The organism is Geodermatophilus sp. SYSU D01105 (assembly GCF_054050095.1).
In genome coordinates, this window is record NZ_JBJGYR010000013.1 from 1 (window position 1) to 56,023 (window position 56,023).

Here is a 56,023-nt window from a genome sequence, read left to right on the forward strand (position 1 = left end):
CCCCCGCCGGGGGGGGGTGGGGGTTCGCGCCCGCCGGCGCGCCCGCCGCCCCCGCCCCCCCGGGCCGCCCCCGCGCCCCCCCCGCCGGCCCCCCCCCCCCCCCCCCCCCCCCCCAGGCAACTCGTCAGGTCGCGGAACGACCCGGCACGTGCTGGGCAGCGACCGTGCGGACGCGGCGCAGGACCTGCCGCGGAGACGACGACCGCGGGGCCGAGGGCTGAGCGGCCTGCTCGGACAGCCGGGCGATCTCCTCACGCTGCTCCTCGAGCGCTGCCCGCTGGTCCTCGATGAGGCGAGCCTGCTCTTCCACCTGGGCGGCGACCGCTGCCAGCGAGATCTTCGGCGCCGGAGTGAGCCCGAAGGGCGGCCGGTACGCCCCGCCTGCGGTGCGGCCCTTGTCCACGGCCGAGCCCTGGCGGAGCCAGCGGAGCCGGCTGACCAGCGTGGCGGCGTCGACGTCGTCGGCAACGACGCTGGAGACTGCCGCCGGGTAAGAGGTCGCCGCCACCTGCGCGTCGAACTCCGGGTTCTCCCGTCCGGGCGCGAAGACGTGGTCGATGCCGTTCTTGTCGAGGAAGGCGGCGTAGCGGTCGAAGCGCTCCCTCTGCCCCTGGTTGAAACGGGTGAAGTCGGACTCCGCGTACAGCTGAGCGGCGTCGAAGCCCTCCGGCAGCTCGTCCAGCAGCCGGTACGGGATCTCGTGGTAGTCGGCCAGCTCGAGGGTCCGCGAGTCGTGGATGAGGACCGTCGCGGGGGTGCCGCCCAACAGGGCGGCGATGTTGCCGTGGATGCGCGTGCCGAACGAGAAGTGCCGGCGGGAGAGGTGGTCGATCCACGGCACCGGGTCGAGGAAGAACCGCACACGGTCCTCGCGGTACAGGCGGTGGCCACTGTGGATCGGCATCTCCGGGTCCTTGACCTGGGCGGGGTCCTCACCCCACAGGAGCAGCGCCAGCCTGTGGTGCTCCTGGACGATGAGGTCCAGCTCGGGGTACTGCTCGGCGTGCTGCCGGGTGATCTCCGCCATCCGCGTCGCCGACGGGGTGATGTTCAGGGACACCGGGCTCTCCCGCGTCAGCTCCGAGATCTTCTTGGTCACCTCGACGCCCTCGGGACGGACCATCAGCGAGGGGCAGCCGATGACCTCGACGCTCTCCTCCGGGAAACCCAGCTTGCGCAGGTACTGCTGGGTGATCTCCCCTCGGACGCCGATGGACGCCGACCGCTCCAGCACGGCACGCACGAAGCGCGCAGTCACCCGGTCCACGTCACTACCCGTGACCTCCACCTCGCCGGTGGGTGGTAGCTGGGCGCCGATGCCCACCACGGTGACCGGGATGGTGAGCTTCTCGATGAGCTGGGTCAGGCGCCGGAGGTTCTTGAGGAACTGGGGGCGGAAGGCATTGGCCAGCGGGACGACGAAGTGGGAGAACTCCTCGTTCACCCGGGCCACGTAAGCGTCGTCGACGTCGTTGATCTCCGACAGCAGGGAGTTGGACACCACCTCGGTGCCCGGCGTGCTGACCGCGCGGTGCACGGAATCGGTGAAGAGGCGGTTGCCGACGTTGGCACCGAACACCCCCCAGCCGTTGCGGGCCAGCGACGCCTCGGCGGAGACGGGGGCGAGGGGGCCCTTGCCGGACCGGATGAGGATGCGCTTCACGGTGTGGACCTCACAGAACTGGTTGAAGTGGGGACTCGGTGGGGATCGGTTGTCAGGAGTCGGCGGTCGCAACGGCGGGGACGCCGCCGTGTGCCCGCCCGGCCAGGGCGGTCACTGCGTCCCCGAACCGGACGATGGCCGCGGGTCCGGGAGGCCCGAGCAGTTCTCGACGCACCGAGCGGCGACGCTCGGCCGTGGTGTCCGGACGCCGTCCGGTGACGACGTCGATCAGCCCGGTGACGTCGCGGGGGGACGGCGTCAGGATCATGGCCGCCCGCGTGGAGGGGAAGGCGGCGACGAAGTCGTCGGGGTCCTGGCCTGACGTGGCGCAGACACCGACCGGCTTGTCGCTAACGAGGAAGTCAGACAGGACGCTCGAGACGTCGGTCACGAGCCCGTCGGCGACGTTGAAGCAGCTCACCAATGGCAGCGCAGCCGGGGTCACGACGACGTGGGCGCTCTCCGGAAGAAGGCGCACGCGCTCCTCACCGCGGGCGACGGCCTCGGCCTCCACATCCGCTGCGGAGCGGGTGGCGTCCGGCTGCGCTGGCGCTTCAGGCTCCAGGACGGTGGCACCCTCGACGCCTGCAGTCGCGTTCGCGTCCTGCAACAGCGCGACGATCTCCCGGTGCGCGGCCGCCGCTGCCGGATCCCTCCGGCCCGTGTAGGGGTGCGGCCGGTACAGCAGCCGGATCGGCTGCGGGTGTTGCAGCACCGCGCGGACCAGCGCGACACCGTGGGTGGCCACCGACGAGTAGTCCTGGTCACGGTTCCAGCCTTCCCAGGTCGGCGCGTAGAGCAGCGTCGGTACGCCGGGGGCCTGCGCCGGCGCCTGCCGGACGAGATCCACCTGAGGACGGCCGACCTCGACCAGCGCATCGGGCCGCAGGCCCACCGCCGCACGCAGGTAGCGCTCCCGACCGGCGGGTCCGGCCACCCAGACCTCGTCGTAGACCTTGGCGTAGGGGTTGGCCGAGGCGCTCTTGTCGCTGTCGCCGTGACCGATGAAGGCCGATCGCACACCGGGCACGCGCAGCACGTGGATGTTGTTGCCGATGTTCGAGGGGAACAACGCCACCCGGGTCTCGCCGAGGGGCAACGAGAGCAGGTCGGTGGTCCCGGGGACGCACAGCGCCGGTACCCGGGTCGGCGGGAGCGCCGCGAGGGCCGCGCGGTTGCGCAGGAGGACCACCGCCGAGCACGGCAGCCGCTCCAGCGTCGGCAGCCAGACGGCCACCTCGTGCACGGCCTCCCGGCCGTCCCCACCGTAGAGGACCACCGTCGGGCGCTCCGCGCGAAGGAAACGGCGCATGCCGGCGAGGACGGCGACCCGGCTGCTGCGGGCCCGCCACGCCGCCCGTCCCCACCGGGCTGCCACGGTCAGCGCGACGACGACACCGGCAGCCACCCCGGCTGCGACGGCCACGGGCCGGTCCGGCCAGAGCAGGGCCGGCACGTACAGGCACAGCTCGGGGAGCACCGGCACCAGCCACGGTGATGGCCGTCGCAGCGGCGGAACCGACCCCACGCCCGGCACCCCACGGGAGGCTGGGTGGCGGCGAAGCCCCTCCAAGCGCGCGTCTGCCGTGTCCGTGACAACGGCGACCGTGGTGACCACGGCCGCCGCCACGGCGACCGTCACCACGGTGCCGTCGGGCCACGCGGTCGCTCCGATGGCGAGGACGACGACGGCGCGCAGGGGGGCCAGATGGCTCAGCACCGGCCCAACGCCGGCGTCGCCCTCGCCGGGTCGTGACCTCACCCAGCCCTCGAGGACGCTCGCGATGACCACACCCACCAGGACGCCGGCCTCCGACCCGGCCCAGGCGGCTGCAGCGAGGAGGCCCACGAGAAGGGTGTGCACCACCAGCAGCCCGACAGGCGGGCGGGTCAACACCATAAGTCGCTTCAGGACGGAGCTCACGGGGACAGCCCACTGTCCGCTCGGTAGCGCGCGATGACCTCGTCGATCGGCCCGTCAGCCAGTAGTTCGCCCTTGCTCAGATAGAGCCCTCGGGTGCAGAAGCGCCGCAGCTCCCCCTCCCGGTGGGACACCACGAACAACGTCGTCCCGCGGTTGCGGAGGCGCTTGATCCGCCGGTAGCACTTCTTGCGGAAGGCCGCATCGCCCACCGCCAGCACCTCGTCCACGAGCAGGATGGGTTCCTCCAGGCGGGACATGACCGAGAACGCGACGCGGACCTTCATGCCGCTGGAGAGGTGCTTGTACGGCGTGTCGAGGAACTCACGGATCTCGGCGAAGTCCACGATCTCGTCGAACTTCTCGTCGATCCGGGCCTTGCTCATCCCGTGCAGCCCGGCCGTCAGCCGGATGTTCTCCTGCACGGTGAGGTCCCCGACGAAGCCGCCGGTGATCTCGATCAGCGGAGCCACGCCGCCACGAACCCGCACCTGGCCCTCGTCGGGCAGGAGGACCCCGGCCAGGAGCTTGAGAAGCGTCGACTTGCCCTGGCCGTTCGCCCCGACCAGACCGATGGACTCACCCGGGGCCACGTCGAAGGTCACGTCCCGCAGTGCCCAGAACGAGCGGACGTCGTTGCCTCGGCTGCCCTTGAAGAGGAGGTCCCGCGCGCTGCGGTGCCGTCGCCCGGTCGAGAACCTGATCCCCGCACCGCGCACCGAGATGATCGGCGTCTCCATCGGTCAGATCTCCTTGAGGACGGTCCGCTCCAGCCGGGCGAAGACCAGCCAGCCGAGGCAGAGCAGCAGCACCGACGTCCCTGCCGAGCAGACGACGTAGAACCAGTCGAGCTGCCCCGGGAAGAACGCCGCCCGGTACAGCGAGAAGATCCCCACCAAGGGGTTGAGGGCGAAGACCCCGCTGTAGGCCTCCGGGATGTCCACGGCCCCGTAGATCACGGGGGTGACGTAGAACCAGAGCCTCAAGACTATGCGAACCACGCGCTCGAGGTCGCGCACGAGCACCACGAGCGGCGCCAGGAGCAAGCCCAGTCCGGCGAGCAGCACCGCCTGGAGCAGCACCGCCAGCGGCGCGAACAGCACCTGCCAGTGGAGCCCGGCGCCGTAGCCGATGGCGAAGACAGCCAGCACCGGCAGGCTGAAGAGGAACTCGATCCCCTTCGAGGCGACCAGGCGCAGGACCCAGACCTCACGCCGGACGTTCGTGGAGCGCACGAGCTTCTCGTCGGCCCGCAACGCCCGCGCCGTGTCGGTGACCGCCCCGTTGAACCAGGTCCACGGCAAGAGCCCGGCCAGCAGGAAGACGATGTACGGCTCCTCGCCCACCGTCCGCTCGAAGATCGACGTGAAGACGAACCAGTAGACCGCCGCCATGAGCAGCGGGTCGAGCACCGACCACAGCCAACCGAGCAGCGAGCCGGCGTACCTGACCTTGAGGTCCCGCACCACCAGCAGCCGGAACACCGGTCGTGCGTGCCACACCCCACGGATCCGCCCCGACTCGGCCTGCAGGGCCCCACCGGCCATCATGCGTCGCCGCGGGGCCGCAGCACGGCGTCGACGAGCCGCTGGGATGCCTGGCCGTCCTCGAGGTCGAGGTAGTCAGCCCGGAACCGCTCGCGGGCGGCGGCGTGCCGGGTGCGCAGGGCCTGCAGGTCCCCGAGAACATCGACGACCTCGGCCGTCGAGGACACCAGCGGGCCGGGAGCGGTGGGCTCGTAGTCGAACAGCCAGCCGCGTGCCTTGTCCTTGTAGAGCTCCAGGTCCGGCACCAGGAACACCATCGGCTTGCCGGTCAGGGCGTAGTCGAACCGCAGGGACGAGTAGTCGAGTATCGCGGCGTCCGAGGCGAGGACGAGATCGGTGATCTCGGGGTGGTCGGTCACGTCGATGACGTTGGCGCGACGGGCCGTGCGGGAGGCGAGCCGCGCGTTCATCGCGTGCCCACGGACGAGCAGGACGGTGTCCGGCCCCACGGCCCGCGAGAACTCGTCGACGTCGAGGAAGTCCACCATCTTGGACTTGAACTCCGACATCGACAGGTTGTCCCGGTACGTGGGGGCGTAGAGCACCGCCCGCTGGTGGTCGGCGATGCCCAGAGCCGCCCGGGTCCGGGAACGCGCCTCGGCGGCGAACTCGTCGACGAGGACGTCGTTGCGCGGGTAGCCGATCTCCAGCACCTCACCCTCCAACCCGAAGGCCTCGCGGAGCAGCGGGGTCGCGTAGCGAGCCGGGGAGACCACGTAGTCCCAGTCGCGCATGCGCTGGTCGAAGGACTCCACCCGGTGCCGGGCGTACCCGGACTTCGCCCAGTACGGCCGGCCCATCAGCTTGAACGGGTAGCCGTGGAAGGTCTGGACGAAGACCTGTCCCGGCCGCTTCGTCGTGAAGTCGGGCTGGTGGACGTTGTCGAAGACGTACCGGGCGCTGCCCAGCAGCTCGTAGAACTGGGCGCTGTCGCGGAGCACGGGCACCCCGCCGGCCGGGACCGGCACCGAGTGGTCCTTGACCACCCAGTACAGCGTCAGGTCGGTGCCCCGCCGCACCAGCTCTCGGTGGATGCCCAGGCCGTTGCAGGAGGTGTTCTCCCCGTAGAAGGACCGGAACAGCACCGCATCCTGCCGCGGCGCGAGGGGCGCAGTGCGGTGCAGTTCCTTCAACCGCCGCTGGTTGCGCGCGCCGATCTCGTCGTCTGCCAGCGGGGGGATGACGATGAGGGTGATCTCGCCCTTCGGCGACCGCTCCAGACGGGCCCGTAGGCGCGGTGTCCGGACAGCCAGCGGGAACTGCGCGACTGCGGGCTCGGAGACCACCTGTGCCACCGGCCACGTCCGCTGCTCGTCGTCCCGGTCGACGGTGCGGGCCACGAGGGTGTAGCGGCCCTCCGCCAGCGGCAGCTCCCCGACGCCCCAGCGGTCGGCGCGCAGCGGCAGGCGTCCGACCACGCCGTCGGCAGTCCGCTCGACAGTGCCGGGGATCTCGCCGGTGGGCGTGCGCCAAGCCAGGACGAGGGGGTCGTCGGTCGACGCCCGCCCCTCGATGACGAGGTGCTCGCCCTCCACCCGCCACGAGTGCACGTCGAGGACGGTGCCGCCCTGGACCAGGGTCACGTTCCCGGCGCGGGTGCGGCGGAACAGGACGTCCTCGGCAGCGCCCGGCTCCGCGTCACGCGGCAGGTCGCCCCAGCCGAGGGTGTGCGTACCGGAGGGGGTCCGCCCGCGCAGCGTCCAGAAACGCGGCTGCCCGGTCCGCTTCGGCAAGGTGAACGTGGCGGTGCAGCGACCTCCGGTCCACGGGCTCATCCGCCCGACGACCGTGACCCCCTTGCGGGTCGCCGTCATCTCGGAGAGGGAGGAGCCGTCGTGGGTGGCCAGCTCCAGGGTCACCTGGTCCCCAGCGCTCCGCGCAGCCAGGACCCGGACGAGCGGCTTGTGGGTGTGCAGACAGAAGACCCCGCGGTCGACCCGCAGGCTCGTCCGTCCGACGGTCCCCTGGTCCCGTGCCGGGAGCTGGCCCGCCGAGCTCCAGCCGTTCACGTTGGTGACGGCGCCCTCGCGGACCACGCCTGCCGTCTCGACCCGGGCCCACAGCTGCCAGGTCGCCGTCTCACCGGAGGCCAGCGACGGCAGGGTCGTGACGTCGAAGGTCGCGGTGAACCCGGCCGGACGCAGGTCCGCCCACTGGTGCCCGCTGACCCGGGAGACGTCCTCGACCGGGGTCGACTCCACCGGCACGGGGACGACCTGCGTGCCGTCCTCCGACCGGAGGGACAGCTCCACCGCCGTGGTGTGGTCCCCCAGGTCGACTGTGGCGACGTAGGCCCAGCCCCCGAGCTGGAGGACCCGGTCGTCGAGCCAGCGAGCCTCCCGAACCGCCGACACCAGCGGGGTCTGCGCGGGACCGAGCTCGTTCCACCCTGCGGGCCACTCGGCACCGGGGTCGTCGTGCAGGGGCAGGGCGACGGTGACGCGGCCGTCCGCCACGGCCGTCGGCCAGGCGTTGAGCACCAGCCCGCCTGCGGCCAGGTACCGCTCGGCGCGCTCGCGGTCGTCCTGGAGGACGAGGTGGTAGAGCGCGCGAGCCTGGGCGTAGATGTCGCCCCACACGTCGTCGGGGACGACCTCGAAGAGTCGCCGGACGCCGTCGACGAGGATCTTCCAGTAGTCGTCGCTCGCCGAGCCGATCTGGGCCAGGGACAACCGGAAGTCGTTGGCGAGCAGCTGCCGCGACCGGGTCTGCAGCACCTCGAGGGAGGCGTGGTCCCGCAGCGCCTGCAGGCTGGCGAAGGCGGCACCAAAGCGCTCGCGCAGGTCGTTGTCGGTGGCCACCTGCTGCGAGATCGAGGACCTGTCCTCGCGGACCCGCCAGTCGTAGAGGACGTCGGGCAGGACGTCGAACGCCGATGCCTTGGCGTAGGCCTCGGCCGAGACGGCCTGGTCCTCGTAGAGGACCCCCTCCTGGAAGCGCAGGCCGGCCGCGTCCCAGAAGGACCGGCGATAGACCTTGCTCCAGGCGACGGCGTTGACCAGGACGCCGGGGAACTCCTCGAGGGTCACCCTCGGCCGCGCCTCGGCGTGCACCTCGCGGATCCACTCGCCCGCCGGCCAGGTGGTCTCGCTGTTCATGCGCCGGTAGCACATGACCGCGAAGTCCGATCCCGTGCGACGCAGCGATCGCATCACCGTGCTGATCGCCCGACGGGCGAGGCGGTCGTCGGAGTCCACGAAGGCCAGGTACTCACCCGTGGCGGCGGCGATGCCGGTGTTGCGCGCGCTGCTCAGGCCACCGTTGGGCTGCTGCACGATCCGGATGCGACGGTCCCGGCGACGAGCCCGCTCGGCAACGGCCAGGCTCCCGTCCGTGGACCCGTCGTCCACGACGACGATCTCGATGTTGCGGTAGGTCTGGTGCGAGATGCTCCACAGGCACGAGCCCAGATAGGGCTCGACGTTGTAGACCGGCACCACGATGCTCACCTTGGGCGCCCGCGTCAGCGGCGCCGTTCCCAGCGTGCGGACGGACAGGTCGAGCGCGCGCCGCACGGCTGCCTGCCGCTTGGGCGACAGGGCGCGGGCGGCCGATCGGACCATGCTCATCGAGAAACTCCTCGTAGACCCCGTGGTGGTCGGTTCGCGCGAACCGGCGTGTTCAGCGCCGGGAACGCCCGGCAGGACGGTGCCCGAAGGCGAAGCCACTGCCCCAGCTGAGGTGGATGGTGGCGAGGACGGCCGGCAGCCACGCCCGCGCCTTCCAGTTCAGGCCGCGTCCCTCGACGAGGGAGGCGAGCAGCACGCCGCCGCTGTAGACGGTCGGGGCCAGCCAGCCCCACTGGAGGGCGGACCGGCCGGTCACCGAGCCCACCGCCCCGGCCGCCGTCCCCACGAGGATGGCCGCGGTGACGGCCGGCGGCGCCAGGTAGCGGGGCCGGATGGAATCCGGGTGCTGCCGCATGACCTCGCGACGCCAGCGGCCGGTGTGGAAGAACTGCCGCACCAGCTCGGTCCAGGACGAGCGCGGGCGGTAGGTGACCGCCAGGTCCGGGGAGAACCACACCACGCCGCCGGACTGCCGGATGCGGTGGTTGAGCTCCCAGTCCTGCGCGCGGTGGTAGTGCTCATCGAAGCCCCCGAGGCGCTCGAGCACCTCCCGGCGGAACACGCCCAGGTAGACGGAGTCGGCCGGGCCCTCCGTCCCGCCGACGTGGAAGCTGCCGCCCCCGAGGCCGACCTTGGACGCGTAGGCGCGGGCGACCGCCTGCTCGAAACCGGTCTCGCCGACAGCGAGCATCAGGCCGCCCACGTTGGCCGCGCCGGTCTCCTCGAGCAGGCACACCGCCCGCTGCAGGTACCCCGGCAGCAGGATCCCGTGGCCGTCGACGCGGGCGACGATCCCGTGGCTGGACGCCTGGACGGCGACGTTGAGTCCGGCCGGGGTCTTCCCGCTCGGGTTGCGCACGAGCTTGATCCGCGGGTCGGCCGCCGCGAGCTCACGCGCGATCCGGTCGGTGTCGTCCCGGGACGGGCCCAGGGCGATGACCAGCTCGACCTCGCCGCCGTACTCCTGCGCCAGGATCTCGGCGACGCTCGTGGCCAGGTGCCGGGACTCGTTGAGGACCGGCATGATGACCGAGACCGACGGCCACGCTCGCTCGGCGGTGACGGTCATCCACTCGCGCGGGTGACCGTCGGACGCGGGCACGTATGTCTCTGTCATGGCACTGTGACTCTAAGTTCCGCGACGGTCCGGATCCGCGCTCCCCCGTCGATTCGTCGACATGTGCCAGCCGCGACACGCCACTGGAGTCACACCCGGCACGCGGAGCGCACCCGGCAGCCGACGGGAGGGACGGACCACTCCGTCCAGGCGTCAGAGGAGCCGGTTGGTGGCCGCCCACCGGGTGAGTTCGTTGCGGTTGGACAGCTGCAGCTTGCGCAGCACGTTGGACGCGTGGGACTCGACGGTCTTCACCGAGATGAACAGCCGCGAGCCGATCTCCCGGTAGGTGTAGCCGCGGGCGAGCAGCTGCATGACCTCCCGCTCCCGGGCGCTGAGCAGGTCCAGGCCCGGGTCGGTCGCCGGGTCCTCCGACGGCGCGGGCGCCGACGCCGAGGTCGCGGCGAACGCGTCGAGCACGAACCCGGCCAGCCGCGGGCTGAACACCACGTCGCCCTCGGCGACCCGGTTCACCGCGGCGAGCAGGTCGGGGCCGGAGATGGTCTTGGTGACGTAACCGCGGGCGCCGGCGCGGATGACCGCGATGACGTCCTCGGCGGCGTCGGACACCGACAGCGCCAGCCAGCGCACCGAGGGCAGCTCCGGCCGCAGCGCCTCGAGCACCGCGTGGCCGCCACCCCCGGGGAGGTGCACGTCGAGCAGGACGACGTCGGGCACCGTGGCCCGGATGCCCTCGATGGCCTCCGGGACGTCGGCCGCCTCGCCCACGATGGCCACCGCGTCACCCAGCTCGGTGCGCACGCCCGACCGGACCATCGCGTGGTCGTCGACGAGGAAGACGCGCGGTCCGGCCTGCCCCGTCACGCGGCCTCCCTCGGCATCAGCATCTCCACCTCGGTCCCCTCCCCCGGCGCGGACCGCACGGTCGCGGTCCCACCCACCCGGGACAGCCGGCCGGTCACCGAGTCGCGCAGGCCGCGCCGGTCGGTCGGCACCGTCGCCGGGTCGAACCCGGCGCCACGGTCACGGACGAAGACCGACACCTGCGCCGGGGTCACCTCCGTGTACAGGTCCGCCGACGTCGCGCCGGAGTGCTTGGCCGCGTTCACCAGGGCCTCCTTGGTCGCGGCACCGAGCGCGGCCAGCGCGTCGTCGACCGGGGCGTCGCCGACGACCACCGACTCCACGGTCAGCGCGTGGTCGGCCTCGACGTCGGCGACCACCTCCGACACCAGCGCGGCCCACGTCCCCTCGGTGGACTTCTCCGGCTCGTAGAGCCAGGTCCGCAGCTCGCGTTCCTGGCTGCGGGCCAGCCGGGCGACGGCCTTGGGGTCCTCGGCGTGCCGCTGGATCAACGCGAGTGTCTGCAGCACCGAGTCGTGCAGGTGGGCGGCGACGGCGGCCCGCTCCTCGGAGCGGACACGGGCGGTGCGCTCGGCCTCGCGGGAAGCCAGCAACCGGCGCCACAGCGGCGCGGTGGCCAGCGCGATCCCGACCAGGATCACCAGTGTCGCGGCGAAGCCGTTGCGGGCGTTGGCCAGCTGGCCGGTGGTGGCCAGCAGCAGCACGAGGCCGACGACGCCGAGGGCGATGCCGCCGGCCAGCACCCACGGCACCCCGGGGCGGGCCAGCGTGCGGTCGGTGTCGAGCTGCCGCCAGATGACCGCCAGCCCGGCGCCGACCAGGACCAGCGGGACGACCAGGTCGCTGTTGCCCCAGGTGGCCAGGTTGGTGACCAGGACCAGCGCGCCGAACCCGAGGAGGGTCAACCCGAGGGCCTGCCGGCGGCTGGGCTCGGTGCCCGGCGCGGGTGCCTCGGGCACCGCGTCGACGTCGGCGACCGGCATGAAGAACCACAGCAGCCCGTAGGCGATGACGCCGATGCCGGTGACGGCGAGGACGACGAAGCCGATCCGGACGACGAGCGGGTCCAGCCGAAGGTGGACCGCCGTCCCCGCGGCGACGCCGGCGAGCAGCCGCCCGGAGCGCGGGCGCGCCAGCTGCGGGCGCTGTGGCACCAGCGCGGTCGTCGTCACGCTGACGATCGTCGCACCGCGGGGGGCCGCCTCACACCGGTGATCACCCTGGAGTACCGGACCAGGGTCGATTGGGGGCGTTCCCTGATGTCCGGGGACGGCGTCGCGGCGCAGGCTCTCCGGCATGACCTCCGTACCGCCTCCTCCCCCCGCACCCCCCGCTCCCCCGCCGTACGAGCCGCCGGCCGCGGACCACCCCCCGGCCGGCACGACGGTCCGCCCGGCCCTGCAGCGCAGCCGGACCGACAAGGTCATCGGCGGTGTCTCCGGCGGCCTCGCCGAGTACAGCGGCATCGACCCGCTGCTGTGGCGGGTCGGCTTCGTCGCCCTCGCGCTGGCCGGCCCCGGCATCCCGGTCTACCTGCTGCTGTGGCTGTTCATGCCGGCCGGGCCCGGCGGCACCGGGCTGGTCCGGCGAGACCGCGACCGGGCCCCGGCGGGCCCGCGCTCGCCGGTCCCGGGGGTGACCCTGGCCGGCCTGCTCATCGTCGTCGGCACCCTGGTCCTGATCAGCCGGTTCACCGACTGGTCCATCGGTCCCCGGTGGGTCCTCGGATCGGGCCTGCTGGTCGTCGGGCTCGGCCTGATCGCCGCGGCCTTCACCGGCGGGCGCCGGGCCAAGGGCGGCCTGGTCGTCCTCGGCGCGGTCCTCTCCCTGGCGCTGCTGGCGGCCGCGGCCGAACCGTGGCGCAACGTGGAGAGCGGCATCGGCGACCGCACGTACCGCCCGGCCAGCGCCGACCAGGTGCGTCCGGAGTACCACCTCGGTGTCGGTGACGCGACCCTGGACCTGTCCGGCATCGACCTCGCCGACCGGACCGTCCCGGTCACCACGCGGGTCGACGCCGGGGTCGGGGACGTCGACGTCCTCATCCCCCGCTCGGCCGACGTCCGGGTCCAGGTCGAGAGCGGCATCGGCAACGTCGACGTCTTCGACGAGGGCGCGGCCGACGGCTACCACGCCGGGACCGGGACGGCGTCCTGGACCAACGACGGCGACCCCGAGATCGTGCTGACCATCAACGCCGGCATCGGCGACGTGGAGGTGGACCGTGCCTGACTACAGCGAGTTCCCGACGACGCCCACCGCCTGGCAGGAGCACGCCTGGGGTGACGTCACCCCGGTCGCGCCGCTGCCGGTCGAGGACCCGCCGCAGCCCCAGCGCCGGGGCGTGGACCTCACCGCCCTCGTCCCGGGCGTGGTGTTCGTCCTCCTGGCCATCTCGGTGATGGCCGGCGCGGCCTTCCCCTTCGACCTCTTCGACGACGGCGGGCTGTTGTGGCTGCTGCTCATCGGAGCCGGGGTGACCCTGCTGCTCAGCGAGGTCCGGAAGGCCCGCCGCAGGAGGAGCTGACCGCGCGGGGGACGGAGAGGACGAGAGGGCCCGGGGAGCGAACCGCTCCCCGGGCCCTCTCGCGCTGTCCCGGGTGTGACCAGGACCGATGCCGGAGCCACGATCCCGGCTCGATGGAGTGACACGTGTCATTTCCGTAGGTGATTGGACGACTCCACTCCGTATCCTCGCCGCGTTCCGCCCACGCCTGGGGTCGTCCGGCACCAGGTGACAGGACCCGGCGCCCTCCCACGGGGCCGGGCTAGCAGAGAGCGCCACACCCATGCGCACCCGACTCCGCCGACTGTTGTCGGTACTCGCCCTGACGGTGGCGGCCTCGGTCGTCTCCATCCCCGGGGCGCAGGCCGCGTCCGCCTCCTGGGGCCAGTGGCACTCCGTTGCCATCTCCGCCTCCGCCCCCAAGGCCACCTACACCTACGTCCTGAGGTCGGCGGCGACGGCCCGGTTCGTGCTCGGTGACCTCGGCGCCGACTACGCCCTCACGCTGTTCGACGGCTCGTGGCGCACCGTCGCCACCAGCAACCGGGCGGGACGCAACGCCGAGGAGATCATCCGCCCGCTGAAGGCGGGGACCTACCACGCCGTGGTGACCTCGCCGGCCAAGAAGTACACGAGCGCCCGGTTCAGCGTCCGCGGGCAGGTCATCTCCGGCGTCGCGCTGCTCTCCAGCTCCGGACGCGTCCTCCCGGACGGGCGGTTCCTCCTCGCGGCCGACCTCTACAACACGACCTCCGTGCCGCAGGACTGGCGGGCCGACCTGAAGTTCTACGACCGGAACGGCGGGTTCCTCGAGTCGCGTCAGCTCGACGACTGGTCCGGTGCCGTGATGCCCCGGTCGCACGGCTTCGCCGGGGCGGGACTGGCCAACTGGTACGTGAACCCGCCGCCGAGGGGCTGGACGAGCTACCGGATCACCAACGTCCGGGCGTGGCCGAAGGAGTGCTCCCCGACCGCGAAGATGCCGGTCACCAGGTTCGCCGCGAGGACCGACCCCGCCAACAGCGGGCGGACCATCTGGTCCGGGCTGGTCGGGAACAGGGACCGGAGGATGCACACGGCGCAGATCGCCATCGCGAACTTCAACGCGCGGGCCGACATCCTGACCGCGACGGGCAACTACCGCGGGTCGGTCGTGGGAGGCGAGGCGGTCAGCTGGTCGTTCGGTGACTACCGGGTCAGCGGGGCCACCACGCTGACGCTCATCACCGCGCAGGCGTACTCCTCCGGCTGCTGGTAGGACTGACGACCGGCGGTCGACAGCGAGAGGGCCCGGGGAGCGATCCGCTCCCCGGGCCCTCTGCCGTCTACTCCCACTCGATGGTGCCCGGCGGCTTGCTGGTCACGTCGAGGACGACCCGGTTGACCTCGGGCACCTCGTTGGTGATGCGCGTGGAGATCCGCGCCAGGACGTCGTAGGGCAGGCGGGTCCAGTCGGCGGTCATCGCGTCCTCGCTGGACACCGGCCGCAGCACGACCGGGTGGCCGTAGGTGCGCCCGTCCCCCTGGACCCCCACCGAGCGGACGTCGGCCAGCAGCACCACCGGGCACTGCCAGATCTCCCGGTCCAGGTTCGCCGCGGTCAGCTCTGCCCGGGCGATCGCGTCGGCCTTCCGCAGCACGTCGAGCCGCTCCCGGGTGACCTCGCCGACGATCCGGATGCCCAGCCCCGGACCCGGGAACGGCTGCCGCCAGACCAGCGACTCGGGCAGCCCCAGCTGCAGACCCACCTCCCGCACCTCGTCCTTGAACAGCGTGCGCAGCGGCTCGACGAGGGTGAAGGTGAGGTCCTCGGGCAGGCCGCCGACGTTGTGGTGGCTCTTGATGTTCGCCGTCCCCGTGCCGCCGCCGGACTCGACGACGTCGGGGTAGAGCGTCCCCTGCACGAGGAAGTCGACGGTCTCCCCGTGTGCCTGCGCATCGGCGACGACGTCGGTCGCGGCCTGCTCGAAGACCCGGATGAACTCCCGGCCGATGATCTTCCGCTTCTGCTCCGGGTCGCTCACCCCGGCCAGGGCGTCGAGGAACTGGTCGCGGGCGTCGACCACCCGCAGGTCGGCGCCGGTGACGGCGACGAAGTCCCGCTCGATCTGCTCGGTCTCGCCCTCGCGCATCAGCCCGTGGTCGACGTAGACGCAGGTCAGCCGGTCCCCGATGGCCCGCTGCACCAGCGCCGCGGCGACCGCGGAGTCGACCCCGCCGGACAGCGCGCACAGCGCCCGCCGGTCGCCGATCTGCGCGCGGACCCGCTCCACCTGCTCCTCGACGACGTTGGCCATCGTCCAGGTCGGCTCGAGGCCGGCGATGTCGAACAGGAAGTGCTCGAGCACCGTCTGCCCGTGCGCGGTGTGCCGGACCTCGGGGTGGAACTGGACGCCGGCGAGCTTGCGGTCGACGTCCTCGAAGGCGGCGACCGGCGCCCCGGTGGACGTCGCGGTGACGGTGAACCCGGGCGGCGCGGCACTGACCGCGTCCCCGTGGCTCATCCACACCGACTGCTCCACCGGCAGGGTCCCGAACACGCGCGACTGCGTGGTTACCGTCAGCGGTGTCCCGCCGTACTCGCGGTCCCCGGTGCGGGCGACGGTGCCGCCCAGGCTCTGCGCCATGGCCTGGAAGCCGTAGCAGATGCCGAACGCCGGCACCCCCGACTCGAACAGCGTGGGGTCCACCTGCGGGGCCTCGGGCGCGTAGACGCTGGACGGCCCGCCGGAGAGGACGATCGCCGCGGGCTTGCGGGCGACGATCTCCTCCGCCGGGACGTCGGAGGGGACGATCTCGGAGTAGACCCCCGCCTCCCGGATCCGCCGGGCGATCAGCTGGGCGTACTGGGCGCCGAAGTCGACGACGAGGACGGTGGGGAACTCCATCAGTCGTCCTGCTGGGGCTGGTGGCCGCCGATGACGAGGTCCACCCGCTGGAACTCCTTGAGGTCCCGGTAGCCGGTCTTGGCCATCGTCCGCCGCAGCGCGCCGAACAGGTTGGTCCGCCCGTCCGCGGTGCGCGCCTCGCCGAGCAGGACGTCGTGCAGGGACCCGGCGGGCGCGACCGGCGCGGAGGTCCCGCCCCGGGGCAGCCGCGGGTGGGCGGCCACCGAGTCCCACCAGATGCCGCCGCCGGGCGCCTCCGCCGCGGCGCGCAGCGGCTCACCGACCTGGACGGCGTCCGCCCCGCAGGCCAGCGCGCGGGCGATCGCCCCGCTGGTCTCGATCCGCCCGTTGGCGATGACGTGCACGTAGCGGCCGCCGGTCTCGTCCAGGTAGTCCCGGCGGGCCGCGGCGGCGTCGGTGATCGCGCTGGCCAGCGGCACCCGGATGCCCATGACGGTGTCGGTGGTGGAGTAGGTGTCGGCGCCCACGCCCACGATCACCCCGGCCGCCCCGGTGCGCATGAGGTGCAGCGCGGTCTGGTAGTTGGCCGCCCCGCCGACGATCACCGGGACGTCGAGGTCGGCGATGAAGTCCTTGAGGTTGAGCGCGTCGCCGGAGGTGGTGACGTGCTCGGCGGAGACGATCGTGCCCTGGATGACCAGCAGGTCCACCCCGGCGGCGAGCACGGTCGGGGCCAGCTGGAGCGTGTGCTGCGGGGAGACGCGCACCGCCGTCGTCACCCCGGAGTCGCGGATCTCCTTCACCCGGGCGGTGACCAGGTCCGGCTTGACCGGCTCGGCGTAGACCTCCTGCAGGAGCGCCACCGGCGGGGCGCCGTCCCCTGCGGCGTCACGCAGCCGCCGGTACACCGGGGTGGGGTCGTCGTAGCGGGTCCACAGCCCCTCGGCGTTGAGCACGCCCAGGCCGCCGGCCTGCCCGATCGCGATCGCGGTGGCCGGGCTGACCACCGCGTCGGAGGGGCTGGCCACCAGCGGGATCTCGAACCGGAAGGCGTCGATCTGCCAGGCGGTGGAGACGTCGTCCATGTCCCGGGTGCGCCGGGACGGGACGATGGAGACCTCGTCGAGGTCGTAGCCGCGGCGGGCGAAGCGGTTGAGCCCGATCTCGACGGTGTCGCGCACGTTCATCGTCAGCGCCCCCGGTAGTTCGGTGCCTCGACCGTCATCTGGATGTCGTGCGGGTGGCTCTCCACCAGGCCGGCCGAGGTGATCCGCGTCAGCTGCCCGCGCTCCTGCAGGTCGGCGATCGAGGCCGCGCCCGCGTAGCCCATCGAGGCGCGCAGGCCGCCGACGAGCTGGTGGGCCACGCCGGCCAGCGGGCCGCGGTAGGGCACCTGACCCTCGATGCCCTCGGGGACGAGCTTGTCGTCGGAGAGGACGTCGTCGGCGAAGTAGCGGTCCCGGCTGTAGGACTGGTTCCCGCGCTTCTGCATCGCGCCCAGCGACCCCATGCCGCGGTAGGTCTTGAACTGCTTGCCGTTGACGAACACGAGGTCGCCGGGCGCCTCCTCGACGCCCGCGAACAGCCCGCCGATCATCACGGTGTCCGCGCCGGCGACCAGCGCCTTGGCGATGTCCCCGGAGTACTGCAGCCCGCCGTCGGCGATGACCGGGACCCCGGCGGGGCGGGCGGCCAGCGCCGCCTCGTAGACGGCGGTGACCTGCGGGACGCCGACGCCGGCGACCACCCGGGTGGTGCAGATGGAGCCGGGGCCGACGCCGACCTTGACCGCGTCCACCCCGGCGTCGATGAGCGCCTGCGCGCCGGCGCGGGTGGCGACGTTGCCGCCGACGATCTGCACGCCCTGCTCGCCGGAGCCGAAGTCGGCGCGGACCCGCGCCACCATGTCCAGCACCGCCCGCTGGTGGCCGTGCGCGGTGTCGACGACGAGCACGTCCACGCCGGCGTCGACCAGCAGGCCGGCCCGCTTGTAGGCGTCCTCGCCCACGCCGACCGCGGCGGCGACCACGAGGCGGCCGTCGGCGTCCTTGGTCGCGAGCGGGTACTGGTCGCGCTTGACGAAGTCCTTGACGGTGATCAGCCCGCGCAGCCGGCCCGCGTCGTCGACCAGCGGCAGCTTCTCGACCTTGTGCTGGGACAGCAGCTGCAGCGCGGTGTCGGCGTCGACCCCCACCGGGGCGGTGATCAGCGGCATCGGCGTCATGACGTCGCGGACGAGGCGGTGCTTGTCGGTCTCGAACCGCATGTCGCGGTTGGTGCAGATGCCGACCAGCACGCCGTCGTCGTCCACCACGGGCGCACCGGAGATGCGGTACCGGGCCGAGAGCGCGTCGAGCTCGGCGAGGGTGTTGTCCGGGGAGGCGGTCACCGGGTTGGTGACCATGCCGGCCTCGGAGCGCTTGACCAGGTCGACCTGGCCGGCCTGCTCCTCGGCGGCGAGGTTGCGGTGCAGGACGCCGACACCGCCGACGCGGGCCATGGCGATCGCCATCCGCGCCTCGGTCACCGTGTCCATCGCGCTGGAGAGCAGCGGCACCGCCAGCCGGATGCCGCGGGTCAGCCGGCTGCTGGTGTCCACCTCGGCCGGGACGACGTCGGACGCCCCCGGGATCAGCAGGACGTCGTCGTAGGTCAGGCCGAGCGGGGCGAACTTCGCCGGCAGCTCGGGGACGAACTCGTCGGGCCGCATGGATGCCGCCACCCCTCCGGATCGGCCGGCACCCTCTCCTGGGCGCGCGGGGAGCCTCCTCTCGATCGTAGGCGGCGGCCTTCCGCCCTCGATGTGATCCCCGTCGGGCCACTACCGTGGGGGACGCGGGCGAGCTCGCGAGCCCGCGCAGAGAGCAGAGCAGTACGAACGAACGCGGCGACGAGCGCCAGCGAGGAGCAAGCGTGAGTACGTGGGACGACGCTTCCGGGCCCGACTTCGGGCCCGCCGACCAGCCAGGTCCGCCGCCGCTGACCATGGAGGAGCGGGCCGGCGTCCTGGACGACCTCGCGGAGCTGGAGGTGTTCCGGACCCTGCTGGAGCCGACCGGCATCAAGGGCATCGTCGTCGACTGCCCGGACTGCGACGAGGAGCACCACGTCGACTGGGCGCTGATGCAGGCCAACCTGCGGCAGCTGCTCGAGGAGGGGCAGACCGGCCGGCACGAGCCGCCCTTCGACCCCGACCCCGACGACTACGTCAGCTGGGACTACGCCAGCGGCTACGCCGACGGGATCGCCGCGATGGCCGAGCGCGAGGAGCCCGGCGGGTCCGGCCGCGCCGGCAAGCACGCCCGCGACGAGTGAGTGCCCGTCGTCCTCCCGGACGACACCGCGGCCAGGTGCCCCGGACGGGCCTCGGAGAGCCCACCCGGCCGCTCGTCGCGGAGGCCTCCGGCCTCTCCTCCTCCCGGCCACCACGACCAGGCAGCGTGCCGGTCGGTGCCCCCGCCTCGCCGACGCACCGACCCCTCCCCTCCCGGCGGGATCAGCCGTCACACCGACGCGCCCCGCGTCCCCGTCCGGCCGTCGTCCCGTTGCTACGAACGCCTCGGTCCCGCTCGGGACCGCACGGCTGAGCCCGGGGGCACCCCTCCGTCGCGACGTCGGCCACCGGACGACAGTGCGGGGAGAGGGGTCGGGGCATGGGTCTGCGGCGAGCAGCGGCGGTCGTGGTCGGCCTCGCCCTGGCACTGGTCCTCGCCGGGCTCCCGGCAGCCGTCCCGGCATCGGCCGCGGGCGGCACGTTCCGGGACGTCTCTCCCGGCACGCAGTTCGCCGCCGACATCGACTGGTTGGTCGCCCAAGGGATCACCGGTGGCTACGCGGACGACACCTACCGGCCGACGGCCCCCGTGACGCGGCAGGCCATGGCGCTCTTCCTCCACCGGTTCTCCCACCCACGCGCGGGGACACCGCAGTGCGACCCCGGCGAACCGGGTCCCTTCCCCGACGTCCCCGCCGATGCGCAGGCATGCGGGGCGATTCGGTGGCTGGTCGGGGTCAGGGTGACCGGCGGCTACGCGGATGGCAGGTTCAAGCCTGCCGCTGCGGTGACCCGACAGGCGATGGCCCTGTTCCTGTACCGGCTCAGCCACGGCAGCGCTCCCGCTCCCCCGTGCACGAGCTCCCCGTTCACGGACATCGCCGCCTCTGATGCCGCGTGTGGAGCGATCCGTTGGCTCGTCGATGGGCGGGTCACGACGGGCTTCGCCGACGGCGGCTTCCACCCGCTGGCCCCCGTCACCCGCGGCGCGATGGCCGCCTTCCTGCACCGCTACTGGACCGTGTTGAACGCTGACCTCGGGGCCGACATCTCGTACCCGCAGTGCCCGGCCTCACGGCCCACCGGGCAGGCCTTCGCAGTCGTGGGGGTCAACGGCGGAAACGCCAACTCCACCAACCCCTGCCTGGCCGGTCAGCTGAACTGGGCCGCCGGCTCCACCGGCGGCACGGCACAGCCCACTGTGCAGCTGTACGTCAACACGGGCAATCCGGGCGCTGTCAGTCCGCTCCCCGCGTCGTGGCCTACGACCGGTTCCAGCCCCTACGGCACCTGCGACGGAGGCAACTCAGCCGCCTGCTCGTACGTCTACGGCCGCGCCCGCGCGACCGACGACGTCCTGAACCGCGGCGTCAGCCAGCCAACGCGGTACGTGTGGTGGCTCGATGTCGAGACGGTCAACTCGTGGGACCTGAGCAACGGCACCGCCGGCCAGGCGCGTAATGTCGCTGCGCTGGAGGGGATGGTCGACTACTTCCGCGAGGCCGGGGTGGCAGGAGTGGGGTTGTACTCCACCAGCTATCAGTGGGGCCTCATCGCCGGTTCGACCGTGGGACCGGACAGTCCGCTCAACGCCCTCCCGAGTTGGATCGCTGGGACGGCGGACGTCACCTCCGCCTGGCGCAACTGCAGCCGGCCCCCACTGACGAGGGGCGGTCAGGTGGTCCTCGCCCAGTTCATCGCGGGCGGGTTCGACCGCAACCACTCCTGCACCTGAGCGTCCCCCGGACACGACGGGAGCCCCCGGTGCGCGCACCGGGGGCTCTCGTCGTCGCGGTCCGGGACCGCGGCGCTACTGCATCATGCCGCGGCGGAAGCCCGTGGCCACCGCCTCGGCGCGGTCCTTGGCGCCCAGCTTGCGGAACAGCCGGCGGGCGTGGGTCTTGATGGTGTCCTCGGACAGGTAGAGCTCACGGCCGATCTGGGCGTTGCTCTTGCCCTGGCTCATGCCCGTGAGCACCTGCATCTCGCGCATCGACAGGGTGACCGCAGCGGGCTCGCGGACCGTGGAGCGGACCGTCGTCGGGCTCGCCCCGGCCAGCGGGGTGGCGCCGTTCCACGACGGCGCACCGCTGGGCGCGCCGACCGACGCGAGCGGGACCGGCTGGTGCGGGAACGCCGGCACCGGGCCGCGCCCGTCGACCCGGAGGCCGACGCGGGACAGGCCCAGGCCCATCTCCAGGGCGGTGGCGTCCCAGCGCAGGTAGCCCCGCGCGCCGACGGCGACCGCGGCCCGGACGGTCTCGGCGTCGTCGGGCGCGCCGAGCACGAGGACGGGCAGCTTCGGGTGGGCGCGCAGCGCCTGGGTGGCGACGGTCAGCCCCGAGTCGACGGCCCGCTGGGTGCCGATCAGCAGGACGTCGGGCATCCGGGTGGCCAGCCGGGACATGAGGGCCGCGGCGTCACCGACGACCTCCACCCGGCCGACGAACGGCAGTGCCACCAGCCGGCCCGCGATGTCGTCGCGGACCCGCCGCCGCTCGTCGTAGACCCACACGGTCGTCGTGCCGTGGCCCGGACCGCGCATCCTGTCGTCGATCACGCCTGCTCCTACGCTCCCCCGGCGGTGCCGCCGGGTCCCACCGCCCGGTTCCCCCGGCCGGGTGTGCTCGGGCAGGAGCTCCCCGCCCGGGGACCCACCGCCGTCGCTCCGGTCGTGTCCGACGCTGCGGACGGGTGTCCCACGCCGGAGTTCGGCACGACCTGCAGCCACCTTGATCGACCAGGGGGCGGGACGACAGCGGCTCTCACCCAGCGGGGGGAGACGGGAGCCGCGAAAATGCGGGGTCACGGTGTGTTTGACCCACGGACACGTCGGGCACCGGCCCCCATGCAGCCGGACCGCCCCCTCCGGCTCGCGCCGAGCCGAGGAGGACCTGAGATGGCCGACATCCGCCGCCTGCCCACTCCCGTCGCCGAGGTGTGGGACTGGCAGCTGCACGGAGCCTGCCGAGGTGAGAGCACGGCCCTGTTCTTCCACCCGGACGGTGAGCGCGGTCCGGCCCGGGCCCGTCGCCAGGCGGCCGCCAAGGCCGTCTGCAGCCGCTGCCCCGTCATCGACGCCTGCCTCAAGCACGCGCTGGCCGTCCGCGAGCCCTACGGCGTGTGGGGCGGCATGAGCGAGGAGGAGCGGGCCCGGCTGATCGCCGCGGAGCCCGCCGCCGTCGCCGCGGGGGTCTGACACCCCGCCACACACCCGAACGCCGAGAGGCCCGGTCCAGCAGCTGCTGGACCGGCCCTCTCGGCGTGTGCGGGGGCCGCACTGCGGGGACGGCGTCGGGACGGCGTCCGCCCCCGCGGCGCGGCGTCCTCCCCCACGGCAGACGGTGAGGGAGGACGCGCGATGATCAGGTCACCTGGTCGTCGCCGCCGGGGACCACCTCAGTGGGCGTGCCCGTGGCCGTGCGAGTGACCGTGCGTGTGGTGCCCGGCACCGGCGTGGTCGTGCTCCTCCTCGGGAGCCTCGACGACGGCGGAGTCGGTGGTCAGCACCATCGCGGCGATCGACACGGCGTTGTTGAGCGCGGCCTTGGTGACCTTGACCGGGTCGATGACGCCCTGGGCGGCCAGGTCGCCGAACTCACCGGTGGCGGCGTTGAAGCCCGACCCCTGGCCGGCCTCGCGCACCTTGGCCACGACGACGCGGCCCTCGAAGCCGGCGTTCTCGGCGATCCGCACCAGCGGGGCGTCCAGCGCCGCGCGGACGGCACGGGCACCGGTCAGCTGGTCGCCGGACAGGTCGAGGGACTCGATCGCCGCGGCCGCGTGGACCAGCGCCGAGCCACCACCGGGGACGACGCCCTCCTCCACCGCGGCGCGGGTGGCGGCGATGGCGTCCTCGATGCGGTGCTTCTTCTCCTTCATCTCGACCTCGGTGGCCGCACCGACGCGGATGACGCCGATGCCGCCGGCCAGCTTGGCCAGCCGCTCCTGCAGCTTCTCGCGGTCCCAGTCGGAGTCGGTGGCCTCGATCTCGCGGCGGATCTGCGCCACGCGGTCGCCGATGGCCTCGCGGGTGCCGCCGCCGTCGACGATCGTGGTGTTGTCCTTGTCGACGACGACCCGGCGGGCGGTGCCGAGCACCTCGAGGCCGACCTGGTCGAGCTTGAGGCCGACGTCCTCGCTGACCACCTGGCCGCCGGTGACGACGGCGAGGTCGGTCATGAACGCCTTGCGTCGGTCGCCGAAGTAGGGCGACTTCACGGCGACGACCTTGATCGTCTTGCGGATGGAGTTCACGACGAGGGTGGACAGCGCCTCGCCCTCGACGTCCTCGGCCACGATGAGCAGCGGACGGCCGCCGGTCGAGAGGACCTTCTCCAGCAGCGGCAGCAGGTCGGCCAGCGCACCGATCTTGCCCTGCACCAGCAGGACGAGGGCGTCGTCGAGGACGGCCTCCATCGCCTCCTGGTCGGTGACGAAGTAGGGCGAGAGGTAGCCCTTGTCGAACTGCACGCCCTCGGTGACGTCCAGCTCGGTGGAGAGGGTGTTGCTCTCCTCGACGGTGATGACGCCGTCCTTGCCCACCTTCTCCATGGCCTCGCTGATGAGCTGGCCGACCTCGGCGTCCTGGGCGGAGATGGTGGCGACGCCGGCGATGGCCTGCTGGTCGGAGACCGGGATCGCGGCCTCGTCGAGGGCCTTCGACACCGCGTCGGCGGCCGCCCGCATGCCGGCGCCCAGCGCCATCGGGCCGGCGCCCGCGGCGACGTTGCGCATGCCCTCCTTGACCAGGGCCTGGGCCAGCACGGTCGCGGTGGTCGTGCCGTCGCCGGCGACGTCGTTGGTCTTGGTGGCGACGTTCTTGGCCAGCTGGGCGCCGAGGTTCTCGTACGGGTCCTCGAGCTCGATCTCACGGGCGATGGTGACGCCGTCGTTGGTGATGGTCGGCGCGCCGAACTTCTTGTCGAGGACGACGTTGCGCCCGCGGGGGCCGAGGGTCACCTTGACCGTGTCGGCGAGCTTGTCGACACCGCGCTCGAGTGCGCGGCGGGCGTCCTCGTTGAACTTGATGATCTTGGCCATGGGCCCTTCCGATCTCGGGTGGTGCGGGACCGACGACGACCGCCCCGGGACCCGGTCAGATGCGGGTCGCCGGGGCGGTCGTGGTGGAGCTGGTCAGCTCAGGAGACGCGGAGAGGTCACTTCTCCACGACGGCGAGCAGGTCACGCGCGGAGAGGACCAGGTACTCCTCACCGGCGTACTTGACCTCGGTGCCCCCGTACTTCGAGTAGATGACCACGTCGCCCACGTTGACGTCGAGCGGGACGCGGTTGCCGTTGTCGTCGATGCGACCGGGGCCCACGGCGATGACCGTGCCCTCCTGCGGCTTCTCCTTGGCGGTGTCCGGGATGACCAGACCGGAGGCGGTGGTGGTCTCGGCCTCGTTGGCCTGGACCACGACGCGGTCCTCCAGCGGCTTGATGGTGACCTTGGTAGCGGTCGTCACGTCGGCGACGCCCCCTTCGGTGTCGGACGGCTGGTGGGTGCTGATGATGTGGCACGGTGCGGAGGGCCTGCCGTCGCGGGGATCAGGCACCTGCCCGTGTCGATTGGCACTCTACCCACGAGAGTGCCAGCCACTCAACCGGGTCCCCGGACCGGGCGACCGGCCCGTGCGTCACGCTGGCACCGTGCCCGCCGAGTCAGCCGCCGACGCGCTCACCCAGCTCAGGTGGTTGCAGACCGCCGAGGGGCAGGCGGCCGTGGCCCGCGCGACGGGGTTGCTCGCCGAGGGGGCCGACCTGCTGACCGGGCTCGGTCGGCTCCGCGCGGAGGTGGGGCCCGCGCACGCCGGGCCGGCGTGGGAGCTGGCGCGGCTGCGCGCCCGCGCGCGGCCGGCGTTCGGCCCGGACGCCGACGTCCTGTTCCTCACCGCCGACACCCTCGAGCAGGCCGGCCGGCCCGCGCTGGCTACCCGCCGGGCGACCCGGTTGCTGGCCGGCAGCGTCACCGCGGCCGACCTGGGCTGCGCCTCGGGCACCGACACGGTCGCGCTCGCGCGGGCCGGCGCAGTGGTCGTCGCCGTCGACCGGGACCCGCTGGCCCGGGAGCTGACCGCCGCCAACGCCGCGGCCCTCGGGGTGGCCGACCGGGTGACCGTGCTCGACGCCGACGTCGTCGACCTCGTGGCCGCGGCCGGCGGGGGCGCGGTGGCCGGGTGCGGCGCCGCCGTCCTGGACCCCGCCCGGCGGGCCGGCGGACGGCGGCAGCTGGACCCCGACCGCTGGTCGCCGCCGTGGTCGACCGTCGCCACGCTGCTGGACCGCGTGCCACGCGCGGTGGTGAAGGTGGCGCCCGGGCTGGACCACGAGCGGGTGCCACCCGGGGTGGAGGCCGAGTGGGTGTCGGCGGGCGGCTCGATCGTCGAGGCGCTGCTGTGGGGGCGCGGGCTGTCGGCGACCTGGCGGCGGGCGTCCCTGGTGCACGAGGGCGAGGTGCTGGAGCTGACCGCCGACGCCGACCCGGGACCAGCCCCCGCGGGCCCGGTGCGGGGCTGGTTACACGAGCCCGACCCCGCGGTGATCCGGTCGGGTCTGGTCGCGCTGGTGGCCGCGGGCCTCGGCGCCACGCTGGTCGACCCGACGATCGCCTACCTGACCTCCGACGCGCCGGCCGGCTCCCCGTGGGTCGCCTCGTACCGGGTCGACGAGGTGCTGCCGTTCAACCTGAAGAGGCTCAAGGCCCTGCTGCGGTCGCGCGGCGTGGGCCGGGTCGTGGTGAAGAAGCGCGGCTCGGCGATCGAGCCCGAGCAGCTGGCCCGGCAGCTGCGCGGCCCGGGTGCGGGGTCGGCGGTCGTCGTCGTCACGCGGGTCGCCGGACGGCCCACCGCCCTCGTCTGCGACGTCCCCGGGGTGGCCCCGTCCGGAGGCTCGCCGCGAGCGTGCGAGCGGTGAGGGGGACGGGGTCCCTCACCGGGTGACGACGTCGATCGGCAGGGAGCTGTCGGCGCCGATGTCGGGGGCCGACGGCGCCACGCCCGCCTCGACCAGCCGCGAGCCGAGCGCCGCGACCATCGCGCCGTTGTCGGTGCACAGCCGGGGGCTCGGCACGCGCAGCACGATCCCCGCCGCCGCGCACCGCTCCTCGGCCAACGCACGCAGGCGCGAGTTGGCCGCCACCCCGCCGCCGAGCACGAGGTGGTCGACGCCGGCGTCCCGGCAGGCGCGGACCGCCTTCCTCGTCAGCACGTCGGCGACCGCCTCCTGGAACGACGCCGCCACGTCGGCGACCGGAACCGGCTCCCCCGCCCGCTGCCGGGCCTCCACCCACCGCGCCACGGCGGTCTTGAGGCCGGAGAAGGAGAAGTCGTAGGGGGCGTCGCGGGGGCCGGTCAGGCCGCGCGGGAAGTCGATCGCGGTCGGGTCGCCCTCGCGCGCGGCCTTGTCGATCGGCGGCCCGCCGGGGAACGGCAGGCCGAGCACGCGGGCCACCTTGTCGAAGGCCTCCCCCGCGGCGTCGTCGATGGTGCGGCCGAGCGACTGCACCTCCCGGGCGAGGTCGGGCACCAGCAGCAGGGAGCTGTGCCCGCCGGAGACCAGCAGCGCCATCGACGGCTCGGCCAGCTTGCCGTGCTGCAGTTCGTCGACGGCGACGTGGGCGGCGAGGTGGTTCACGCCGTACAGCGGCTTGCCCAGCGCCAGCGCGTACGCCTTCGCCGCGGCCAGCCCCACCAGCAGCGCGCCGGTCAGGCCCGGCCCTGCCGTCACCGCGATCGCGTCGACGTCGCCCGCCCGCACGCCGGCCTCGGCGAGGGCACGGTGCACCGTCGGCACCATCGCCTCCAGGTGCGCCCGCGAGGCGATCTCCGGGACGACGCCCCCGAAGCGCTCGTGCTCGGCCATCGACGTGGCCAGCGCGTCGGACAGGAGCGTCCGCCCGCGGACCAGGCCGACCCCGGTCTCGTCGCACGAGGTCTCGAACCCGAGCACCAGTGCTCCTCCACCCACCTCGCTCACAACGTCTCCCGTCTCATCACGACGGCGTCGGTGCCGCTGGGCTGGTAGTAGCCGCGGCGCCGGCCGATCTCGCTGAACCCTCGCCGCCGGTAGAGCCCCTGGGCCAGCTCGTTGTCCGCGCGGACCTCGAGCAACACCACCGGGCTGCGCCGGTCGGCCTCGGCCAGCAGGGCGTCGAGCAGCGCCGCGCCGATCCCCTCACCCTGCCGGTCGGGAGCCACCCCGATGGTGGCCACGTGCGCCTCGTCGTCGTAGGCGATCAGGCCCGCGTACCCCACGACGCGGTCCCCGTCCTCGGCGACCAGGTAGTACCGGGTGTCGGTGCGGGACAGCTCGTCGCGGTACATCGCCGCGGTCCAGGTGTCCGGGGCGAAGAGCTCCTCCTCGAGCTCCAGGACGGTGGCCAGGTCCGCGAGCCGCATCGGCCGCAGGCGCGCGGTCACGTCGTCGTCACCGGCTTGAACGTCGTCGGCGGGACGGCGTCGGGACGGCGCAGGTAGAGCGGCGTCAGCGGGCCGGCGCTCGAGGGGTCGGCCAGCTGCGCCGCCGCGGCCCGCAGCAGCCCCGCCGTCGTGACCTCGGCCGGGACGACCTCCGCGCCGAGCCGCTCGGCGAAGCGCGCGTCGCCGACCACCGGGCCCTCGACGGTCAGCTCCTCCGGCCGGACGACGCCCGGGCCGGCGGTGCGCGACCCGTCGGCGGCGTAGGTGGCCCAGTAGACCTCCTTGCGGCGGGCGTCGGTGACCACCGTGCGGGCCCCCGAGCCGATCGCGTCGAGCGAGCAGACGCCGACGGCGGGGATCCCCTGCGCGTCGGCGAGGGCGGCGGCGGTGACCACCCCGACCCGCAGTCCGGTGAACGGGCCCGGGCCCAGTCCGGTGACGACGGCGTCGACGTCGGCGGTCGAGGACCCCGCCTCCGCCAGCACCTCGGTCACGGCGAGGGTCAGCAGCTCCGCGTGCCGGTTCCCGGACGGGACGGCCCGCTCGGCGAGGACCTGGGCCGGGCCCTCCGGTACCCACCGCGCCAGGCCGGCGACCAGCGTCGGGGTGGCGGTGTCGAGGGCGAGGACGAGCACGACCGCCCAGGTTACGCAGCGCCGTCCAGGCGCCGCTCCCAGCCGGGCCCGTGCGGCACCAGCAGCGCCGTCCGGACGTCGTCGTCGCGGCGGTCCAGCCGCACCTCGAGGTGCTCGTCGGCGAGCTGCTCGACCAGCCCCTGACCCCACTCGACGACCGTGACCGACTCGTCGGTCGAGGCGTCGAGGTCCAGGTCGTCGACGTCGGCGACACCGCCCAGGCGGTAGGCGTCCACGTGCACCAGCGGCAGCCGGCCACCGCGGTGCACGCGGGCGATGACGAACGTCGGGGAGGTGACCGGCTCCCGGACCCCGAGCGCCTCCCCGATGCCCTGGGTCAGCGCGGTCTTCCCCGCCCCCAGCGGCCCGACCAGCACGACCAGGTCCCCGGCGCGGAACAACCCGGCCAGGGCCGCGCCGAGCGCGCGGGTGTCCTCCGGTCCGGGGAGCACGTGCTCGCGCTTCACCGCAGGCTCCGCGCGACGGCGGTCAGGTCGGCGAGCAGCCCGGCCCGCGGCGCGCCGTCGGGGCCGAACCGGATCGCCGCGGACGGGTGGTAGGTGGCCCACACGGCCCGGCCGTCCACCTCGTGGGCCCGGCCGCGGGCCTCGGCCAGGACGGTGCGCGGGCCGAGGAACCACTTGGCCGACGACAGGCCCAGCGCGACCACCACCGGCGGGTCCAGCAGCTCCAGCTGACGTCGCAGCCAGCCGCTGCAGCGCGCCACCTCCGGCGCCTTCGGCGTCCGGTTGCCCGGCGGGCGGCACTTCACCACGTTCAGGACGGCGGCCTGGCCGCGGTCGAGCCCGGCCTCGCCGAGCAACTGGTCGAGCAGGGCTCCCGACCTCCCGACGAAGGGCCGCCCGGTGGCGTCCTCCTGCGCGCCGGGGGCCTCCCCGACCAGGGCCAGCCGGGGGCGGCCCGCGGCCGGGACGTCGCCGACCACCACGTGCTGACGGGTCGCGGCCAGCTCCGGACAGGCCACGCACGGCCGGGCGGCGGCGGCCAGGGCGGCCCAGTCCACGGCCGCCGCGGCGGTGCGGGCCACCTCCTCCGCGGCGGCGTCGAACCGGGGCGGCCGGGGTGCGGCCACGGTCAGCACCCCCGCCCAGGGACGTCCGGGAGGCCGGCGACCACGCGGCGCAGCAGCGCGGAGAGCGCGGCGGTGACCTCGTCGGGCTTCTCCAGCAGGACCATGTGGCCGGCCTCGTGGACGACCACGTACTCGGCGTCCGGCAACCGCTTCACGATGGCGTCGGAGTGCTCGCTGGGGATCAGCGTGTCCGCGTCGCCGGTGAGCACCAGCGTCGGGACGGCGCGCAGCGGCTCCAGCGACCCGGTCTCGTCCAGGCCGGCCAGCGCCGGGTAGAACTCCGCGATCACCTCGACCGGCGTGCCGGCGATCATCGAGTCGACGTAGCGGCCCAGGGCGGGGTCGACGTCGGTCGAGGCGAACGACAGCGACCAGGTGACGTGCGAGATGAGGTCGGCGGCCAGCCGGCGGGTGCGCTCGGCGAAGGCCGGACGGCGGCGCATGGTGAACGCCGCGACCGGGAGGAGCGCCGCCCGGACCCGGGTCAGCAGCTCCGGCATCCCGAAGTCGAGGTCGGCCAGGTTCCCGCTGGAGGTGCTCAGCAGCGCGGCGCCGACGACCCGGGTGCCGAACAACTCCGGGCGCAGCGCGGCCAGCGCCATGATCGTCATACCGCCCATCGAGTGGCCGACCAGCACCACGGGGCCCCGCGGCACCCGGGTCTCGATGACCCGCGCCAGGTCGCGGCCCAGCTGCTCCATCGTCGAGTGCTCGGCCGGCCCGCGACCGGAGGCGCCGTGGCCCCGCTGGTCGTAGAAGACCAGGCGGGCCGTGGGCCGGGAGCCGTTGGCGGTGGCCAGTTCCGCGCCCAGCGCCCGTCGCTGGAAGGTCCACGACGCCATCGAGAGCGTGTAGCCGTGCACGAAGACGACGGTCAGGGGCGCGTCCGGCGGCCCGACCTCCTCCACGTCGAGCAGGACGCCGTCGTCGGCCAGGACCAGGGCCGTTCGGTCGGCCCGGCGTGCGGCCGGCCCGAGCGGGTCGTCCTCGCGCAGATCGGCGTCCGACGCCCCGGCCGGCAGCTCCGCCGCCGACCCCAGCCGCTCGGCCCCCACGCGGCGGGCCGCGGCGCGACTGACCCCGATGCCGACCGCGGCGGCGGCCGCCGCCAGGCCGAGGACCGCACCCACGACCCCCGCGCGGGAGTGCGGGTGACCCGTCGCCGGCGGCTTCCCCGCGGCCGGCCGCTTCCTCGCCACCGCCATCAGACGGCGCCGGCCGAGCCGACGTGGCGGCGGGTGAAGCGGCCCCCGATCCGGGTGACCAGCTCGTAGTGGATGGTGTCGACGGCGTCGGCCCACTGCTGCGCGGTCGGCTCGCCGTGGTCGCCCGGCCCCCAGAGGACGACCTCGTCCCCGGCGCGCACCTCGGCGTCGCCGACGTCCAGCACGAACTGGTCCATGCAGACCCGGCCGGCGATGGTCCGGTGCGCCCCCGCGGCGAGGACGGGAGCCCGGTTCCCGGCCGCCCGCGGCACCCCGTCGGCGTAGCCGACCGGCACGAGGACGAGCGTGGTCTCGGTCTCCGGGAAGTAGGTGTGCCCGTAGGAGACGCCCACGCCCGCCGGCACCCGCTTGGTCAGCGCGACCGAGGCCCGCACCGTCATCGCCGGGCGCAGGCCGTGGACCGCGGGGTCCCCGCCCAGTGGGTCCAGGCCGTAGACGGCGACGCCGGGCCGGACCATGTCGTACCAGGTGTCGGGGAGGGCCACGGTGGCCGCGGAGTTGGCCAGGTGCCGGCGGGCGTCGGTCAGCCCGGCCGACCGTGCGATCCCGACGGCCTCCTCGAACACCCGGACCTGCGCGCCGATCGTGGGGTGGGTCGGGGCGTCGGCGTAGGCCATGTGACTCCACAGCCCGACCACCTCGACCTCACCGTCGGCCTGCGCCCGCGCCGCCGCCGCGACCAGCCCGGGCCAGTCGGCCTCGGTGGCGCCCTCCCGGGAGAGGCCGGTGTCGACGAACAGGTGGAGCCGCGCGGGGCGGCCGGTGGTGCGGGCCGCCGCGACCACCTCCTCCAGGGCCCACTCCGCGTTGACCGAGAGCTCGACGTCGGCGGTGAGCGCGGCGGCGTAGTCGGTGCCCGGGGCGTGCAGCCAGGCCAGCACGGGAGCGGTGACGCCGGCCGCCCGCAGCGCCAGGGCCTCCTCCAGCACGGCGACACCGAGTGCGTCGGCCCCACCGGCCAGCGCCGCACGGGCCGCGGGGACCATGCCGTGCCCGTAGCCGTCGGCCTTGACCACTGCCATCAGCGGCCGGCCGACCCGCTCGCGCAGCACCGCGGTGTTGGCGGCGATGGCGTCGAGGTCGACGACCACCTCCGCACGGGCTCTGTTCGTCACGTCTCCTCCTCGCTGGCGCTCGTCGGAGACGTGCCGGTTCCTGCTGTGCCTCCGCGTGACCTCGCGAGCTGGGTCACGTCCCCCAGTCTCCCAGGCCGGGGTGCGGGTCCCGGTGCAGGCGGGCCAGCGTCGCGGGCAGCCGGCGGACGAGGTCGCCGGCGATCAGCGGACCGTGCTGGGCGGCCGCCTGCCCGGCCCGGCCGTGCACGTGCGCGGCGACCGCGGCCGCCTCCACCGCGGGCAGGCCGGTCGCCAGCAGCGCCCCGCCGATCCCGGAGAGCACGTCGCCGGTGCCGGCGGTGGCGAGCCACGCGGTGCCGGTGCCGTTGACGTACGCGGCGCCGTCGGGCGCGGCGACGACCGTGGCGTCGCCCTTGAGCAGGACGACGGCGCCGAGGTCGGCGGCCAGCCGGCGGGCCGAGCCGATCCGGTCCGGGGTCACCTCGACCCCGAACCGGGCGAACTCGCGGTCGTGCGGGGTCAGCACGGTGGGCGCGCCGCGGTCGCGCACCAGCTCCGGCTGCTGCGCGGCCATCGTCAGCGCGTCGGCGTCCACCAGGACCGGCAGGTCGGTGGCCAGCACCTCGGCCAGCACGCCCCGCGCGGCGTCGTCGGTGCCCATGCCGGGACCGACGACCCAGGCCTGCACCCGGCCCGCGTCACCGGGGCGGCCCTCGGTGACGACCACCTCCGGCCAGGCGGCCCGGACCCCGGGCGCCGCCGTCCCGGCGTAGCGGACCAGGCCGGGACGGGTGCGCAGCGCCGCACCGGTGCACAGGACGGCGGCTCCCGGGTAGGTCGAGGAGCCCGCGACGACGCCCACGACGCCCTGCGTGTACTTGTCGTCGCCGGCGTGCGGGACCCGGATCCGCGCCGCGACGTCGGCGTCGGTGAGCTGGTGCGCCGACGCCGCCGGTGGGTCCAGCCCGATGTCGACCAGGTGGACCGTCCCCGCGTACCCGCGGCCCTCCCCCACCACCAGCCCGGTCTTGACCGCGCCGAAGGTGACGGTGTGCTGGGCGGGGAAGGCCGCGCCTCCCACGGCGCCGGTACTGGCGTCGACCCCGCTGGGCACGTCGACGGCGACCATCAGCCCGGGACCGGTGGCCGCCTGCTCCACCAGCTCGGCGGCTGCCGGGCGCAGCCCGCCGGAGCCGCCGATGCCGACGATCCCGTCGAGCACCAGGTCGGCCCGGTCGAGCCCGGTCGCCCCGTCGGGGCCGGTGACCCGGCCTCCGGCGGCGCGCAGGGCGGCCCGGCCGGCGGCGTGCGCCCGGTCGGCGTCCAGGAGGACGGCGGTCACCCGCGCGCCGCGCCGGGCGAGGACGGCACCGGCGAACAGGGCGTCCCCGCCGTTGTTGCCGGCGCCCACCAGGGCGGTGACCCGCACCCCGACGGCGCGGCCCAGCAGCCGCAGGCACACCGTCGCCAGACCCGTCGCCGCGCGCTGCATCAGCGTGCCCTCGCGGGTGGCGGCGAGGACCGGCTCCTCGGCGGCCCGCACCTCGTCGGCGGTGTACAGGCCGATCACGACGTCGCCCCGCCGGCGGTCCCCGGCCTCGTGACCGGGTGCGACGCCCTGCCGGTGCGGGACCTCGCGGGCCCGGTCACGGCGGGCCGTCCTCGGCGCGGACCAGTCCCTCGGCGATCACCACCGCCGAGGCGATGCCGCCGTCGTGGCTCAGCGACACGTGCCAGGAGGTCACCCCCAGCTGCGCCGCCCGCCCGGCCACCGTCCCGCGGACCTCCAGGTGCGGCCGGCCGTGCTCGCCCACGGTGACCTCGGCGTCGTGCCAGCGCAGGTCGCCGGGGGCACCGAGGGCCTTGGCCAGGGCCTCCTTGGCCGCGAAGCGGGCGGCCAGCGACTCGCCGGTGCGCGGGGTCCCCGAGGGTGTGCACTGCTCGGCGGCGGTGAACAACCGGTCGCGCAGGCCCGGGGTGCGGGTGAGCGTCGCGGCGAAGCGGTCCACGGGGACCACGTCGATGCCGACCCCGATGATCACCCGGCCAGTCTGCCCTGCCGCCGTCCGCGGCGCCGTCCCGGCAGGGTCGCCGACCCCGGCGCGTCGCCGCCGACCTCGCGGTGCGCGGCGAGGCCGGCGGCGACGGCGCGGGGACGGCGGGTCAGCTCACTCGACGGTGCCCTCGCGTCGGTTCCGGCACCGCTGCGCTCCTCGCTCGCTGGCGCTCGCCGCGATGCTCACGCCGCCGTCACTCGACGGTGACGGACTTGGCCAGGTTGCGGGGCTGGTCGACGTCGTAGCCGCGGGTGTCGGCGATCTCGCAGGCCAGGACCTGCAGCGGCACCGTCGTGACCAGCGGCGCCAGGAGCGTCGGGGTCTGCGGCACGCGGATGATGTGGTCGGCGTAGGGGACGACGTCCTCGTCGCCCTCCTCGGCGATCACGATCGTGCGCGCACCCCGGGCCCGGACCTCCTGGATGTTGGAGACCACCTTGCCGTGCACCGACTCGCGCGCCCGCGGCGAGGGCACCACGACGACGACCGGGGTGCCCTGGTCGATGAGCGCGATCGGCCCGTGCTTGAGCTCGCCGGCGGCGAAGCCCTCGGCGTGGATGTAGGCCAGCTCCTTGAGCTTGAGCGCGCCCTCGAGCGCCACCGGGAAGGCCACGTGCCGGCCGAGGAAGAGGATCGTGTCCGCGTCGGCCAGGGAGCGGCCGAGCGCGCGCACCGGCTCCATCTGGGTCAGCACCTCGCTGACCGCCTCCGGCATCTGGCGGAGGTCCTCGACGATCGAGGCGACCTCGTCGGCGAACTTGATGCCCCGGACCTGGGCGAGGAAGAGCCCGACCAGGTAGCAGGCCACGATCTGCGCCAGGAAGCTCTTGGTCGAGGCGACGGCGACCTCGGGGCCGGCGTGGGTGTAGAGCACCGCGTCGGACTCGCGCGGGATGGTCGACCCGTTGACGTTGCAGATCGCCAGCACGCGGGCCTTCTGCTCGCGGGCGTGGCGCAGCGCCATGAGGGTGTCCATCGTCTCGCCGGACTGGCTGATGACGACGACCAGCGTGGAGCGGTCGAGCACCGGGTCGCGGTAGCGGAACTCGCTGGCCACCTCGACCTCGACCGGGATGCGGGTCCAGTGCTCGATGGCGTACTTGGCGATCAGCCCGGCGTGGTAGGAGGTGCCGCAGGACACGACGAAGACCTTGTCGATCTCGCGCAGCTCCTGGTCGGAGAGCCGCACCTCGTCGAGCACCAGCTCGCCGTTGTCGCCCAGCCGCCCCAGCAGGGTGTCGGCGACCGCCTGCGGCTGCTCGGCGATCTCCTTGAGCATGAACCAGTCGTGGCCGCCCTTCTCGGCGGCCGCGGCGTCCCAGTCGACGGTGTAGGCGGTCGGCTCGACGACGTTGCCCTCGAAGTCGGTGACCGTCAGGCCGCGCTCGCGGTCGATCTCCACGACCTGGTCCTGGCCCAGCTCGCGCGCCTCGCGGGTGTGCGCGATGAACGCGGCCACGTCGGACCCGAGGAAGTACTCGCCCTCGCCGACGCCGACCACCAGCGGGCTGTTGCGGCGGGAGGCCACGAGGGTGTCGGGCTCGTCGGCGTGGGAGGCCACGAGGGTGAACGCGCCCTCGAGCCGCCGGCTCACCGCGCGCATCGCCTCGGCCAGCCGGCCCGGGCCCTCCGGGGTCTCCGCGTACTGGGCCGCGAGCAGGTGCGCGGCGACCTCGGTGTCGGTCTCCGAGCCGAACTCGACCCCGGCCGCCTCGCACTCGGCGCGCAGCGCGGCGAAGTTCTCGATGATGCCGTTGTGGATCACCGCGACCTTGCCGTCGGCGGACAGGTGCGGGTGCGCGTTGCGGTCGGTCGGCCCGCCGTGCGTGGCCCAGCGGGTGTGCCCGATGCCGATGGTGGCCTCGGGCAGCGCCTGGTCGGCGAGGACCTTCTCCAGGTTGGCCAGCTTGCCGGCCTTCTTCGCCGTCGCCATGACCCCGTCAGCGAGGACGGCGACGCCCGCCGAGTCGTACCCCCGGTACTCGAGCCGTCGCAGACCGTCCAGGACGACGTCCAGGGCGTTCTGCGGGCCGACGTATCCCACGATTCCGCACATTGGGCTGAGGGTACCGGCGGAAGCGGACCGATCCGTCCCTCCCGAGCGTCAACCACCCCTTCGGGGGCGAGATGCTCGCCTCACTCCACCGCGTGACCGGTCGACTCAGGGCGCTCGAGCTCACGAGGAGTGAGGAGGGGGCCTCCCCTCGGTGGACCGTGACACCGGTCGACTCCCGCGCGTCCGGTCCGCTCCCCGCCCGCCGGCGCTCGCAGCGGTGCTCCTGCGGTCGTCAGTCGACCGAGGCGACGACCTCCGCCAGCCGGCCGGCGATCGCGTCGGCCTGCTCCTGGGTCGGCGCCTCGACCATCACGCGGACCAGCTGCTCGGTGCCCGACGGGCGCAGCAGCACCCGGCCGTCGTCGCCCAGCTCGGCCTCGCACGCGTTCACCGCGTCGGCGACCGTGTCGCTCTCCACCACCGCGAGGCGGTCGCGGACCGGCACGTTGACCAGCACCTGGGGCAGCCGCCGCACCACCGACGTCAGCTCCGCGAGTGAGCTGCCGGTGTCCGCCATGCGGGACAGCAGCGACAGGCCGGTCAGCAGCCCGTCGCCGGTGGTGGCGTGGTCGAGGAACACCAGGTGCCCGCTCTGCTCCCCGCCGAGGCTCAGGCCCTTCTCCCGGAGTGCCTCGAGCACGTAGCGGTCGCCGACGGCGGTGGTGTGCACCGCGATCCCGGCGTCGCGCATGGTGTGGTGGAAGCCGAGGTTGCTCATCACCGTGGCGACGACGGTGTCGTCGGCGAGCTCACCGCGTTCCTTGAGGGCGAGCGCACACACCGCCAGGATCGCGTCGCCGTCGACCTGCTCGCCGCTGGCGCTCACCGCGAGGCAGCGGTCGGCGTCCCCGTCGTGGGCGATGCCCAGGTCGGCACCGTGCGCCCGGACGGCCTCGGTCAGCGGGCCGAGGTGGGTGGAGCCGATGCCGTCGTTGATGTTCCAGCCGTCGGGCTCCCCGCCGATGACGTGCACCGTGGCCCCGGCCCGGCGGTACACCTCGGGACCGACCGCCGCGGCGGCGCCGTGGGCGCAGTCGACGACGAGGGTCAGGCCGGACAGCGGCTTGTGCACCGTCGACAGCAGGTGCTCGATGTAGGTGCCGGCGGCGTCGGGGAGGTCCCGCACGCGACCGATCTCCGCGCCTGTCGGCCGGGGACCGGCCCCGTGCCCGGCGGTGACGACCTGCTCGATCGCGGCCTCGACGGCGTCGGGCAGCTTGTGCCCGCCGCGGCTGAACAGCTTGATGCCGTTGTCGGGCATCGGGTTGTGGCTGGCGGAGATCATCACGCCGAGGTCTGCGCCGGTGTGCGCCGTGAGGTGGGCGATCGCCGGGGTGGGCAGCACCCCGACCCGCAGCACCTCGGCACCGGCACTGGTGAGGCCCGCCACGACAGCGGCCTCGAGCATCTCCCCACTGGCGCGGGGGTCACGGCCGACGACCGCGACGGGACGCGAGGTCCCGTCGCGGTCGGCGAGCACGCCGGCGGCAGCACGTGCCACCAAGAGGGCCAACTCCGGCGTGAGGTCGGCGTTGGCCCGACCCCGGACGCCGTCGGTCCCGAAGAGGCGACCCACGGGCGTACCGGTCAGCGCTTCGAGTACTGAGGCGCCTTGCGCGCCTTCTTCAGGCCGTACTTCTTCCGCTCGGTGACCCGCGGGTCACGCGTGAGGAAGCCGGCCTTCTTGAGGGCCGGACGGTCCTCGGCGTCGACCTCGACGAGCGCGCGGGCGATCGCCAGGCGCAGCGCGCCGGCCTGGCCGCTGACGCCACCGCCCTTGAGGATGCCGACGACGTCGTACTGCTCGGCCCGCTCCACGGTCACCAGCGGCTCACGGATGAGCTGCTGGTGCACCTTGTTCGGGAAGTACTGCTCGATGGTCCGGCCGTTGAGCCGGAACTGGCCGGTGCCGGGCAGCAGCCGCACGCGGACGACGGCCTCCTTGCGCCGGCCGACGGTCTGCACCGGACGCCCCTCGGCGTCGGTCACGGTCAGTGCGCTGGTCACTGGGCCACCTGCTTGATCTCGTAGGGCTGGGGCTGCTGCGCGGCGTGCGGGTGCTCCGGCCCGGCGTACACCTTCAGCTTCTTGAGCATCTGCCGGCCCAGGCTGTTGTGCGGCAGCATCCCCTTGACGGCGCGCTCGATGACGCGGTCGGGATGGGTGCGCAGCTGGTCGCCGACCGGGATGGCCTTGAGGCCGCCCGGGTAGCCCGAGTGGCGGTAGGCGATCTTCTGGTCGCGCTTGGAGCCGGTCAGCGCCACCTTGCCGGCGTTGACGATGACGACGAAGTCGCCGACGTCCACGTGCGGGGCGTACTGGGGCTTGTGCTTGCCGCGGAGCAGGACCGCGGTCTGGCTGGCGAGTCGACCGAGCACCACGTCAGTGGCGTCGATGACGTGCCAGGCCCGGCTGACCTCGCCGGGCTTGGGGGTGTACGTGCGCACGGCGCTCGTGTCCTCCGTCGTCGTCGGATCGGCTGGTGGGATCGCCTCACCGAGCACGGGAGACGGTGCAGCGCGCGCGGGCACCAGCCGGCCCGCGCGCCAGCCGACCACGATACCAGCCCGCCGGTCCCGGGCCTCCGGCCGAGCGGGTGGACCGCTCAGCTCACCTCGTGCAGCTGGCCGGACTCGACGTCGTAGACGGTGCCCCTGACCTCGCGGGAGAGGAGGTAGGGGCTCTCGTGGATCAGCCGCATCGACTCGCGCACGTCCTCCTCGGCGTCCCGGAAGGCACGCACCGCCCACGGGGGCCGACGCCCGGTGGCCTGCTCGACCAGGTCGGCGAAGGAGTTGTCGTCCGTGGCCTGCAGGCCGCACTGGGTGTGGTGCACGAGCAGGATCTCGCGGGTGCCGAGCACGTGCTGGGAGACGGTGAGCGACCGGACGACGTCCTCGGTGATGACGCCGCCGGCGTTGCGGATGACGTGCGCGTCGCCGACCTCCAGACCGAGCATCTGGAACAGCGGCATCCGGGAGTCCATGCAGGCCACCACGGCCACCCGCCGGGCCGGACGCACGTCCTTCGAGCCGGGGAACCGCCGCGCCCACTCCGTGTTGGCCGCCAGCATGCGGTCGATCTCGCTCACGCCCACCCCTCCCGCTCGCGTCTGCGCCGAACCCTAACCGCGCAGCCGCGCCGGCTCACACCGGGACGGCGGTGACCAGGGAGCTGTTCGGGCCCACCCGTACGGCCCCCTGCCAGCGCAGGCCGGTCGCCTCGAACAGCTCCCGCCACTCCGCCTCCGTGCGCTCCCGGCCGCCCGCGCTGACCAGCATCATCAGGTCGAGGAAGGCCACGCGCGCGTCGGTGTTGGGCGGGCCGACCACCGCGTCGTGCACCAGGAGGACCGCCTCCGGCCCCAGCGCCGCGCGCACCCGCCGCAGGATCGCCCGGGCCTCGTCGTCGGGCCAGTCGTGCAGGATCCGGCTGAGCAGGTAGGCGTCGGCACCGTCGGGCACCTCGGCGAAGAAGTCGCCCGGCACCACCGTCACCCGGTCGGCCACCCCGGCCTCCCGCAGCACGTCGCCCGCTCCGGCGAGCACCTGCGGCTGGTCGAACAGCAGCCCGCGCAGCCCGGGGTGCGCGCGGAGCACCGAGGACAGCAGGGCCCCGGTGCCGCCCCCGACGTCGGCGAGCACCCGGTACCGCCCGAAGTCGTGCGCGGCGAGGAACCCGGCGGTGAGGGCCCGGGAGAGGGTGCGCATCGCCGCGTCGAACACCTCCTGCTCCTCGGGGTGCTGACGGCGGTACTCCCACACGTCCACGCCGAGGGCGTGCCGGGCCGCGTTCTCCCCCGTCCGAACGCTGTGCAGCAACTCCCCCCAGGCTCGCCACTCGTAGGCCGCGCAGAACATGCGCGCGAGGGGGTCGACGGAGAGCGGGTGGTCGGTGCGCAGGTACTGCCCGGTCGCCCCGAGGGAGAAGGTCCGCTCCTCGCCCTCCACGAAGACCCCGATCGCGGCCAGCGCCCGCAGCAACCGGTAGAGGGTCGGCTCGTGGGTCGCGGTCGCCCGGGCCAGGTCGGCGACCGGCCGGGGACCGTCCCGGAGCAGGTCGGCGATGCCCAGCCGCGCGGCCACGGTCAGCGCCTGCGACCGCTGGTAGCCCCGCACCAGGTCGGCGAGCTCCTGGTAGGCCGCCGTCGCCGTCTCGGTCACCTCGACCTCCCGGGGAGCACCGGTCCGCCCTCCCGTGAGGATGCCCCTCGACGCCGCCGCGCGGCACCCCGGTCAGATCCGGCGACGCACTCCCTCGGGGGTCCGGGCGCGGGCGATCGGTCAGGATGTGCCCCGTGCGCACGGTCGAGGAACACCAGGCGGTCGTGGCCGCCCTCCTGCCGGACATGCCCGTGGAGGAGGTGTCGCTGGCCGCGGCGCACAACCGCGTCCTCGCGCGGGACCTGACCGCGGCCGTGGCGCTGCCGGGCTTCGACAACTCCGCCATGGACGGGTACGCCGCGCGGTGGGCGGAGGTGTCGGCCCCGCCGGTGCGGCTGCCGGTCTCCGACGACGTCCCGGCCGGGCGCACCGACGTCCGGCCGCTGGCGCCGGGGACGGTGCAGCGGATCATGACCGGCGCCCCCGTGCCCGCCGGCGCGGACGTCATCGTGCCCGTGGAGCTCACCGACGGCGGCACCGAGGTGGTGGAGATCCGGGACGCCCCCGCGCGCGGCACCCACGTGCGCGCGGCCGGGGAGGACATCGCCGCGGGCGCCGTCGCCCTGACCGCCGGGACCCCGCTGGGCGCCGCGCACCTGGGCCTGGCCGCCGCGGTGGGTGCCCGGACGCTGACCGTGCGCCGCCGTCCGCGCGTGCTGGTGCTCTCCACCGGCAGCGAGCTGGTCGAGCCCGGGGAACCGCTGCTGCCCGGCCAGATCTACGAGTCGAACTCCGCCCTGCTGGTCGCCGCGGTCGAGGACGCCGGCGGCGCGGCCCGGCGGCTGCACTTCGTGCCCGACGACGTCGACCAGTTCCTCGCCACGGTCCGCGCGGAGCTGGCGACCGCCGACCTGCTGGTGACCAGCGGCGGGGTCAGCGCCGGCGCCTACGAGGTGGTCAAGGACGCCTTCCGGGCGCTGGGCACCGTCGAGTTCGTCAAGGTGGCCATGCAACCCGGCGGTCCGCAGGGCGCGGGCACGGTGGACGGCGTCCCGGTGGTCACCCTGCCCGGGAACCCGGTCAGCTCGTTCGTCTCCTTCGAGGTGTTCGTTCGACCCGCGCTGCGCCGTGCGCTCGGGCACGCCGCTCCCGGCCGGCTGCGCGCCCCGGCCACGCTGACCGCCCCGCTGCGCTCCCCCGCCGGCCGCCGCCAGTTCCTGCGCGGCCGCTACGACGGCGGTCAGGTCTCCCAGGTCGGCGGCCCCGGGTCGCACCTGGTGGCGCACCTGGCCCGCGCCAACTGCCTGGTCGTCGTCCCCGAGGACGTGACCGAACTGCCCGCCGGCGCCGACGTCGACGTCGTGCTGATCGAAGGAGCCCTCCAGTGACCGGTGACCCCGCCAGCATCGACCCGACGGCGGACAACCCGACCCGCGAGGACGGCGTGCACTCGCCCCTCGCCGAGCCGCGACTCACCCACGTCGACGCGGCCGGAGCAGCCCGCATGGTCGACGTCTCGGCCAAGCCGGTGACCGCCCGGGAGGCCACCGCGGCCGGGCGGGTCCTCGTCAGTCCCGAGGTCGTCGCCCTGCTGCGCGGTGAAGGGGTGCCCAAGGGCGACGCGGTCGCCGTCGCGCGGATCGCCGGCATCGCCGGGGCCAAGCGCACGCCCGACCTCGTGCCGCTGTGCCACCCGATCGCCCTGCACGGGGTCACCGTCGACGTCAGCGTCGCCGACGACGCCGTCGAGATCACCGCCACCGCGCGCACCGCCGACCGCACCGGGGTGGAGATGGAGGCGCTCACCTCCGTCGCCGTGGCCGGGCTGACCGTCATCGACATGGTCAAGGCCGTCGACCCGCGGGCCACGATCACCGACGTCCGGCTGCTGGCCAAGTCCGGTGGGAAGAGCGGGGAGTGGCAGCGGTGACCGGGCTCCCCGACGACGCCCGCGCCGTCGTCGTCACCGCCTCCAACCGCGCCGCCGCCGGGGTCTACGCCGACCGCAGCGGGCAGGCGCTCGCCGAGGGCCTGGCCGAGCTGGGCTTCACCGTCGAGGGCCCGCACGTGCGCCCCGACGACGTCGCCGAGCTCGAGGTGGTGCTGCGCGAGGCGGTCGCGACCGGCGCCGACGTGGTGCTCACCACCGGCGGCACCGGGCTCTCGCCCACCGACGTCACCCCGGAGGCGACGCGGGCGGTGCTCGAGCGGGAGGCGCCGGGCATCGCCGAGGCGGTCCGCCGGTACGGCGAGCCGACGGTGCCCACGTCGGTCCTCTCGCGGGGGCTCGCCGGCACGGCGGGGCGGACGCTGATCGTCAACCTGCCCGGCTCGACCGGCGGGGTGCGGGACGGGCTCGCGGTGCTCGGTCCGCTGCTGCCACACGTGGTGAGCCAGCTGCGCGGCGGCGACCACTGAGCACACTGTCGCGCTCCGCGCTCCAACCGCGGCCGGGGGACGTCCCCGGCCTGCGCTGAGCCCACCCCGGCGACCCGACGGGGACCCTCCGGGTCCGCCATCGGGCCACCGCCTCGCAGGGCGACTCCGTTGCGGGGTGTGAGAGCGCAGGTCCCCTGCGCTCTCACACCCCGGTGAGGCGCTCGGGGCGGGTGTAGACGTTGCAGCCGTCGCCGCGGAGGAAGCCGACCAGGGTGATGCCGGCGTCCGCGGCGAGCTCCACGGCCAGGGACGACGGCGCCGACACCGCCGCCAGCACCGGGATGCCGGCCATCGCCGCCTTCTGGGTCAGCTCGAAGCTGGCCCGGCCGCTGACCATGAGCACGTGCCCGGTCAGGGGCAGCCGGCCCTCCCGCACCGCGTCGCCGACCACCTTGTCCACGGCGTTGTGCCGGCCGACGTCCTCGCGCAGCGCGACCAGCTCGCCGTCGGCCGTGAACAGCCCGGCCGCGTGCAGGCCCCCGGTCTTGTCGAACACCTGCTGGGCCGCGCGCAGCCGGTCGGGCAGCGCGAGCAGCGTCGCCAGGTCCAGCCGGACGGGGTCGCCCGCGACGTCGTGCCGGGTCCTCGTCCGGATGGCCTCGATGCTCGCCTTGCCGCACACCCCGCACGAGCTCGACGTGTAGAAGTTCCGGTCCAGCGCGGTGTCCGGCGGCTCGACCCCGGGCGCGAGGTCGACGTCCACGACGTTGTAGGTGTTGCGCCCGTCGGGGTCGACGGAGTCGCAGTAGCGCAGGCCCAGGACGTCGTCCGCGCCGCTGATGACGCCCTCGGTGGCCAGGAAGCCGTGCACCAGGTCGAAGTCGTGCCCCGGGGTCCGCATGGTCACCGCCAGCGGCGTGCCCGACAGCCGGATCTCCAGCGGCTCCTCCGCCGCCACGGTGTCCGGGCGGGTGCTGCGCGCCGACCCGCGGATCCGCAGCACCGGCGTCCGGCTCGTGACTCGTCCCACGAGGCGCGACGGTACCCACGTGCGCGCCCTACGGTCTGCGTGTGCCCGCGCTGCCGCCCTACGCCGCCGTCGTCCTGGCCGGGGGCCGTGCGGCGCGGATGGGCGGACAGGCCAAGCCGCAGCTGGACGTCGGGGGCCGGACCATGCTGGCCGCCGTCCTCGCCGCGGTCGCCGACGCGCAGCCGCGGGTGGTCGTGGGCCCGCCGCAGCCGGTGCCGCCCGGGGTGGTCGTCGTCCGCGAGGACCCGCCGCGGGGCGGGCCGGTCGCCGCGATGCGGGCCGGGCTGGCCGCCGTCCCCACCGAGGTGGTCGCCGTGCTCGCCGGCGACCTGCCGTTCCTCACCCCCGCGCTGATCGGCGCCCTGCGCGAGCGGCTGACCGGGGACGGCGTGCTCGTCGTCGACGACGCCGACCGCGACCAGTTGCTGCTGGGCGTGTGGCGCACCGAGGCGCTGCGGGCCGCCGTCGCCGACGTCACCGGCCCCACCTCGGTGCGCAAGGTGCTGGCCCCGCTGGCGGTGCGCCGCCTGCACCCGACCGTGGCGCCGGGCTCGCCGCCGCCGTGGACCGACTGCGACACCCCCGCCGACCTGGCCCGCGCACGGGCGGCCGCCGCCGAGGCGGCCCGGATGGGCCGCCGGCGCCGCGGGTAGCCCCGGCCCATGCGCATCGTCATCGCCGGGGCCCACGGGCAGGTCGCCCGCCGCCTCGGTCGTCTCCTGACCAGCCGCGGGGACACCGTGGTCGGCATCGTCCGCAACCCCGGCCACGAGGCCGACCTCCGCGACGACGGCGTCGAGCCGGCGATCCTGGACCTCGAGCAGGCCGGGGTCGACGAGGTCGCCGAGGTCGTGCGCGGAGCCGACGCGGTCGTCTTCGCCGCCGGGGCCGGCCCGGGCAGCGGAGCGGCCCGCAAGCACACGGTCGACCGCGGCGCGGCGGTCCTGCTGGCCGACGCCGCCGAGCGTGCCGGCGTCCGCCGCTACCTCCTGGTCTCCTCCATGGGCGTGGAGCAGGCCCGGCGCGGCACGCCGCAGGGGATGGACCCGGTCTTCGCCGCGTACCTGCAGGCCAAGCTCGCCGCCGAGGACGTCATCCTCCCGCGGCCGGGGCTGGGCACGGTGGTGCTGCGACCCGGACGGCTCACCGACGACCCCGGGAACGGCCGGGTCACCCTCGCCCACGGGGTGGAGTACGGGGAGGTCCCGCGGGACGACGTCGCGGCCGTCCTGGTGGCGCTGCTCGACGCCGGGAAGACCGACGAGGTGGTCGAGCTGGTCAGCGGCCCCACGCCGATCGACGAGGCGGTCGCCGCGCTGCCCTGAGCGCCGGCTCGTCCCGGGGTACGTGCTCGACCGGCTGGTCAGCCCCGGCGCGCCCGGGTGACCTGTGCACGGGCGGCCAGCTCGGCGACCGGGGGGTAGTCGACCGCGACCAGCGTGAGACCGGCGGCCGGCGCCACCACCACCTCACCGGCCCGCTCGGCGCGCGACAGCAGCGAGGCCGGCCACTCCGGCGCCCGCCGCCCCTCCCCCACCGCGATCAGGGCGCCGACCAGGCTGCGCACCATCGAGTGGCAGAACGCGTCGGCGCTTGCCCGCACGAGGACCAGGTCGCCGTCGCGCTCGGCCGACAGGGCCAGGAGCGTCCGGACGCTGCTGGCTCCCTCCCGACGACGGCAGAACGCCGCGAAGTCGTGCTCGCCGAGCAGCAGCCCGGCCGCCGGCGACATCGCCTCGACGTCCAGCCGTCGCGGCCACCCGACGGTGTCGAGCCGGCGCAGCGGCGGCGGGCCGGCATCGGCGTCGGAGAGCCGGTAGACGTAGTGCCGGCGGAGCGCGCCGAAGCGGGCGTCGAACCCCGGCGGCGCCTCGGCCACGGCGGTCACCGCGACGTCGGGCGGCAGCACCCCGCGCAGCCGGCGGACCAGCCTGTCCCGCTGTCCCTCCCACACCGCACGGGGGACGTCGCCGTGCGCGACCTGCCCGGTCGCGTGCACCCCCGCGTCGGTGCGGCCGGCGACGGTCAGCTCGACCGGGGTGCGCAGCACCGTGGCCAGCGCGGCCTCCAGGTCGCCCTGGACGGTCCGCTGACCCGGCTGGCGGGCCCAGCCGTGCAGCGCGGTGCCGTCGTAGCCGATCTCCAGCCGGAGACGGACGAGCCCGCCACCGGGTGCGGTGACGGGCTCGTCGAGGTCGTGCTGGCCGTTCAGCGACCGCTCACTTGGGGTCGGGCGCGGCCTCGCCACCGGGGGCGTGGGTGCCCGCGGTGGCGGCGTCGCCCAGCTCGGCCGCCTCCACCTCGGCGGCGGCCGCGGCGGCCACGTCCGGCGAGAGGATCGGGTCGTCGACGACCGCGACGTTCTCGGCGGTCGGCTCCCGGGTGACGTCGCCGTCGTCCTGGCGCTCGCCGTCGGGGTTGAAGACGTCGGCGACGACCTGCTGGGCCTCGGGGTCGACGTCGCCGGCGGTCACGGCCGGGGAGGTGTCGCCACCGGGCCCGGTCGTCTCGCCCTCGAAGGTCGCGCCCTGGTCACCGCCACCGGCGGAGACACCGGCGGCGCCGGCGTCGCCGCCGGCGCCCGGCTGCTCCCGGTCGGTCACCGGGCGCCGCCCGTCGCCTCGGCGTCCCCCGGGGACTCGGCGTCGGCGGCCACGGTCTCGGTGGCGCCGGCGGTCCCGGCCTCGCCGGAGGCGGCCTCGGTGGTGTCGGCGTCGGTGGCGTCGGCGTCGGCGGCCTCGGCATCGAGGGCGACCGCGTCGGTCGCCTCGGCGTCGGTCGCGGTGTCGTCGGCGGGCGCGGCCTCGAGGGCGTCGGCGGTGACCTCACCGGACGCGGCGGCGGCACCGGCGCCGGAGGCGAACCGCGTGCCCCGGGCGCGCTCGGCCTCGCCGACGGCCTGCTGGGCCACGGTCTGGCCCTCGACCAGCTCGATGACCGCCATGGGGGCGTTGTCGCCCTTGCGCGGACCGACCTTGGTGATGCGGGTGTAGCCGCCCGGACGGTCCGCGAAGCGCGGGCCGATCTCGGCGAACAGCGTGTGGACGACGTCCTTGTCCCGGATGACGGTCATCACCTGGCGACGGGCGTGCAGGTCACCGCGCTTGGCGAAGGTCACCAGCTTCTCGGCGTACGGGCGCAGCCGCTTCGCCTTCGCCTCGGTGGTGGTGATCCGCCCGTGCTCGAACAGCGACGTGGCCAGGTTGGCCAGCATCAGCCGCTCGTGCGAGGGGGACCCGCCGAGACGGGGGCCCTTGGTGGGGGTGGGCATGTCGGTCCTTCCTCAGGCGGCCGGGCCGCGGTGCCGGCTGCGTTCCGTGGTGGTGCTGTCGATCGGCGCGCGGCGCGCGCTGTGGTGCATCCGGACCAGTGTGGCGGCCCGGAGGGCGGCGCCGGACGGCGGGTCCACCCGCCGTCCGGCACCCGCCTCAGAGCTGCTCGGTCTCCTGGTAGGAGCCCTCGTCGTACTGGGCCTGGTCGTACGCGGCGGCGTACTCCCCGTGCTGCTGGTAGGCGTCGGTCTCGTAGCCCTCGTCGTAGCTCTCCACCGAGGTGGGGATGAACCCGGGCGGGCTGTCCTTGAGCGCGAGGCCCATCGCCGCGAGCTTCATCTTGACCTCGTCGATCGACTTGGCCCCGAAGTTGCGGATGTCGAGCAGGTCGGCCTCGGAGCGGGTGACGAGCTCACCGACGGTGTGCACACCCTCGCGCTTGAGGCAGTTGTAGGACCGGACGGTGAGGTCCATGTCCTCGATCGGCATCGAGAAGTTGGCGATGTCGGCGGCCTCGGCCGGGCTCGGCCCGACCTCGATGCCCTCGGCGTCGATGTTCAGCTCGCGCAGCAGGCCGAACAGCTCGACCAGCGTGGAGCCGGCGCTGGCGATCGCGTCGCGCGGGGCGATCGACGGCTTGGTCTCGACGTCGACGACCAGACGGTCGAAGTCGGTCCGCTGCTCGACGCGGGTCGCCTCGACGGCGTAGGTCACCTTGAGGACCGGGGAGTAGATGGAGTCGACGGGGATCCGGCCGATCTCCTGACCCGGCTGCTTGTTCTGCGGCGCGGGCACGTAGCCGCGGCCCCGCTCGACGACCAGCTCGATCTCCAGCCGGCCCTTGCCGTTCAGCGTGGCGATGTGCAGCTCGGGGTTGTGCACCTCGACCCCGGCCGGCGGCGCGATGTCCGCGGCGGTGACCTCACCAGGGCCCTGCTTGCGCAGGTACATGGTCACCGGCTCGTCGGAGTCGGAGCTGACGACCAGGCCCTTGAGGTTGAGGATGATCTCGGTGACGTCCTCCTTGACCCCGGGCACGGTGGTGAACTCGTGCAGGGTCCCCTCGATCCGGATGCTGGTGACAGCAGCGCCGGGGATGGAGGACAGGAGGGTGCGGCGCAGGGAGTTGCCCAGGGTGTAGCCGAAGCCCGGCTCGAGCGGCTCGATGACGAACCGCGAGCGCTGCTCGGTGAGGGTCTCCTCGGTCAGCGTCGGACGCTGTGCGATGAGCATTGTGGTGTTCTCCTCAGGTTCCTCCGGCGCCCGCCATATGACGCCGTGAGGGGGGTGGTGCGGGCTCCGGCGGGCATCCGTCCGCCGACCGGAGCCGGCCTGGTGCAGGGACCGGGACCCCTGCACCAGGCGACGAGCTGCTACTTGGAGTAGAGCTCGACGATCAGCTGCTCCTGGACCGGGGTGTCGATCACCTGGCGGGCCGGCACGCTGTGCACGAGCACGCGCAGCTGGCTGCTGATGACCTCCAGCCACGGCGGCACGGGGCGCTCGCCGGCGCGGGCCTGGGCGATCTCGAAGGGCATCATCTGCCGCGACTTCTCGGCGACCTCGATGATGTCGTTCGCGCTCACGCGGTAGGACGGGATGTCCACCTTGCGGCCGTTGACGCGGATGTGGCCGTGGCGCACCAGCTGGCGGGCCATGTCGCGGGACTCGGCGAAACCGGCCCGGTAGACCACGTTGTCCAGGCGCGACTCGAGGATCTGCAGCAGGACCTCACCGGTCTTGCCCGACTTCTTGTTCGCCTCTTCGTAGTAGCCGCGGAACTGCTTCTCCAGCACGCCGTAGATGCGGCGGGCCTTCTGCTTCTCGCGCAGCTGCAGCAGGTACTCGCTGTCCTTGCTGCGACCCCGGCCGTGCTCGCCCGGCGGGTAGGGCCGGATCTCGATCGGGCACTTCGGGGACTCGCACTTGCTGCCCTTGAGGAACAGCTTCATCTTCTCGCGCCGGCACATGCGGCAGTCGGCTCCGGTGTAACGGGCCACGTCTCTCTACCTCTTCGTCTCTGTCAGTGGCCGGTCAGACCCGGCGGCGCTTCTTGGGGCGGCAGCCGTTGTGCGGCTGCGGCGTCACGTCCTGGATCTGGCCCACCTCGAGGCCGGTGGCCTGCAGGGACCGGATGGCGGTCTCGCGGCCGGACCCCGGGCCCTTGACGAAGACGTCGACCTTCCGCATGCCGTGCTCCTGCGCCTTGCGCGCGGCGTTCTCCGCGGCCATCTGGGCGGCGAACGGCGTCGACTTGCGCGAGCCCTTGAAGCCGACGTGGCCGGCGGAGGCCCAGCTGATCACGTTCCCGGTGGGGTCGGTGATCGACACGATGGTGTTGTTGAAGGTGCTCTTGATGTGCGCGGCGCCGTGGGCGACGTTCTTCTTCTCCTTGCGGCGGACCTTCTTGGCACCAGCCGCGGCGCGAGCCCTGGGAGGCATGTCTCTCCGGTTTCCTTCTGATCAGTGGCCAGATGCAGCACGCGGGCGCGCCGTCGCTCCCGCCCTCACGGGTCGCCTGCGACGGCGCGCTGCACGGCTTACTTCTTGCCGGCCTTCTTCTTGCCGGCGATGGTCTTGCGCGGACCCTTGCTCGAGCGAGCATTGGTGCGGGTGCGCTGACCGTGGACGGGCAGTCCGCGACGGTGACGCAGGCCCTGGTAGCAGCCGATCTCCACCTTGCGGCGGATGTCGGCGGCCACCTCGCGGCGCAGGTCACCCTCGACGCGGAAGTGCTCGTCGATGTAGTCACGCAGCTTCAGCAGGTCCTCGTCCGAGAGGTCCCGGGCGCGCAGGTCGGGGCTGACGCCCGTCGCGGCCAGGGTCTCCTTCGCGGCGGTCTTGCCGATGCCGTAGATGTAGGTGAGCGCGATCTCCATCCGCTTGTCGCGGGGCAGGTCGACGCCGGCCAGTCGTGCCATGTCCAGGTACTCCCTCAGCCCTGCCGCTGCTTGTGGCGGGCGTTGTCGCAGATGACCATGACCCGGCCGTGCCGGCGGATCACCTTGCACTTGTCGCAGATCTTCTTCACCGACGGCTGGACCTTCACCGGTGCCGCCCCTCATTCCTGTCGATCGTGTGGCCGGGCGCTCGCGGGTCCGCGGCGCTCCGGCGGCTTACTTGTAGCGGTAGACGATGCGACCGCGGGTCAGGTCGTAGGGCGAGAGCTCCACGACCACGCGGTCCTCGGGCAGGATGCGGATGTAGTGCTGGCGCATCTTGCCGCTGATGTGGGCGAGCACCCGGTGCCCGTTCTGCAGCTCGACCCGGAACATCGCGTTGGGCAGCGGCTCGACGACGCGACCCTCGACCTCGATGGCCCCGTCCTTCTTCGCCATACCCGACACGGCCTCCCGGCTCGACGGCGCCCACGGAGAGACCCGCTGGGACGCGCTGGTTGATTGCAGAACAGGTGGTGCAGACACTCCCGCGAGGGCGTCCTGCGTCGTACGGCCACAGCACGACGACAGGACGGCGCGAGCGCCAACGGCCACTGTACCCCGCCCCGGCGCGCCTCTCCAACCCGGGCCGATGTGATCCGGCAGGGTGGTGGGAGGGCCCACCTGCCCCCCACCGCTCGCACGCTCGCGGCGGGACCCTGCAGGTGCGCCGTCAGGTGCGGGGGGTGATCCCGAACGGGGCCAGCCCCGCGACGCCGCCGTCCTCCGCCGTGAGGACCCAGGGGCCCTCCGGGGTGATGGCGACGGTGTGCTCGAAGTGGGCCGCGCGCGACCCGTCCTTGGTGACCACGGTCCAGCCGTCCTCGAGCTCGACGGTGGCCGGGTCCCCCACGGTGACCATCGGCTCGATGGCCAGCGCCAGCCCCGGGACGAGCCGGGGGCCACGGCCGGCCCGGCCGTAGTTCAGGACGTGGGGGTCCTGGTGCATCTCGGTCCCGATGCCGTGCCCGCCGTAGTGGTCGACGATCCCGTAGGGGTGCTCCTCCGCGGTGATCACCTCCTCGACGGCGTGGCTGATGTCGGTCAGCCGGCCACCGGCGATCGCCTTGGCCAGGCCGGCCCACATCGACCGCTCCGTGACGGCCAGCAGCGCGGCGTCCTCGGCGGAGGGCTCCCCCACGGTCACGGTCACGGCGGAGTCGCTGTGCCAGCCGTTGAGGATGGCGCCGCAGTCGATGGAGATGTTGTCGCCCTCGGCGAGCACCCGGTCCGGGTTCGGGATCCCGTGGACCACCTCGTCGTTGACCGACGCGCAGATCGTCCCGGTGAAACCGTGGTACCCGAGAAAGTTCGGCACGGCGCCCTGCGACCGGATGTGGTCCTCGGCCATCGCGTCCAGCTCCTTGGTGCTGACCCCCGGGCGGACGGCGGCGCGCACCGCCTTCAGGGCGCCGGCCGTGACGAGACCGGAGGCCCGCATGAGCTCGATCTCGTGCGGCGTCTTGATCTGGATCATCCGTCCACTCCACTTCGCCAGCAGCGGGAGGCGTCCCAGGATCCCGGCGGCAGTCATGTGCGCCGCCGCTCCTCAGTCCGCGCTCGGCTGCCCGGTCGGTCCCTCGGGCCGCCCGGCCGACGTCACCCCGAGCGCCGTCATCGCCCGCTCGGTGACCTCCTCGACCGTGCCGATCGCGTCGATGCGGACGAGCAGCCCCTCAGCCTCGTAGAACCCCGACAGGGGCGCGGTCTGTTCCCGGTAGACCTGCAGCCGGTGCCGCACCGTCTCGGGCTTGTCGTCGTCGCGCTGCACCCACTGGCCGTCCACGAGCATGCGCCGGCCGGAGAGCCGTCGCACGAGCTCCTCCTCGTCGACGACGAGCTCCAGGACGCGGTCGAGGCCGTGCCCGAGCTCGCGCAGCGACTCGGCCAGCTGCTCGGCCTGGGCGATGGTCCGGGGGAACCCGTCGAGGAGGAACCCGCCCTTGGCGTCGGTCTCGGCCAACCGGTCCTTGACCATCGCGACGGTGATCGCGTCCGGCACGAGGTCGCCGGCGTCCATGTAGACCTTGGCCTCGAGGCCCAGCTCGGTCTGGCCGCTCACGTTGGCCCGGAAGATGTCACCGGTCGAGATGGCCGGGACACCGAGCTGTCCGGCGATGATCTGCGCCTGGGTGCCCTTGCCCGCCCCGGGCGGGCCGAGCAGCACGACGCGCACTACTTCAGGAACCCTTCGTAGTTGCGCTGGTTGAGTTGCGTCTCGATCTGCTTCACGGTCTCCAACCCCACTCCCACCATGATCAGCACCGCGGTCCCGCCGAACGGGAAGTTCTGGTTCTGCCCCTGCTGCGTGATCGACAGGAACAGGTTGGGCAACACTGCCACCAGCCCCAGGTAGATCGACCCGGGGAGGGTGATCCGGGACAGCACGTACTGCAGGTACTCGGCGGTGGGCCGACCCGGCCGGATGCCAGGGATGAAGCCGCCGTAGCGCTTCATGTCCTCGGCCCGCTCCTCCGGGTTGAAGGTGATCGACACGTAGAAGTACGTGAAGAACACGATCAGGCCGAAGTAGATCGCGATGTGCGCGGGGCTGCTCTGGTCGATGACGTAGTTCTCGAAGAACCGCCGCACCGGGCCGGTCTCGTCGCCCTGCAGCTGCGTGATCAGCTGCGGCAGGTAGAGCAGCGACGACGCGAAGATCACGGGGATGACGCCGGCCTGGTTGACCTTCAGGGGCAGGTAGGTCGACGTGCCCCCGTACATGCGGCGGCCCACCATGCGCTTGGCGTACTGGACCGGGATCCGCCGCTGGGCCTGCTCGACCCACACCACCGTGCCGATGATCACCACGGCGATGACGCAGACGACGGCGAAGACGAAGCCGCCGCGCGTCTGCAGGATGGAGCCACCCTCGGCGGGGATGCGCGCCGCGATCGAGGTGAAGATCAGCACGGACATGCCGTTGCCGATCCCCTTCTCCGTCAGCAGCTCCCCGAGCCACATGATCACGGCGGTGCCGGCGGTGAGGGCGATGACGAGGACCACGGTCGTCCAGATGGACGTGTCCGGGATGATGTCCTGGGCGCAACCGGGGAACAGCTGACCGCTGCGGGCCAGCGCGATGATCCCGGTGCTCTGCAGGATCGCCAGGGCGATCGTCAGGTAACGGGTGTACTGGGTCAGCTTCTGCTGGCCCGACTGCCCTTCCTTCTTCAGCTGCTCGAAGCGCGGGATGACCACGACGAGCAGCTGCACGATGATGCTCGCCGTGATGTAGGGCATGATCCCGAGCGCGAACACCGACAGCCGGAGCAGCGCGCCACCGGAGAAGAGGTTGACCAGCGAGTAGAGGTCCCGCTGGTCGGAGGCCTGCGCCTGCTCGAGACAGCTGTTGATCGCCTCGACCGAGACGCCGGGGCCCGGGATCGCGGCACCCAGCCGGTACACGGCGATGATCGCCAGGGAGAACAGCAGCTTGCGCCGGAGGTCTGGCGTCCGGAACGCCGCGGCGAACGCCTGCAGCACGTGCCCTCCCCTGATCGGTCGGATGAGGTTAGCAACGGTGGGGTGCGGACCGGCCGAGCACCCGCTCTCGAGGGTGAGGCGCGCCGTCCGCCGCCCGGGGCGGGGCCGGCGCGACGGGGTCCCGGCCGGGCAGCAGACGACCCCCGGGGCGCCTGGTGCGCTCCCCGGGGGTCGTCGGCGGTCAGATGCGGGTGGTGCTGCCCCCGGCCGCGGCGATCTTCTCGGCCGCGGACGAGGAGAACGCGTGCGCGTGCACGTGCACCTCGACGCCGCCCAGGTCGCCGGTGCCGAGCACCTTCACCGGCTGGCCACGGCGCACCGCGCCGGCCTCGGCGAGGGAGTCGGGGTTCACCGAACCGCCCTGGGGGAACAGGGTCGCGATCCGGTCGAGGTTGACGACCTGGAAGACGACCTTGTTCCGGTTCTTGAAGCCCGAGAGCTTGGGCAGCCGCATGTGCAGCGGCGTCTGCCCGCCCTCGAACCGCGCGGAGGTGTTGCCCCGCGCACCGGTGCCCTTGGTGCCGCGACCGGCGGTCTTGCCCTTGGAGCCCTCACCGCGACCCACGCGGGTCTTGGGGGTGTGGGCGCCGGGGGCCGGACGCAGGTGGTGGACCTTGAGAGTCATGAGATGTCCCTACTCAGCCGGGGTTCAGCTGATCTCTTCGACGGTGACCAGGTGCGGCACCGTCGCGACCATCCCGCGGATCTCGGGACGGTCCTCCTGGACGACCGAGTCGTTGATCCCCTTGAGGCCCAGCGAGCGCAGCGTCTGCCGCTGGTTGGGCTTGGTGCCGATCGCGGACTTGACCTGGGTGACCTTCAGCTGCGCCATGTCAGACCCCCTGGCCGGCACGGGCACGCAGCATGGCCGCGGGCGCGACGTCCTCGAGGGGCAGGCCGCGGCGAGCCGCGATCTCCTCGGGACGGACGAGGTCCTTCAGCGCCTGCATGGTGGCGTGCACGATGTTGATCGGGTTCGACGAGCCGAGGCTCTTCGACAGCACGTCGTGGATGCCGGCGCACTCGAGGACGGCGCGCACCGGGCCACCGGCGATGACACCGGTACCGGGACTGGCCGGCTTGAGCAGCACGACACCGGCCGCCGCCTCACCCTGCACCGGGTGCGGGATGGTGCTGGCGATCCGGGGCACCTTGTAGAAGTGCTTCTTGGCCTCCTCGACGCCCTTGGCGATCGCCGCGGGCACCTCCTTGGCCTTGCCGTAACCGACGCCCACGGTGCCGTCGCCGTCACCGACGATCACCAGCGCGGTGAAGCTGAAGCGCCGACCGCCCTTGACGACCTTGGAGACGCGGTTGATCGCCACCACGCGCTCGATGTAGTTGCTCTTCTCGGCAGGCGCGCCGCCGGGCCCCCGCCCGCCGTCACGACGGTCGCGGCGGTCGTTGCCGCCGCCGGCGCCGCCGCCGCGTCGCTGTGGTCCTGGCATCAGACGTCCCTCTCGATCTTCTCGTTCGCGGTGTGGCTCATCAGAAGTCCAGCCCGCCCTCGCGCGCGCCGTCGGCCAGCGCGGCGATGCGGCCCTGGTAGCGGTTGCCGCCCCGGTCGAACACGACCGCGGTGATCCCCGCGGCCTTGGCCCGCTCGGCGACCAGGGCACCCACCTGGCGCGCCAGGGTGGACTTGTCCCCCTCGGCGCTGCGCAGGCTCGGGTCGAGCGTGGAGGCACTGACCAGGGTACGGCCGACGGTGTCGTCGACGACCTGGACGTGGATGTGCCGGGAGCTGCGGTTGACCACCAGGCGCGGACGCTCCGACGTGCCCGAGACCCGCTTGCGCAGCCGGTTGTGCCGGCGCAGGCGGGAGACCCGCCGCGCGGTGCTGATGTCGGTGCCGACGGGCTTGTGCACCCGAGCGGCAGCCTTCTCGGTCTGTGCCATCACTTACCCGTCTTCCCGACCTTGCGCTTGATGACCTCGCCCTGGTAGCGCACGCCCTTGCCCTTGTACGGGTCCGGACGGCGCAGCTTGCGGATGTTGGCCGCGACCTGCCCCACCTGCTGCTTGTCGATCCCGTCCACCCGCAGGCGGGTCGGGGACTCGACGGTGAAGGTGATGCCCTCCGGGGCACGCACCGGCACCGGGTGGCTGTAGCCCAGCGCGAACTCGAGGTCCGAGCCACGCGCCTGGACGCGGTAACCGACACCGACGATCTCCAGGGTCTTGCTGTACCCCGTGGTGACGCCGGTGATCATGTTGGCGATCAGGGTGCGCGACAGCCCGTGCAGGGCGCGGCTCTCCCGCTCGTCGTTGGGACGCTGCACGCTCAGCGTGCCGTCCTCGCCGCGGGCGACGGTGATGGGCGCTGCGACCGTGTGGCTCAGCGAGCCCTTGGGGCCCGTGACGCTGACGGTCTGACCGTCGATGGCGACGTCCACGCCGCTGGGCACGGGAACCGGGAGTCGTCCGATCCGTGACATCTGCTCGTCCCCTTACCAGACGTAGGCGAGGACTTCCCCGCCCACGCCCTTCTTGTTCGCCTGCCGGTCGGTCAGCAGCCCGGTCGAGGTGGAGATGATCGCCACCCCGAGGCCGCCGAGCACCTTGGGCAGTGCGGTCGACTTGGCGTACACCCGCAGACCGGGCTTGGAGACGCGCCGGACTCCGGCGATGCTCCGCTCACGGTTGGGGCCGTACTTCAGGTCAATCACCAGCTGCTTGCGCGCGGTGCCGTCCTGCTCGACCTCGTCGACCCGCCAACCGGCGATGTACCCCTCCTGCTGGAGGATCTCCGCGATGTGCGTCTTCAGCTTGGAGGACGGCATCGTCGTGGAGTCGTGGTACGCCTGGTTGGCGTTCCGGATCCGCGTGAGCATGTCCGCGATCGGGTCGGTCATCGTCATGGGTGTGGTGCCTCTCTCGCCGCGGTTCCTCACGCGCCGTGCGCGGGCCTCTCGGCGATCGGTGGTGCTCGCTAGGTGACGTGCTGGATCGGCCCGGCTGCAGGGACCCACGGCACGCG

The 56,023-nt window shown here is 73.7% G+C and carries 60 protein-coding genes; 12 read left to right on the plus strand and 48 right to left on the minus strand.

What is annotated here, in order from left to right:
* Positions 1-124: 124 nt before the first annotated feature.
* The 8 genes from ACI79I_RS13625 to ACI79I_RS13660 form a co-directional block, all read right to left on the minus strand.
* The gene (locus ACI79I_RS13625) at positions 125-1,663 is read right to left on the minus strand and encodes a polysaccharide pyruvyl transferase family protein (RefSeq protein ID WP_456992874.1); all 1,539 of its coding nucleotides are present in this window, start codon (positions 1,661-1,663) and stop codon (positions 125-127) included.
* 52 nt (positions 1,664-1,715) lie between these two features.
* Entirely contained in the window at positions 1,716-3,587 is a 1,872-nt protein-coding gene (locus tag ACI79I_RS13630; RefSeq protein WP_456992875.1) for a hypothetical protein, read from the minus strand.
* Complete coding sequence (locus ACI79I_RS13635) at positions 3,584-4,324, minus strand: ABC transporter ATP-binding protein (RefSeq protein ID WP_456992876.1); 741 nt, start codon at positions 4,322-4,324, stop codon at positions 3,584-3,586. The genes ACI79I_RS13630 and ACI79I_RS13635 overlap by 4 nt, the downstream gene beginning before the upstream one ends.
* A gap of 3 nt (positions 4,325-4,327) precedes the next feature.
* Positions 4,328-5,068 (minus strand): ABC transporter permease, encoded by a 741-nt coding sequence (locus ACI79I_RS13640; RefSeq protein WP_456992877.1) that lies wholly within the window; start codon positions 5,066-5,068, stop codon positions 4,328-4,330.
* A 62-nt stretch (positions 5,069-5,130) separates the two neighbouring features.
* Positions 5,131-8,700: a bifunctional glycosyltransferase/CDP-glycerol:glycerophosphate glycerophosphotransferase gene (locus ACI79I_RS13645; RefSeq protein ID WP_456992878.1), complete on the minus strand. Its 3,570-nt coding sequence runs from the start codon at positions 8,698-8,700 to the stop codon at positions 5,131-5,133.
* Between the two features lie 52 nt (positions 8,701-8,752).
* Positions 8,753-9,817 carry a glycosyltransferase family 2 protein gene (locus ACI79I_RS13650; protein ID WP_456992879.1) on the minus strand — a complete coding sequence of 355 codons (1,065 nt, stop codon included), beginning with the start codon at positions 9,815-9,817 and terminating at the stop codon, positions 8,753-8,755.
* A 153-nt stretch (positions 9,818-9,970) separates the two neighbouring features.
* Positions 9,971-10,642, minus strand: a complete 672-nt coding sequence (locus tag ACI79I_RS13655; RefSeq protein ID WP_456992880.1) for a response regulator — start codon at positions 10,640-10,642, stop codon at positions 9,971-9,973.
* A complete protein-coding gene (locus ACI79I_RS13660; RefSeq protein ID WP_456992882.1) occupies positions 10,639-11,814 on the minus strand; it encodes an ATP-binding protein in 1,176 nt (391 codons plus the stop codon). Before ACI79I_RS13660 ends, ACI79I_RS13655 begins: the two co-directional genes overlap by 4 nt.
* Before the next feature lie 124 nt (positions 11,815-11,938).
* Between ACI79I_RS13660 and ACI79I_RS13665 the strand changes: the two genes are divergently transcribed.
* The 3 genes from ACI79I_RS13665 (at position 11,939) to ACI79I_RS13675 (ending at position 14,406) form a co-directional block, all read left to right on the plus strand.
* A complete protein-coding gene (locus tag ACI79I_RS13665) occupies positions 11,939-12,874 on the plus strand; it encodes a PspC domain-containing protein (protein WP_456992883.1) in 936 nt (311 codons plus the stop codon).
* A complete protein-coding gene (locus tag ACI79I_RS13670) occupies positions 12,867-13,169 on the plus strand; it encodes a hypothetical protein (protein WP_456992884.1) in 303 nt (100 codons plus the stop codon). Before ACI79I_RS13665 ends, ACI79I_RS13670 begins: the two co-directional genes overlap by 8 nt.
* 262 nt (positions 13,170-13,431) lie before the next feature.
* On the plus strand, positions 13,432-14,406 hold the full coding sequence (locus ACI79I_RS13675) for a hypothetical protein (protein ID WP_456992886.1): 975 nt from the start codon (positions 13,432-13,434) through the stop codon (positions 14,404-14,406).
* A 67-nt stretch (positions 14,407-14,473) separates the two neighbouring features.
* Here the strand turns inward: ACI79I_RS13675 and guaA are convergent, their stop codons facing one another.
* Genes guaA through guaB form a run of 3 tightly spaced genes read right to left on the minus strand, consistent with a single transcriptional unit; the run spans position 14,474 to position 18,707 of the window.
* On the minus strand, positions 14,474-16,036 hold the full coding sequence (gene guaA / locus ACI79I_RS13680; protein WP_456992887.1) for a glutamine-hydrolyzing GMP synthase: 1,563 nt from the start codon (positions 16,034-16,036) through the stop codon (positions 14,474-14,476).
* Positions 16,036-17,184: a GuaB3 family IMP dehydrogenase-related protein gene (locus ACI79I_RS13685; protein ID WP_456992888.1), complete on the minus strand. Its 1,149-nt coding sequence runs from the start codon at positions 17,182-17,184 to the stop codon at positions 16,036-16,038. The genes guaA and ACI79I_RS13685 overlap by 1 nt, the downstream gene beginning before the upstream one ends.
* A gap of 2 nt (positions 17,185-17,186) precedes the next feature.
* Positions 17,187-18,707 carry an IMP dehydrogenase gene (guaB, locus tag ACI79I_RS13690; protein ID WP_456992889.1) on the minus strand — a complete coding sequence of 507 codons (1,521 nt, stop codon included), beginning with the start codon at positions 18,705-18,707 and terminating at the stop codon, positions 17,187-17,189.
* Positions 18,708-18,910: 203 nt separating this feature from the next.
* Between guaB and ACI79I_RS13695 the strand changes: the two genes are divergently transcribed.
* Together ACI79I_RS13695 and ACI79I_RS13700 are read left to right on the plus strand one after the other, a co-directional pair.
* Positions 18,911-19,312: a DUF5319 family protein gene (locus ACI79I_RS13695; protein ID WP_456992890.1), complete on the plus strand. Its 402-nt coding sequence runs from the start codon at positions 18,911-18,913 to the stop codon at positions 19,310-19,312.
* Positions 19,313-19,677: 365 nt separating this feature from the next.
* Entirely contained in the window at positions 19,678-21,006 is a 1,329-nt protein-coding gene (locus ACI79I_RS13700) for an S-layer homology domain-containing protein (RefSeq protein ID WP_456992891.1), read from the plus strand.
* Positions 21,007-21,081: 75 nt separating this feature from the next.
* Here the strand turns inward: ACI79I_RS13700 and ACI79I_RS13705 are convergent, their stop codons facing one another.
* Entirely contained in the window at positions 21,082-21,831 is a 750-nt protein-coding gene (locus ACI79I_RS13705; protein ID WP_456992892.1) for a response regulator transcription factor, read from the minus strand.
* Between the two features lie 339 nt (positions 21,832-22,170).
* On the opposite strand from ACI79I_RS13705, the gene ACI79I_RS13710 reads away from it, so the two are divergent.
* A complete protein-coding gene (locus ACI79I_RS13710) occupies positions 22,171-22,470 on the plus strand; it encodes a WhiB family transcriptional regulator (protein ID WP_456909005.1) in 300 nt (99 codons plus the stop codon).
* Positions 22,471-22,670: 200 nt separating this feature from the next.
* On the opposite strand, the gene groL is transcribed toward ACI79I_RS13710, so the two are convergent.
* Together groL and groES are read right to left on the minus strand one after the other, a co-directional pair.
* Positions 22,671-24,314, minus strand: a complete 1,644-nt coding sequence (gene groL / locus ACI79I_RS13715; protein WP_456992893.1) for a chaperonin GroEL — start codon at positions 24,312-24,314, stop codon at positions 22,671-22,673.
* 116 nt (positions 24,315-24,430) lie between these two features.
* On the minus strand, positions 24,431-24,739 hold the full coding sequence (groES, locus tag ACI79I_RS13720) for a co-chaperone GroES (RefSeq protein WP_089402145.1): 309 nt from the start codon (positions 24,737-24,739) through the stop codon (positions 24,431-24,433).
* Between the two features lie 184 nt (positions 24,740-24,923).
* Here groES and ACI79I_RS13725 point away from each other — a divergent pair, with 184 nt between their 5' ends.
* A complete protein-coding gene (locus ACI79I_RS13725) occupies positions 24,924-26,186 on the plus strand; it encodes a THUMP-like domain-containing protein (protein WP_456992894.1) in 1,263 nt (420 codons plus the stop codon).
* 15 nt (positions 26,187-26,201) lie between these two features.
* On the opposite strand, the gene tsaD is transcribed toward ACI79I_RS13725, so the two are convergent.
* The 15 genes from tsaD to ACI79I_RS13800 all read right to left on the minus strand — a co-directional run bounded on the left by tsaD (position 26,202) and on the right by ACI79I_RS13800 (position 39,997).
* On the minus strand, positions 26,202-27,221 hold the full coding sequence (tsaD, locus tag ACI79I_RS13730) for a tRNA (adenosine(37)-N6)-threonylcarbamoyltransferase complex transferase subunit TsaD (protein ID WP_456992895.1): 1,020 nt from the start codon (positions 27,219-27,221) through the stop codon (positions 26,202-26,204).
* A 23-nt stretch (positions 27,222-27,244) separates the two neighbouring features.
* Positions 27,245-27,691, minus strand: coding sequence for a ribosomal protein S18-alanine N-acetyltransferase (gene rimI / locus ACI79I_RS13735; RefSeq protein ID WP_456992896.1), 447 nt, complete (start codon positions 27,689-27,691; stop codon positions 27,245-27,247).
* Positions 27,688-28,326: a tRNA (adenosine(37)-N6)-threonylcarbamoyltransferase complex dimerization subunit type 1 TsaB gene (tsaB, locus tag ACI79I_RS13740; RefSeq protein WP_456992897.1), complete on the minus strand. Its 639-nt coding sequence runs from the start codon at positions 28,324-28,326 to the stop codon at positions 27,688-27,690. Before tsaB ends, rimI begins: the two co-directional genes overlap by 4 nt.
* An 11-nt stretch (positions 28,327-28,337) precedes the next feature.
* Positions 28,338-28,793 carry a tRNA (adenosine(37)-N6)-threonylcarbamoyltransferase complex ATPase subunit type 1 TsaE gene (gene tsaE / locus ACI79I_RS13745; protein WP_456943801.1) on the minus strand — a complete coding sequence of 152 codons (456 nt, stop codon included), beginning with the start codon at positions 28,791-28,793 and terminating at the stop codon, positions 28,338-28,340.
* On the minus strand, positions 28,790-29,419 hold the full coding sequence (locus ACI79I_RS13750) for a uracil-DNA glycosylase (protein WP_456992898.1): 630 nt from the start codon (positions 29,417-29,419) through the stop codon (positions 28,790-28,792). The genes tsaE and ACI79I_RS13750 overlap by 4 nt, the downstream gene beginning before the upstream one ends.
* Before the next feature lie 2 nt (positions 29,420-29,421).
* Complete coding sequence (locus ACI79I_RS13755) at positions 29,422-30,624, minus strand: alpha/beta fold hydrolase (RefSeq protein WP_456992899.1); 1,203 nt, start codon at positions 30,622-30,624, stop codon at positions 29,422-29,424.
* Positions 30,624-31,760 (minus strand): alanine racemase, encoded by a 1,137-nt coding sequence (gene alr, locus ACI79I_RS13760; protein ID WP_456992900.1) that lies wholly within the window; start codon positions 31,758-31,760, stop codon positions 30,624-30,626. The genes ACI79I_RS13755 and alr overlap by 1 nt, the downstream gene beginning before the upstream one ends.
* A gap of 73 nt (positions 31,761-31,833) precedes the next feature.
* The gene (locus ACI79I_RS13765) at positions 31,834-33,291 is read right to left on the minus strand and encodes an NAD(P)H-hydrate dehydratase (protein ID WP_456992901.1); all 1,458 of its coding nucleotides are present in this window, start codon (positions 33,289-33,291) and stop codon (positions 31,834-31,836) included.
* 76 nt (positions 33,292-33,367) lie between these two features.
* Positions 33,368-33,763, minus strand: a complete 396-nt coding sequence (locus ACI79I_RS13770) for a holo-ACP synthase (protein WP_456992902.1) — start codon at positions 33,761-33,763, stop codon at positions 33,368-33,370.
* 208 nt (positions 33,764-33,971) lie between these two features.
* Positions 33,972-35,834 carry a glutamine--fructose-6-phosphate transaminase (isomerizing) gene (gene glmS / locus ACI79I_RS13775; RefSeq protein ID WP_456992903.1) on the minus strand — a complete coding sequence of 621 codons (1,863 nt, stop codon included), beginning with the start codon at positions 35,832-35,834 and terminating at the stop codon, positions 33,972-33,974.
* A 232-nt stretch (positions 35,835-36,066) separates the two neighbouring features.
* Positions 36,067-37,410: a phosphoglucosamine mutase gene (glmM, locus tag ACI79I_RS13780; RefSeq protein ID WP_456992904.1), complete on the minus strand. Its 1,344-nt coding sequence runs from the start codon at positions 37,408-37,410 to the stop codon at positions 36,067-36,069.
* An 11-nt stretch (positions 37,411-37,421) separates the two neighbouring features.
* Entirely contained in the window at positions 37,422-37,841 is a 420-nt protein-coding gene (gene rpsI / locus ACI79I_RS13785) for a 30S ribosomal protein S9 (protein WP_456992905.1), read from the minus strand.
* Positions 37,838-38,281 carry a 50S ribosomal protein L13 gene (gene rplM, locus ACI79I_RS13790; RefSeq protein WP_456992906.1) on the minus strand — a complete coding sequence of 148 codons (444 nt, stop codon included), beginning with the start codon at positions 38,279-38,281 and terminating at the stop codon, positions 37,838-37,840. Before rplM ends, rpsI begins: the two co-directional genes overlap by 4 nt.
* Positions 38,282-38,439: 158 nt before the next feature.
* On the minus strand, positions 38,440-38,925 hold the full coding sequence (locus ACI79I_RS13795; protein WP_456992907.1) for a beta-class carbonic anhydrase: 486 nt from the start codon (positions 38,923-38,925) through the stop codon (positions 38,440-38,442).
* 55 nt (positions 38,926-38,980) lie between these two features.
* The gene (locus tag ACI79I_RS13800) at positions 38,981-39,997 is read right to left on the minus strand and encodes a methyltransferase (protein ID WP_456992908.1); all 1,017 of its coding nucleotides are present in this window, start codon (positions 39,995-39,997) and stop codon (positions 38,981-38,983) included.
* Between the two features lie 125 nt (positions 39,998-40,122).
* Here ACI79I_RS13800 and moeA point away from each other — a divergent pair, with 125 nt between their 5' ends.
* From moeA to ACI79I_RS13815, 3 genes are read left to right on the plus strand one after another with little or no spacing between them, the layout of a single operon-like run.
* Positions 40,123-41,325, plus strand: coding sequence for a molybdopterin molybdotransferase MoeA (gene moeA, locus ACI79I_RS13805; protein WP_456992909.1), 1,203 nt, complete (start codon positions 40,123-40,125; stop codon positions 41,323-41,325).
* Positions 41,322-41,867 carry a cyclic pyranopterin monophosphate synthase MoaC gene (gene moaC, locus ACI79I_RS13810; protein WP_456992910.1) on the plus strand — a complete coding sequence of 182 codons (546 nt, stop codon included), beginning with the start codon at positions 41,322-41,324 and terminating at the stop codon, positions 41,865-41,867. Before moeA ends, moaC begins: the two co-directional genes overlap by 4 nt.
* Entirely contained in the window at positions 41,864-42,355 is a 492-nt protein-coding gene (locus tag ACI79I_RS13815) for a MogA/MoaB family molybdenum cofactor biosynthesis protein (protein ID WP_456992911.1), read from the plus strand. The genes moaC and ACI79I_RS13815 overlap by 4 nt, the downstream gene beginning before the upstream one ends.
* 163 nt (positions 42,356-42,518) lie before the next feature.
* Here ACI79I_RS13815 and fdhD read toward each other — a convergent pair whose 3' ends face one another.
* Positions 42,519-43,346: a formate dehydrogenase accessory sulfurtransferase FdhD gene (gene fdhD, locus ACI79I_RS13820; RefSeq protein WP_456992912.1), complete on the minus strand. Its 828-nt coding sequence runs from the start codon at positions 43,344-43,346 to the stop codon at positions 42,519-42,521.
* A gap of 41 nt (positions 43,347-43,387) precedes the next feature.
* Here fdhD and mobA point away from each other — a divergent pair, with 41 nt between their 5' ends.
* Complete coding sequence (gene mobA / locus ACI79I_RS13825; protein WP_456992913.1) at positions 43,388-43,999, plus strand: molybdenum cofactor guanylyltransferase; 612 nt, start codon at positions 43,388-43,390, stop codon at positions 43,997-43,999.
* Between the two features lie 9 nt (positions 44,000-44,008).
* A complete protein-coding gene (locus tag ACI79I_RS13830) occupies positions 44,009-44,671 on the plus strand; it encodes an NAD(P)H-binding protein (RefSeq protein WP_456992914.1) in 663 nt (220 codons plus the stop codon).
* 38 nt (positions 44,672-44,709) lie between these two features.
* Here ACI79I_RS13830 and truA read toward each other — a convergent pair whose 3' ends face one another.
* The 18 genes from truA to rpsH all read right to left on the minus strand — a co-directional run bounded on the left by truA (position 44,710) and on the right by rpsH (position 55,898).
* Entirely contained in the window at positions 44,710-45,594 is an 885-nt protein-coding gene (truA, locus tag ACI79I_RS13835) for a tRNA pseudouridine(38-40) synthase TruA (RefSeq protein ID WP_456992915.1), read from the minus strand.
* On the minus strand, positions 45,566-45,949 hold the full coding sequence (locus ACI79I_RS13840) for a hypothetical protein (protein ID WP_456992916.1): 384 nt from the start codon (positions 45,947-45,949) through the stop codon (positions 45,566-45,568). Before ACI79I_RS13840 ends, truA begins: the two co-directional genes overlap by 29 nt.
* Entirely contained in the window at positions 45,946-46,617 is a 672-nt protein-coding gene (gene rplQ, locus ACI79I_RS13845) for a 50S ribosomal protein L17 (RefSeq protein ID WP_456992917.1), read from the minus strand. The genes ACI79I_RS13840 and rplQ overlap by 4 nt, the downstream gene beginning before the upstream one ends.
* 157 nt (positions 46,618-46,774) lie before the next feature.
* A complete protein-coding gene (locus tag ACI79I_RS13850; RefSeq protein WP_456943780.1) occupies positions 46,775-47,851 on the minus strand; it encodes a DNA-directed RNA polymerase subunit alpha in 1,077 nt (358 codons plus the stop codon).
* 140 nt (positions 47,852-47,991) lie between these two features.
* A complete protein-coding gene (rpsD, locus tag ACI79I_RS13855) occupies positions 47,992-48,618 on the minus strand; it encodes a 30S ribosomal protein S4 (RefSeq protein WP_456943779.1) in 627 nt (208 codons plus the stop codon).
* A 34-nt stretch (positions 48,619-48,652) separates the two neighbouring features.
* Entirely contained in the window at positions 48,653-49,060 is a 408-nt protein-coding gene (gene rpsK / locus ACI79I_RS13860; protein WP_012950456.1) for a 30S ribosomal protein S11, read from the minus strand.
* Positions 49,061-49,158: 98 nt separating this feature from the next.
* Positions 49,159-49,539 (minus strand): 30S ribosomal protein S13, encoded by a 381-nt coding sequence (gene rpsM, locus ACI79I_RS13865; protein ID WP_456943778.1) that lies wholly within the window; start codon positions 49,537-49,539, stop codon positions 49,159-49,161.
* Positions 49,540-49,553: 14 nt separating this feature from the next.
* Positions 49,554-49,667 (minus strand): 50S ribosomal protein L36, encoded by a 114-nt coding sequence (rpmJ, locus tag ACI79I_RS13870; RefSeq protein WP_012950458.1) that lies wholly within the window; start codon positions 49,665-49,667, stop codon positions 49,554-49,556.
* A 67-nt stretch (positions 49,668-49,734) separates the two neighbouring features.
* On the minus strand, positions 49,735-49,956 hold the full coding sequence (gene infA, locus ACI79I_RS13875; protein ID WP_012950459.1) for a translation initiation factor IF-1: 222 nt from the start codon (positions 49,954-49,956) through the stop codon (positions 49,735-49,737).
* A 274-nt stretch (positions 49,957-50,230) separates the two neighbouring features.
* Positions 50,231-51,091, minus strand: a complete 861-nt coding sequence (map, locus tag ACI79I_RS13880; protein WP_456992918.1) for a type I methionyl aminopeptidase — start codon at positions 51,089-51,091, stop codon at positions 50,231-50,233.
* Between the two features lie 15 nt (positions 51,092-51,106).
* The gene (locus ACI79I_RS13885) at positions 51,107-51,733 is read right to left on the minus strand and encodes an adenylate kinase (RefSeq protein ID WP_456992919.1); all 627 of its coding nucleotides are present in this window, start codon (positions 51,731-51,733) and stop codon (positions 51,107-51,109) included.
* The gene (secY, locus tag ACI79I_RS13890; RefSeq protein ID WP_456943775.1) at positions 51,733-53,043 is read right to left on the minus strand and encodes a preprotein translocase subunit SecY; all 1,311 of its coding nucleotides are present in this window, start codon (positions 53,041-53,043) and stop codon (positions 51,733-51,735) included. The genes ACI79I_RS13885 and secY overlap by 1 nt, the downstream gene beginning before the upstream one ends.
* A gap of 181 nt (positions 53,044-53,224) precedes the next feature.
* Entirely contained in the window at positions 53,225-53,668 is a 444-nt protein-coding gene (rplO, locus tag ACI79I_RS13895; protein ID WP_456943774.1) for a 50S ribosomal protein L15, read from the minus strand.
* Positions 53,669-53,692: 24 nt separating this feature from the next.
* Positions 53,693-53,875 carry a 50S ribosomal protein L30 gene (gene rpmD / locus ACI79I_RS13900; protein ID WP_456943773.1) on the minus strand — a complete coding sequence of 61 codons (183 nt, stop codon included), beginning with the start codon at positions 53,873-53,875 and terminating at the stop codon, positions 53,693-53,695.
* Position 53,876: 1 nt separating this feature from the next.
* Positions 53,877-54,491: a 30S ribosomal protein S5 gene (gene rpsE, locus ACI79I_RS13905; RefSeq protein WP_026857030.1), complete on the minus strand. Its 615-nt coding sequence runs from the start codon at positions 54,489-54,491 to the stop codon at positions 53,877-53,879.
* Positions 54,492-54,531: 40 nt separating this feature from the next.
* Complete coding sequence (rplR, locus tag ACI79I_RS13910; RefSeq protein ID WP_456943919.1) at positions 54,532-54,942, minus strand: 50S ribosomal protein L18; 411 nt, start codon at positions 54,940-54,942, stop codon at positions 54,532-54,534.
* Entirely contained in the window at positions 54,942-55,481 is a 540-nt protein-coding gene (gene rplF / locus ACI79I_RS13915) for a 50S ribosomal protein L6 (RefSeq protein ID WP_456992920.1), read from the minus strand. Before rplF ends, rplR begins: the two co-directional genes overlap by 1 nt.
* Positions 55,482-55,493: 12 nt before the next feature.
* A complete protein-coding gene (gene rpsH / locus ACI79I_RS13920) occupies positions 55,494-55,898 on the minus strand; it encodes a 30S ribosomal protein S8 (RefSeq protein ID WP_456943771.1) in 405 nt (134 codons plus the stop codon).
* Positions 55,899-56,023: the final 125 nt, after the last annotated feature.

Excerpts from the sequence above, each read along its gene's own strand:
- ACI79I_RS13850 (WP_456943780.1), bottom strand. The coding sequence starts at position 47,851 with ATGCTCATCGCACAGCGTCCGACGCTGACCGAGGAGACCCTCACCGAG.
- rplQ (WP_456992917.1), bottom strand. The coding sequence starts at position 46,617 with ATGCCCACCCCCACCAAGGGCCCCCGTCTCGGCGGGTCCCCCTCGCAC.
- moeA (WP_456992909.1), top strand. The coding sequence starts at position 40,123 with ATGTGCCCCGTGCGCACGGTCGAGGAACACCAGGCGGTCGTGGCCGCC.
- ACI79I_RS13665 (WP_456992883.1), top strand. The coding sequence starts at position 11,939 with ATGACCTCCGTACCGCCTCCTCCCCCCGCACCCCCCGCTCCCCCGCCG.
- glmS (WP_456992903.1), bottom strand. The coding sequence starts at position 35,834 with ATGTGCGGAATCGTGGGATACGTCGGCCCGCAGAACGCCCTGGACGTC.
- infA (WP_012950459.1), bottom strand. The coding sequence starts at position 49,956 with ATGGCGAAGAAGGACGGGGCCATCGAGGTCGAGGGTCGCGTCGTCGAG.
- ACI79I_RS13650 (WP_456992879.1), bottom strand. The coding sequence starts at position 9,817 with ATGACAGAGACATACGTGCCCGCGTCCGACGGTCACCCGCGCGAGTGG.
- ACI79I_RS13830 (WP_456992914.1), top strand. The coding sequence starts at position 44,009 with ATGCGCATCGTCATCGCCGGGGCCCACGGGCAGGTCGCCCGCCGCCTC.
- ACI79I_RS13755 (WP_456992899.1), bottom strand. The coding sequence starts at position 30,624 with ATGGCGGTGGCGAGGAAGCGGCCGGCCGCGGGGAAGCCGCCGGCGACG.
- map (WP_456992918.1), bottom strand. The coding sequence starts at position 51,091 with ATGACTGCCGCCGGGATCCTGGGACGCCTCCCGCTGCTGGCGAAGTGG.
- guaA (WP_456992887.1), bottom strand. The coding sequence starts at position 16,036 with ATGGAGTTCCCCACCGTCCTCGTCGTCGACTTCGGCGCCCAGTACGCC.
- rplO (WP_456943774.1), bottom strand. The coding sequence starts at position 53,668 with ATGACTCTCAAGGTCCACCACCTGCGTCCGGCCCCCGGCGCCCACACC.
- rpsE (WP_026857030.1), bottom strand. The coding sequence starts at position 54,491 with ATGCCAGGACCACAGCGACGCGGCGGCGGCGCCGGCGGCGGCAACGAC.
- rplR (WP_456943919.1), bottom strand. The coding sequence starts at position 54,942 with ATGGCACAGACCGAGAAGGCTGCCGCTCGGGTGCACAAGCCCGTCGGC.
- rpsH (WP_456943771.1), bottom strand. The coding sequence starts at position 55,898 with ATGACCGACCCGATCGCGGACATGCTCACGCGGATCCGGAACGCCAAC.
- rpsM (WP_456943778.1), bottom strand. The coding sequence starts at position 49,539 with ATGGCACGACTGGCCGGCGTCGACCTGCCCCGCGACAAGCGGATGGAG.
- guaB (WP_456992889.1), bottom strand. The coding sequence starts at position 18,707 with ATGCGGCCCGACGAGTTCGTCCCCGAGCTGCCGGCGAAGTTCGCCCCG.
- ACI79I_RS13635 (WP_456992876.1), bottom strand. The coding sequence starts at position 4,324 with ATGGAGACGCCGATCATCTCGGTGCGCGGTGCGGGGATCAGGTTCTCG.
- ACI79I_RS13675 (WP_456992886.1), top strand. The coding sequence starts at position 13,432 with ATGCGCACCCGACTCCGCCGACTGTTGTCGGTACTCGCCCTGACGGTG.
- rpsK (WP_012950456.1), bottom strand. The coding sequence starts at position 49,060 with ATGCCTCCCAGGGCTCGCGCCGCGGCTGGTGCCAAGAAGGTCCGCCGC.
- ACI79I_RS13710 (WP_456909005.1), top strand. The coding sequence starts at position 22,171 with ATGGCCGACATCCGCCGCCTGCCCACTCCCGTCGCCGAGGTGTGGGAC.
- groL (WP_456992893.1), bottom strand. The coding sequence starts at position 24,314 with ATGGCCAAGATCATCAAGTTCAACGAGGACGCCCGCCGCGCACTCGAG.
- ACI79I_RS13685 (WP_456992888.1), bottom strand. The coding sequence starts at position 17,184 with ATGAACGTGCGCGACACCGTCGAGATCGGGCTCAACCGCTTCGCCCGC.
- rpmD (WP_456943773.1), bottom strand. The coding sequence starts at position 53,875 with ATGGCGCAGCTGAAGGTCACCCAGGTCAAGTCCGCGATCGGCACCAAG.
- ACI79I_RS13645 (WP_456992878.1), bottom strand. The coding sequence starts at position 8,700 with ATGAGCATGGTCCGATCGGCCGCCCGCGCCCTGTCGCCCAAGCGGCAG.
- rplF (WP_456992920.1), bottom strand. The coding sequence starts at position 55,481 with ATGTCACGGATCGGACGACTCCCGGTTCCCGTGCCCAGCGGCGTGGAC.